Consider the following 57671-nt stretch of genomic DNA (forward strand, 5'->3'; position numbering starts at 1 on the left):
TGGATTTTATGATGATGCCACCGGGCCTGGTAGCGCCAACACGGATCGGTTCATCATTGGTACGAGCAACAATACAGGGCCAAACGAAGATCCCAAGGCGAAGTCGAACCCCATCGCGATCGAGATGACTGGATGGTATACGTTCCGGCACACGTTCTATGAGAGCGGTGGCAGTCTGAACGTGGACCTAGCGGTGCTGGATTCATCGGATGTTGTTTTGGGGAGTTGGATGTTGACTAGCGGTGCACCCAGCGACCCGATCGGAGATTTCGGCGGAAATCGCTACGGTTGGTTCCCGGGGACTACTCCTGGCGCTAGTAACTTGTTTATCGACAACTCCCAACTGACACTCGCTGCCGCGGTTCCAGAACCCGCCTCGCTCGCGTTCTGTGCTCTGGTAGCAATCGGAATGGTCGTGGGTGAAAAGCGTCGCCGCAGGCAAAAAGAAGCCTCCTGAAGATTGTTGACGACGTCTTGCTGTCGTCGCATGCGGTTGCATGACCCTGAATTCGACTTGGGTTAGGAGTGACTCAGGCTCGACGAGCGGCCCAAACGACAGCAGAGTGGGGCTCTCACGCGAGTCGGGTGGTCGACGGGTTGGCTCCGAAGGGTGCGCTGGTTGAGCTCAGACGGACGGAGCCGTCTGGCTACGATAGTCGACCGACGGCTCCGCCCGTTGGGAGTATGGTGTGTTGGATTAGCTCAGACGGACGGAGCCGTCTGGCTACGATGGTCGACCGACGGCTCCGCCCGTCGGGAGTTTGTGGCGTTGGTTGAGCTCAGACGGACGGAGCCGTCTGGCTACGATAGTCAACCGACGGCTCCGCCCGTCGGGAGTTCGGCAGGTCAATTTGCTGCGGCGGACCGGGCTGTTTACCCATCCATTTTGTGTTCTCTGCGGTTCTCAGTAGCAGGTATCCAGGATGAGAAATTTTCGTTGGCATTTCTTGCTGCGTCCAACGAGCCCTTGAGCTAGCCTGCGGCGGAGAACGCCCGGTAAGGACTGGCCGCACCACCTGCACCCCATCGGCCGAGACAACTCTGCTCAGGCCATTGTCCCGGCAGCACCCAAACCTGTTTCGTCCAGGTATCATGAAGGTGACCGGCTTCTTGCGATCTCTGCAAAGAATCATCGACGCAGGCGACGCAGTTTTCTCGTCGACCAGCGTCGTTTGTGGATTGTTCCGCCTTGAACGATTGCGATTTGGCTGGGATCTTGCAAATCATCTTCTCAGTAACTCATCTGACGTGAGCACTTCATGCAAATTTCTTCATCCGACCAACGAGCCAAGTGGATTCACCCACGCGATGAGATCATCGCGACGATGCAGCGGATCTATCGTTCGCGGATGACGACGACGTCGGGAGGCAACCTGTCCATCCGCGACACGAACGGGGATATTTGGATTACGCCAGCCCGGGTGGACAAGGGGCGGTTACAGCGGGACGACATCGTTTGCGTTCGGCCTGATGGTTCGGTCGATGGCAAGCATCCGCCGTCGTCGGAGTTCCCGTTTCACAAGGCGATCTATGCTGTGCGACCCGACATCGGTGCCATCGTGCACGCTCACCCGGTGGCGTTGGTGGCCTTCAGCATTTGTGGCCGCACACCGGAGACGCGTATTTTCCATCAGGCCAATGCGGTCTGCGGGACGACGGGGTTCGCGCCTTACGCATTGCCAGGTAGTGAACGGCTCGGCGAATCGATTGCCAAGCAGTTTGCGGGCGGCTGTGATAGTGTGATCCTGGAGAATCACGGGGTGGTCGTCGGCGGTGAGTCGCTGTCGCAATCCTTCGATCGGTTTGAGGCGTTCGAGTTCTGTGCCAAGACGTTGATCCATGCTGGTAAGATTGGCAAGATCCAGCACCTCGATGAAACGCAGTTGCAGTTGGCGCGTGATCGCAGCGTCGACCTGGATTCAATTGACGCTCACGAGCCGACGTCGAATGAGCTCGAGCTGCGCCGCTCGCTGAGCGAATTTGTCCGCCGGGGATGTCGCCAAGGACTTCTGATCAGCACCGAAGGCAGCTTTTCAGCACGGGTCGACGACGACGCATTTGTCATCACGCCCACCCAGCGTGACCGAGAAACGTTGCAGCCTGGTGATTTGGTCTATGTCGAAGGGGCCGCGCGGGAGGCAGGAAAGAAGGCGAGCCGAGCGGTGTTAGCCCATCAAGCTATCTATCGCAAGCATCCTGAGGTGCAAGCGATCGCCTTTGCACACCCCGTCGCAGCGACAGCTTTCAGTGTCACCGATGCCGAGTTCGATTCTAAAACGATCCCCGAGAGTTACGTTTTTCTGCGAGACGTTTGTCGGGTTCCCTACGGTGTGCAGTATCGGGGCGATGGATCGATCGCCGATCACATCTCCTCCTCGTCGCCCACCGCGGTACTCGAGAATGACGGTGTCCTGATCACCGGCGGGAGCATCCTGGCGACGTTTGACCGCTTGGAAGTTTTTGAGTCGACTGCCGAGGCGCTTGTTCAGTCACGAGCCATTGGCCCACTGTCGGTGATGCAGGACAACGTGATCAGTGAACTTCGCGACGCCTTCGGGCTCAACGATTAGGGCTCGCCCGCAGGGGGCAATTTCAGACCCGCTTCGCTACCAGCACTCGAAACAGCGACAGCGGGTTGTTTTTGTGGCAGCTCTCCACCTCGATGGGCAATTCGGTCAGCAGCGAATTGACTTCCAGGTCGGTACGCCAACCAAGCCGGCGAGTGATCCCGCCTGCGGAATCGACGACGCGGGCGATCAACGGATTGTCGCTGCGGAAGTGATTGATCACAAGAATCCGGCCGCCCGGTTTGCAGACACGGACCATTTCTCGCATCATCTTCTCCGGTTGGGACACCACGCTGATGGTGTGAAAGGACGTCACCAAATCGAAGCTGGCGTCGTCAAACTCGAGCTTCTCCGCGTTCATGGGGCGCACCTGAATGTGGTCCCATTTCTCTTTCGCGATGAGCGCTTCGGCTTCGGCGAGCATCGACTCGGATAAATCGACGCCGAGCACGTTCGCGTGGAGGGGGTACGCTTCGAGTGACATGCCGGTCCCCACGCCGACCTCGAGCACCTGGGTTCCCTGCGGGATGTCCAGGGCGGTCAGGTTGCCCTGGATCCGCCGCCGGGCCACCGCGGGCCAAACCGCTTGATAGGCAGGAACCAGGTTGTGATAAAATGAGCTTTCGTGTGGCTGCGGCGCAGTCTCGCCCGAGGTTGATTCCAGTTTCAGCATGCTGCACCTTTTCTCACTGCGTGGATCGGTGAGCGTTCGGCTCACGGATGTTTTGATGGGGATTCAATATTTAATCGAAATCGAGGCCTGTGTCCCAGGCCTGGGGGTCATTTCTCAGCGAATTTTACGCCACAATTACAATTCCGCTACGTTTTCCTCTCTAGGGAGCCCATCGTTGGCCGGCGCGCTCGCTAGGAATCCCGTCGAATCTTGAGTAGGGTGAATTATCTCACGTTAACAGTATACTCATGCGGTTCGATTTCTCCCACGGGTCATCCATGTTCGCGCTCCTCCCCTACCGGCAAACTCTACCGCCTTGTTCGCAGAATCGCTCCGCAATGGGGCCGCTGCGCCGCTGTGGCTGGCCATTGTACACAATCGTCTACACGAGTCTTCTCGTTGTCTCACTCACACACGGTGCTCAGGGCGGGGGCTCGCCCGTGGCGGCGGAGGATCCACCGACTTTCAATGAGCAGGTGCGTCCGATTCTCTCGAACCACTGTTTTGCCTGCCACGGTCCCGACGAGGACCACCGTGAGGCTGGGCTGCGCTTGGATCTTCCTGACGAGGCTGACTGGGAGGAAGTGGTTTCGCGCATCCGCTCGGACGACGCGGATGTTCGGATGCCACCGCCGCACGCTAATAAACCGCTCGATGCAGAACAAATCAACACGCTCGGGCGATGGGTCGAGGCGGGGGCGAACTATGAGGAGCACTGGGCGTTTGTGGCGCCCGTGGCAGCGGCCGTGCCACAGGGCGTCCACCCGATCGACCATTTCGTCGACCAGCGACTCACTCGCGAGGGCTTGGCTCGCGCCCCTGCCGCCGATCCACTCCTATTGATCCGCCGTCTGTACCTCGATTTGATCGGGCTGCCACCGTCGGTCGCTCAGGCGGATGCGTTTGCTGCCGATCCATCTCCCGAGGCGTACGGGCAGATCGTTGACGAGTTGTTACAGCGAGACGAGTACGGTGAACGCTGGGCCCGGCGGTGGCTTGACCTGGCGCGTTACGCCGACACCAACGGCTATGAGAAGGATCGCGATCGCAGCATGTGGCCCTACCGCGACTGGGTCATCGATGCCATCAACGATGGCATGCCATTCGACCGCTTCACTATCGAACAGCTCGCTGGGGATATGCTCCCCGGGGCCGGGCCGCAGCAACGCGTGGCGACCGGGTTCCATCGCAATACCATGCTCAACGAAGAAGGCGGTATCGACCCGATGGAGTTTCGTTATCACGCGATGACCGATCGCGTCGCGACAACGGGTACGACGTGGCTGGGGCTGACGACTGGCTGTGCCCAGTGCCACACGCACAAGTACGATCCGATCACGCATCGCGATTATTTTGGGATGATGGCCCTACTCAATAACGTCGACGAACCCGACTACTTCATCCGCAGCGAGCAGTCGCTCGAGCATCAAGCCTCTCAATGGGCCAAGGCGGACAAGATTCTTTTGGGACTGGAGTCCCATTGGCCGGAACCCGAGAGCAGCGAAACCGCTGGGGAAAGCTCGAGCGGTCAGGACGCTCCGTCTGAGAACACTTTCGTTGCCGCGTTCTCGGCCTGGTGGTCAGTTACTGCGAAGCAAGACGCGTCCTGGGCCACGATCGAGCCCACGGCGGTGTCTGCGAATGTTCCCTATCTGATGCATGAAGACGACGGGATCATCTTTGCTGGCGGCGATACCTCCAAGCATGACATCTACTCCCTCGCATACCCAGGATCGAAGGCGCCCATTACCGCTATTCGCTTGGAAGCACTTCCCGATCAGCGGTTGCCCAAATCGGGCCCCGGATCGACTTACTACGAAGGGCCCAAGGGCGACTTTTTTCTAAGTGAATTGGAGATCGAAACGGCGGCGGAAGATTCCGGTACCGAGCCACAACGAATCGGAATCGCTGGGGCCAGCCAGAGCTATGCGAAGAACCACTTCGGCAGCAATCCGGCTACCGCCGAGATGGCATGCGACGGTGACCTGCAAACGGGATGGTCGGCGTCGGGGCGCCCTGGGCTGCGGCACATCGCCGTCTTCGTTCTCGAAAAACCCATTCCAGCGGGCACGCCGCTGAACCTGCGAATGCACTTTGGACGCCATTTCGCCAGCTCGTTGGGGAAGTTCCGGGTTAGTGTCACCAACGCCACAGGCGAGAAACCCCGGGCGACCCTGTTGGCGACCGAGCTACTGCAGTCGCTCGATGTTGATGCCGCCAAAGCGAACAGGGAGGTCCGAAAAGCCTTCCTCCTGGGTACCGAAGAGCTGGAGAAAACCGCTCGGCAATGGGTGAGCCTCCGCAGTACACCGCCCGGCACACCCACGCTTGTGATGCGGGAACGACCGCCGGAGCACCCCCGGCCGACGTTCTTGCACCGGCGTGGTGAGTACACGCAGCCGACCGAGCAAGTTTCACCGCGTGTCCCCGATGTGCTGCGCTGGGCGGGCGACGCCTCGCCGACGAACCGGTTGGAATTCGCTCGTTGGATCGTCGCACGTGACAATCCGTTGACCGCCCGCGTCGTCGCCAACCGAGCCTGGGCCGCTTTCTTCGGGAACGGCATAGTGAACACGGTCACGGATTTCGGCATGCAGGGATCGCCCCCCTCTCACCCGCAGCTGCTTGACTATCTCGCGGTCGATTTGATGGACGGTGGTTGGGACGTCAAGCAGCTCCATCGATTGATCGTGACCAGCGCCACCTACCAGCAATCCTCGCGGATCGATCCATCGAATGATGACCCGCGAGCGGGGGTGCTCTTGAGTCGATTTCCACGCAAGCGATTGGACGCCGAGGTCATTCGCGACGTCTCACTTGCCGCTGCGGGGTTGCTCGAATCGAAAATGCATGGACCGCCCGTGCGGCCACCCCAACCCGCCGCCGCGCAAGCGGCGAACTACGCCAAGTCGAATTGGCACGCTAGTGAGGGTGCGGACCGGTACCGCCGGGGAATCTATACCTATCAGCAGCGGACGGCACCTTTTGCTATGTTCGCGACGTTCGATGCGGGATCAGGTGAGTCCTGTCTCGCCCGCCGCGACGTCTCCAACACGCCATTGCAGTCGCTGACATTGATGAATGATCCGATGTTCATCGAGATCGCAGAGCATTTCGGTAGCGAGATGGCGGATGCTGCGGGCGACGATCGCGATCGAATCAGGCTCGGATTTCGCCGCTTGCTCACTCGTTGTCCAAGCCCGAGCGAAATCGAGATGCTCACAGCGTTTCACCAACAGCACCATGACTGGGCGGCCACGGCCCGAGTGCTGTTATGCCTCGACGAGTCGATCACTAAGAACTGAGTTGTCCACGCGATGCACCTGAGAAGAAACATGCACGAACCCACCTCCCGTTCGCCCAATCTCTCCCGTCGTTATTTCTTGAATGAGTGCCGCGTGGGGCTTGGCAAGATGGCAGCAGCGGGACTGCTCAGTGGCGCAGTGCCTGGGACAAACGTCGCCGCTCAGGACCTCGCTTCCAATCCACTAGCACCGAAAACGCCGCATTTCCGTGGGTCGGCCAAGGCGGTCATTCATCTCTTCATGGCGGGGGCCCCGAGCCAGATCGAGTTGTTCGATCCTAAGCCAACGCTCACTGAGTTCGAGGGCAAGCCGTTGCCGCCGTCCGTGATCGGCGACCAACGTTACGCGTTCATCCAACCGGATGCTGCCGTGTTGGGGCCCCAGTTCGAGTTTGAACAATACGGAGATTGTGGTGCGGTGCTCGGTTCGCCCATGGCGCCACTCGGTGCAGTCGCTGACGACATCTGTTTCATCAAGTCCGTCTCAACGGACCAGTTCAATCATGCTCCAGCCCAACTGCTGTTTCATTCTGGGTTCTCACAGCCCGGACGCCCCTGCCTCGGCTCCTGGGCGCTTTACGGGCTCGGCGCCGAAACTCAGAACCTGCCTGCGTTCGTCGTCATGAGCACAGGTGCCGGGCTCAGCGGCGGCACGTCGTTGTGGTCGAGTGGGTTCATGCCGAGTCTCTACAGCGGCGTCCCCTTTCGCAGTGGTAGCGAGCCGATTCTTAATGTCAACACGCCGTCGCGATTCAGTGAGGACGTGCAGCGTGACAGTTTCGAATTGATCAACCGGCTCAATGCCGAGCGACTCGCTCAGGTCCACGATCCGGAAATCGCGACTCGGATCGCTGCTTTCGAAATGGCGGCCCGGATGCAGACCTCGGCACCGGAGTTGATGGATTTCAGCAACGAGACGCAGGAGACGCTGGACCTCTATGGCTGCGATCCCAAGCAGGATTCGTTTGCTCGGGCCTGCCTGCTCGCCCGCCGCATGGTGCAGCGAGGCGTTCGATTCATCAACATTTATCATTCGGGGTGGGACGCCCATAGTGACGTCAAAGGCAACTCGATTAAAAATTGCCAGACCACGGCGACCGCCACAGCGGCTCTGGTCGCCGACCTCAAACGAACGGGACTTCTCGATGAAACGCTCGTGATCTGGGGTGGCGAATTCGGGCGGACGCCGATGGTCGAGACGAATCCCGCGTTGGGACGCAAGGCGGGCCGCGATCATCACCCGCAAGCGTTCACCATGTGGATGGCGGGCGGAGGCATCCGGCCCGGGATCAGCCACGGTGCGACCGACGAGTTCGGATTTCACATCACCGAGAACCCCGTCCACGTGCATGACATCCAAGCCACCGTGTTGCACGCACTCGGTTTCGATCACGAGCGTCTCACCTATCACCATGCCGGTCGCGATTTCCGTTTGACCGATGTGCATGGCAAAGTCGTTGAGGAATTGCTAGCGTGACATCTCTTTCAAAAACGTTTCCATCGGCCGTGGCGGCTGGTAGAAACGTCGCTTAGCAAGCAGACAAAGAGACGCGTTTTGTGTCGCTCTTCGCCCCCACGGAGGCCTGGCGTGTCATTCAGCCAGCGACGATGGTGCCGGAGTCTTCGACCGACACGAACAGCAGTCGGCCGCCGACGATCGTGTGGGTGACACGACCGAATAATTCGCGGTCTTCCATCGGGCTGCTCTGGCAGCGTGACAAGAATTGGCTAGCGTTGACCGTCCAGGGAGTTTCGGGATCAATAACCGCGACGTCGGCGGAAGCCCCGATACCGAGCGTCCCGGCATCGAGTTTGGCAATTTTGGCAGGGTTGGTGGAGAGACACTCGATCGCCCGTGACCAGCTCAAGATATCGGTGCGAATCATATCGGTGATCGTGGCGGCAAGCGTCGTTTCGAGCGTGGCGGCGCCGAAGGGTGCCAGTTCGAGGTCGTTGCCCTTCTTTTCACGCGCTCGCGGCATGTGACCGGACTGGATTGCGTCGATGGTGCCGTCGGCGACGGCTTGCTGCAGCGACTCGACATGCGCGGGGCTGCGCATCGGCGGATGGACTTTGAATTGGGAGTCGAAAGTGCGCAGCAGCGCGTCGCTGCCGTGCAAATTTTGCGGGCAGACCGAGGCGGAGATCGGTATCCCGCGACTCTTGACGCGTCCGATCATGTCGATCGCTCCCATCGTGCTGACAGGCCCAACGTGCAGCCGCCCCTTGGTGGCCTCGGCCAATCGCACATCTCGGGCTACGGCGAGGTCCTCCGCTTCGGTTGGCAGTCCTTTCAACCCAAGAACCAGTGCGACGCGGCCGTCGTGCATCACGCCGCCTTCGGCAAGCCCGGGAACCTCAGGTCGATCGAAGATCGGCAGATCAAACATCCGGCAGTAATCGAGGGCCCGTTTGAGCAGGGCGTCGTTGGGCATCGCTTGCGGGGAATCGCTGAAGCCGATCGCGCCGGCTTCGGCGAGAATCGCCAGCTCGGCCATCTGTTCGGCTTTGCGTCCCTTGCTCAAGCACCCGATTGGGAAGACACGCACACCGCCGACGCGCTGCGAGATTTGGATCACCAATTCGACGGCGGCGGCGGAATCGATGACAGGGTTGGTGTTGCTGCAACAGAGCACCGAGGTGTAACCGCCAGCGAGAGCTGAGTCGCTGCCGGTTTGAATCGTTTCGTCTTCTTCGCGGCCGGGTTGCCGCAATTCGGCACCGAGATCTACCAATCCTGGCGCCACGATGCGGTCCTGCGCGTCGATCCAGTAGGCGTCATCTGGGCAATCGTCGTCGCTCGGGTCGAGGGCGGCGACCCGCCCCTCGTTGATCAGCAAGCGGCCAATGCGGTCGACCCCGTGCGCGGGGTCAATGATCCGGCCACCATCGATCACAATCGGTTGGTGCGGCGATGGCGTGGGAAAGGACATAGCGATCGATTTTCCTTCAACTGCGCGAGTTGGATTCCGAGGAGGCATTCTCACAGGCGCCCGACAACAGCCACAAGGCAGCCATGCGGACTGCGATGCCATTGGTGACTTGTTCGAGGATCACCGAATGAGGGCCATCGGCAACCTCGGGGGTGATCTCCACGCCCCGGTTAATCGGCCCGGGAGCCATGATCAAAATATCAGACTTCGCTCGCTGCATTCGAGCGCCGTTCATTGCGTACAACGCTGCGTATTCACGGACACTGGGGAATGGCCGTGTGTGTTGGCGTTCGAACTGAATTCGCAGGAGATTTAGCACGTCGCAGCGATCCACAATGTCGTCGAGTCGGTGCGCCACTTCGAATCCAATCTCTTCCCAACGCGGGCTGACGAGCGTCGGTGGACCACAAATAATCACGTTGGCGCCCAACGATTTCAGCCCCCAGATATTGCTGCGGGCCGTCCGGCTGTGAGCGATATCGCCCACCATCGCCACGGTCTTGCCCGCTAGCAGTTGGCTCGGGTTGATCGACGCCTGCGTCCAATCGCCGGGCCCGCGATGCTGCAGGATCGTGAGAATATCAAGCAAGCCTTGGGTGGGGTGCTCGTGTGGGCCATCGCCCGCATTGAGCACACTGCAACCGATCTCACGAGCGAGCAGATGTGGTGTGCCAGGCGTTTGGTGGCGGGTCACGACCCAATCCACCCCCATCGCCTCGATCGTTTTCGCTGTGTCGACAAACGTTTCGCCTTTGGCCACGCTGCTGCCGGCGCTACTGAATTCAACCGTGTCCGCACCGAGCCGTTTGGCCGCCAAGGAGAAACTGTTTCGAGTCCGCGTGCTGTTCTCAAAAAAGAGATTGGCGCAGGTCTTCCCCGACAGCAGGGACAATTTTCGGCGGCATCCATCGGTGAGCCGCTTCAGCCGCTCCGCTGTGCTGAGTATCGCAAACAACTCATCTGCCTGCAGTCGCTCCAAGTCCAATAGATGACGATGACGCCAATTCGAGGGGAAGGGGAGCGGCGAAGTTTCAGTCATCGTGTCCATGCCCAGGATTGTAAACGTCGATTACTCTTTGCGGGAGGAGGGTTGCAGGAACGCGAGCAAGATCCAAGCCACGATCCAGCAGGTACCGCCGATGGGGGTGATCGCACCGAGCCACGGCGTGTTGGTTAGCACGAGTACGTACAGGCTGCCCGAAAACAGAACGATGCCCGCGAGAAAAAGCCAGAAGCTCCATCGCAACGCGGCACTCGCTCGGACGGGCAATGCAACTAGCGCGAGCAGCACAACCGCGTGGGCGAGATGGTAGCGAGCGCCGGTATCGAATTGGGCCAATCGCCGTGGCAAGGTCTCCGCATCGACGCCTATCTCGACGAGCCGGTCGGGTAGCAGGTGAGCGCCGAAAGCACCGATCAGGACGGCCAAAGCGCCCGCGATGGCAGCGATGACGAGGCGGTGACGGGAGATGTCGTTCACTTGACTGCCAACATCCGTTCCAGGGCGATCAAACTCCATTTCGATGTTTCGTCATCGACGCGAATTTGATTGACGTAGTTTCCGTCGCGTAAATTCTCGAGCGTCCAGCAAAGGTGGGGAAGATCAATGCGGTACATCGTGGCACACATGCAGACAACGGGGCTGAGGAAGTGGATCTCCTGTTCGGGATGCTCGGCCTTGAGCCGGTTGACGAGGTGCAGTTCTGTCCCGATCGCCCACTTGGTCCCCGGAGCGGCCTGTTTGACGGAGTCGATGATCTTTCCCGTGCTGCCACTGATGTCTGCGATGTCGTTGACGTCTCGCGGGCATTCCGGGTGCACCAAAATCTGGATTCCCGGGTGATCGGCGCGGAATTTCGCGACGTGTTCGGGACGGAACATCTGGTGGACACTGCAGTGCCCTTTCCACAAAATCACGCGGCTGTTTTCAACTTGCTCATCCGTGTTCCCACCGAGTTCGAGCGCGTAGGGATCCCAAACGGGCATCTGGTCCTCGGAGATGTCCATGGTCAGGGCCGTGTTGCGACCGAGATGCTGATCGGGGAAGAACAGCACACGCTGGCCGCGTTGGAACGCCCATTTCAGCACCGCCTGGGCGTTGCTGCTGGTACAAACGATCCCGCCATGGCGACCGCAGAACGCTTTCAAGCTCGCAGCACTATTGATGTAGGTCACCGGGATGACCTGTTCGGTATCGATCACTTCTCCCATGTCGGCCCAGGCCGCTTCGACCTGGCGGATGCCCGCCATATCCGCCATCGAACAGCCGGCGGCCATGTCGGGCAGGAGGACATCGACGCGCTGCCCGTCGCGGGTTGCCAAGCGTTCGGGAGTGTTGGCTAAAATATCCGCCGTTTCCGCCATGAAATGCACGCCGCAGAAAACAATCGTGCGGCATTCCCCACTCGAGGCCGCCATCTGCGAGAGCTGGTAGCTGTCGCCGCGAAGGTCCGTGTGAGCGATCACATCGTCTTGCTGGTAGTGATGTCCCAGGATCAGCAAACGTTTTCCGAACTCTTGACGTACAGCTTCAATCCGCTCGCGCAACTCCGGTTCGCCCAGCGTTTTGTAGTTCGCCAGTGGAATCATCGCGTCGGTTTCACACGCGGGCCCCTCTGCAGGACCGTCTGCAGGGTTGCTCGTCGTTGTGGGCAACGAATTGCGAGGTGGGGTGGTGGGAACGGATTCAGCCATGAATTTTGCTCTGGATTGCCGCAGCGGAAGTGGGGAGGCGGTGAATGCTCATCATTCTACCCGTCTCCGGCAGATGCACAAACGGCTTCTGGCAAACGGGGGCTCCACCGCGCCCCGCTCGACCGCCCAAAAGCATGTTGTGCAATGGGGCGGTATGGTTAGAATCGGTTTCACTAGTCACCTACCACCGGGGCTACCTCCGCACTTGCCCTCCCCGCCGATTTCCCTCCCTCGCCCTCTCCTTCCTGCCCCTGATTTCTCGCATGTCTTCATCACGCTCTCATTTCTGTGGCCGAACCCGTCGCGAATTCATCTGGGAATCCGGTGCCGGATTCGGCGCCGCTGCCCTGAGCAGTATGTTTGCCAACGACGGATTCTTCCCATCCGCCAGTGCGGCATCGCTCGAAAACGACCCGATGGCGGGACCGATGGCGGTCAAACCACCGCATTTTGCCCCCAAAGCCAAATCGGTAATCTTTCTGTTTATGTATGGCGGGCCAAGTCATATCGACACGTTCGATTACAAACCCGCGATGAAGGGGATGGATGGCAAGACCGTCGATGTCAAAACATTTGGTCGCGGTGGCCACAAAGCGGGCGGGCGAATTGTCGAGCCACGTTGGGATTTCAAGCAGTATGGCGAATGCGGCAAGCACGTCAGTTCTCTGTTTCCCAATGTCGCTAAGCACGTCGATGACATTGCGTTCTTGCATTCGATGACCGCGGACTCGCCCATTCATGGGTCCGCCATGCTGATGATGAACAGTGGCAAGCTGCTATCGGGAAACCCTGCGATGGGATCGTGGGTGACCTACGGATTGGGCAGCGAAAACCAGAACATGCCTGGATTTGTCGTCATGCTCGACCCCAGTGGCGGGCCGATCAGTGGTGCCAAGAACTGGAGCAGCGGGTACATGCCAGCGACCTATCAGGGCACCGTGTTCCGCACCAAAGGGGCTCCGATTCTTGATCTAGCGCCCCCAAAAGATCTACCGCTGGGGGTCCAACGCCAACTGATCGATTCGGTGCAGACCGCCAACCGTCGACACTTGGTCGGTCACGGCCACGAAGAAGCCTTGGCGTCGCGTATCAGCAGCTACGAACTCGCCTACAACATGCAGACGGCAGCCCCTGAGGCCGTGGATCTGTCCGACGAGACCGCCGAGACGCTGGACCTGTATGGGGTAGAGAACCCGCAAACGGCCGATTTCGGCCGCCGCTGTTTGCTCGCCCGCAGGCTCGTTCAACGCGGTGTCCGTTTCATCCAACTCTACAGTGGTGGAGCCCATAACGATGCCAACTGGGATGCGCACGGTAACCTGGAAACCAACCACAATTTGCACGCAGGAGAGACTGACCAACCCGTCGCGGCCCTGCTAAGCGATCTCAAGCGAACTGGGCTCCTCGACGAAACTCTCGTCGTTTGGGGAGGTGAGTTCGGCCGCCAACCAACCGCTGAGTATGCCGAAGGTAGTGGCCGGGACCACAACTCGTACGGATTCACCATGTGGATGGCGGGCGGCGGGGTCAAGGGCGGCATCAGCCACGGAACCACCGATGAACTCGGGGCCGTCGCGGTGGAGGATCCTCTGCACGTGAGGAACCTGCACGCGACCATCCTGCATCAAATGGGTCTCGACCCCAATCACCTGTCGTACTTCTACAGCGGCCTGGACCAAAAGCTCGTTGGCGTTGAGCACGTCGAACCGATCCACGCGATCATCTGAGCACGCGCGCACACGACCGGAATCGTCTCATTCGTCTTTGTGTTGAAACCGGCCCGGTGGGCTGGTTGCTTCGATCGCTACGATCGTTTCGATAATGCGGTAATGATGTTTCGCCCCGGCGGGGACTAACCACGAATCGCCCGGATTGAGCGTCGCACACTGGCCGTTGATCTCAATCTCCATCTGGCCACTGATCAGATAACCGACCGTTTCGTAGTCTCGGCAGGATGATTGGCAGGCATTGCCAGGCTCTTCGTCCCAACGCCTCAGGTCCACGTTCTTACCCGTCACGAGGTAGCCCTGCCCCATGTCACCGATGCTAGCATCGCCTGCGTTGATTACCTGCGGAATATCCATGTCATGAATCTCTAAATGGGAACGCGAAAGTGGCTATTCGAGCGCGGTGGCAGTGCTTCCAAATGGAGCATTTGCTGCCACTCTGCGGTGTGACAGGCACAGAAATCATGCCACCGAAATCGATAAACGCGCCTTTCACACAGCTGTAGATATTATAGCAAACCCCATTCCGGCTGGCTCGACCGACAGCGACAGGAGACTGGCTATCGTTTTGGCGCCGATTACCCAGAGACGCGGTAGCCGATCTTGGCCAGGCAATCACGGGCAGCCGCGGTGTGGTCGCCCTGGAGTTCGATCAGGTCGTCCTTGGGTTTGACAGTGCCCCCGGTCCCGCAGGCAGCCTGCAACTGCGAGAGCAATGCCGGCAGGTCGTTGCCGGCCGTGGTCAGACCCGTGATGACGGTTGCTGTCCGGCCCCCTTTGCGTTTCTCCGTGCGCAAGGTTGCGGTTTGTTTTTCCGGTGCAATGCGTTCCGAAGCAATCCGGCGACGCGTTTCGGCCGCCTCTTTTTCCGCAGGGGTACATGCACACTGCTCCTCGGGTTGCTCACAGAGGTCGCAGGTCGGCGGGATGTCGAAGGGGGTGCCAGCAAAAAGTCGGGACATGAAATTACTCCTTCTTGATGATCCCTTTTTTCTTCGCCGCTTTCTTTGCGGTTTTCTTCTTGGCTGCCTTCTTCTTAGCTGTCTTCTTTTTGGCAGCCTTTTTCTTCACTGCCTTCTTTTTCTTCTTCTTTTTCGACGGGCCCTTCGCGGCGCGTTCGGCGAGCAGATCGAGTGCCGTCTCGAAAGTGACTTCCTTGGCATCGGTCCCTCGGGGGATCGATGCGTTGGTTTCACCATCGGTGGCGTAGGGGCCAAATCGACCCTCGAGAATCTTGACTTCTTGCTCGGTGACGGGGCTGTTCTTTTCGAACTTGACGATCGGCTCCTTGGGCGCGGCGCGGCCCCGCTTCTTGGGCTCCTTGAGCAGTTTGATCGCTTCGTCGAAGGTGACTTCGAGTGGCGAGACGCCTGCTGGCAAAGACCGTGTCTCCTTTTCGCATTTGACGTAGGGTCCGTAACGCCCGTCGTGCGCCATCACGGGCTCGTTGTTCTCAGGATTGTTGCCGAGGTTCCGAGGCAGGGTCAGCAGTTGGCAGGCAATTTCAAAGTTCACATCCTCGGGGTTGATACTCCGAGGGATCGACTGGTTGCGTTTCTCTTCGTCGTCCTTCTCCCCGAGCTGGATGTACTGACCAAATCGGCCGGCTTTGATATAGACGTTCTTGCCGGTTTCCGGATGAACGCCGAGCGGCTCGTCTTCACGCGCCGCCGCGTCGAACAATTCCATTGCCTTTTCGAGGGACATCTCATCGGGTGGCGTGCCTTCGAGAATCGGAGCCTTCCGCTCGCCTTGCTCGAGGAACGGGCCGTACTTGCCGACGCGGACGAAGACCTCCTCCCGGTTTTCCCCCTGTTCAGGCGTACCGAGAGAAAACATTGCCGAGACCCGAGGGTCGATCTCTTCGATTTTTTCGGCAAGTCGTTTCTTCAATCCCACAGCGGCTTTGTGGTCAGCAGGAAACTCGATGTCCTCATCATCGCCGAAGTAGAAGCCTTTCAGGTACGCCAACGACTCAGCTTCCTGGCGGCTGATCGTGTCGAGGAAGTCTTCCATTTGGGCGGTGAAGTCGTAGTCGACTAAGGGCTCGAAATGAGTCTCCATCAAGCGAATCACACTGAACGCAGTCCAGCTCGGCACCAACGCGCTGCCTTTTTTATAGACGTAATCGCGTTTTTGGATGGTGTCGATGATCGATGCGTAGGTACTTGGCCGGCCGATCCCCTTCTCTTCGAGCGTGCGGGTCAGTGAGGCTTCGCTGAACCGAGCCGGCGGCTGAGTGGTGTGACTCTTGGGGTCCATCTCGGCGACGCCGAGCGGATCGTTTTCGGAAACCGAGGGAAGCAGCCGCTCTTTGTCGGCCAGCTCGGCTTCGGGATCGTCACTGCCCTCGACATAGGCTCGCAAGAACCCCTCGAACAGGATGCTGGTCCCCGACGCGGTAAAGGTGCATTCGCCACCACTCACCGTGACGCTGATACGTTGCTTTTTGGCATCAGCCATCTGGCAGGCAACGGTTCGTTTCCAGATCAGCTCGAACAACCGAAACTGGTCACTATCGAGTTCGCCCTGGACGGCCGAGGGCACACGAAACGGCGTACCTGCCGGCCGGATCGCCTCGTGGGCCTCCTGTGCATTTTTGACTTTGCCTTGATACGTCCGCACGCTCTCGTGCAGGAACTTGTCACCGTACTCGCTGCGTACCAGGTCGCGAGCGGCATTGACCGCTTCGGTCGACAGGGTTGTCGAGTCGGTCCGCATGTACGTGATGTAGCCATTCTCATAGAGTCGCTGGGCCGCCTGCATGCAGCGACGTGCGGTCATGCCGAGTTTGCGGTTGGCTTCCTGTTGCAGCGTGCTCGTCGTGAAGGGGGCTTTGGGGCGTTCGACAAAGGGCTTGACCTCCACCTTGGTGACCTGAAACTCACCGCTTCGCAGCCGCTCGGCCAGCTCCTTGGATTCGGCCTCATCCATCTGCAGAAGCTGCGTGTTGATCAATTTTCCCGTGTCGGGATCAAAGTCCTTGCCCGATGGGATTTTTCGCCCCGATACGGTACTGAGCGTGGCCGGCAATGAATCGCCGTTGGCGGTCGTGAAAATCGCTTCGAGGTCCCAGTACGTCGCGTTATGAAAAGCGATCCGCTCGCGTTCACGCTGCACGATCAGCCGCACCGCGACGCTCTGCACGCGGCCTGCCGAGAGCCCGCGGCCAACTTTCCGCCACAGCAGTTGCGAGACGTCATAGCCGTAGAGCCGGTCAAGAATTCGGCGAGTTTCTTGAGCGCGAACCAAGCCATCGTCAATCTCACGGGGCGTGTCGAGCGCGTGCTGGATCGCATCCTTGGTGATTTCGTGGAAGACGAGCCGGTGGACTGGCACGGTCGGCTTGAGTAGCTCGAAGAGGTGCCAACTGATCGCTTCTCCCTCACGATCCTCGTCCGTCGCGAGATAGAGGCTGTCGGCATCTTTGAGTGCGTCTTTGAGCTTGTCGACCTGCTTCTTTTTGTCAGCGGGGACGATGTAAACAGGCTCAAAATCCTTCTCGACGTTCACGCCGAGATAGGCCCACGGCTCTTTTTTGTATTTTTTGGGGATGTCCTTCGTGCCCCCCGGCAAATCGCGGACGTGTCCCACGCTGGCTTCGACCTGGTATCCACTGCCGAGAAACTTCGAGATGGTGCGGGCTTTGGCGGGTGATTCGACGATCACCAAACTTTTGCTGGTCGGTTTAGCCATGAACGGGCGGGGCGTAAGAGTGAGGAAAACAGCGTTGAATCTCGGACGCGAATGTTGGCGTTGTGACGGAATCGGCGCCAGCCGTCAACATGAGCTAACGTAGCTGACGTCGCCAGAGAGTCGGTTTTTACTAAAATCGCTATGTTATCAGGGTATCGCACCTTACTCTGGAGTGAAGGCCGAGCGTCCGCGAACAACCGTAGCTGACGCTGCGCTGAACTACGGCTATTTTCTATCGTCCCTGTCGCGATACTTGTGGGCAACCAACAGGCAAGGCCCGCACATTCCAGTCACGAGGCGGGAGGCTGGCCATCAGGGATTTGCTGCCACTGGCCATCGATGAGCCGTTGCTGGGGAACAAATCGTGCTTTGTAGTTCAGGTGCGCATTGCTGCTGACGTACAAACCGAGGTACACCCACTTTCTCTCGTGTTCGAGCGCCCACTCGATCTGTTTCAACACGCCGAGGGTGCCGGGGCTGTACCGCGCCGCGGCTGGATCGAAGTGAGTGTACACCGCGCTCACGCTCGTCCGCCCCACATCCATGATCGAGATGCCGATTAACTGATCCCGCCTGCGCATCTCCAGTTCCAACGTGGGCCAGCAGGAGTCGGTCAAGAATGCGCGATAGTCTGCGGCATCGATCGGCGGGTTTTTGCCTAGATCGCGGCCGAGGCGATGGGCGTTGTAGAGTCGGACACGCTGCTCATCGACCCGCGGTGTTTGCCAGGTCAACGTGAGCTCCTTTTCGGCCCGGCGGAGCACCCGTTTCAACGAACCGCTCATGCGAAACGTGCCGGCATTGACCCGGGTCGGCTCGCATGCATGACAGGGGGCGCAGCGGGTGAAATACAGCATCGCTCCGCTGCGGCGAAAACCACCCTCGAGCAACCGGTCGACATCGTCACCGTCGAGGGGCGTGGTGGGATAGAGCAGCGGCATTCGCGCCGTCATTGAGTCGATATAGGGACACGGCGTGGGCGCGTCTTGAACTTCGATCAACCGGTCGCGTACCGGGAGAGCTTGGAACGGGAACTCGTCGGCAGGACGTGACATCGCGTTATTGCACCAATCCCTCAGTGACTTGCAGGAAGACGTCCTCGAGACTCTTTCGGTGCGAGGCCACTTCTGCGACGGCGAAGCCACGTTCGACCAGCCACACGACCAATTCGGATTGGTCGCGCACGTCGCCGGCGAACCCAAACCGCAGCAATTCACCATCAACGATCGGCTCGCCGAGCAAATGCGAGGGCGCGGCGCCGGTATCGGATTCCTGCTGCGCCGCGACGAGTTGGGCGGCCGCGTCGGCTGCTCGGTCGAGAATTCGTACGGTCAGTTCTCGCGTCTGGTTTCGCTGCTGTTGAATTTCATCGACGCTGCCGGTGGCCAGTAGCTGGCCCTGCTCGATAATCCCGACGGCGTCGCACATCTCAGCGAGTTCAGTCAAGATATGGCTGCTGATCAGAATTGTTTTCCCCCGATCGGCCAATTCACGGATCATCTTGCGGAGCTGAATGCGAGCGCGGGGATCGAGGCCTGCGGCGGGCTCATCGAGGATCATCACCGCCGGGTCATGCACCAGTGCTCGGCCCAGGCACAAACGCTGCTTCATGCCTTTGGACAACCCACGGATCGGCTTGTCTTTCATCCCGATGGTGCCGGTAAACTCCAATACCCATCTCAGCCGCCTCGTTCGCTCGCGACCAATCAAGCCATAGGCTCGCGCGAAGAAATCGAGATACTCCTCGCAGTTGACGTCGCGATAGGTACCGAACGAATCAGGCATGAATCCCAGCCGGCGGCGCACCAATTCAGGGTCATTGATCACCGAGAAGCCATCGACAAACGCATCGCCGTAACTGGGGAGGTCGAGCGTGGCTAAGATTCGCATCGACGTCGTCTTGCCCGCGCCGTTGGGGCCGATGTATCCGAACACGTGGCCGCGGGCCACGCTGAAGGAAATGTCGTGAACCGCTTTCGTCTTGCCGAAATAACGATAGACGCGGCGCAGTTCGATGCAATCGCTACCGCTGGTATGCACGTTCATGGCAACGTTCCAAACACATAATGGATGCTGGCGGTGGGCTGAGCGTCCGGGATCGCGACCGCGTCGGCCGTGAGATCGGTGAGTCCGAGAAAGCTATTCGCGGGGAGATCTGATTGTAGCTGCATCCGCTGTTGCAGCTCGAATTCAAAGGCTCCTTCGGTTGGCTTGACCGTGCTTTGGAGCGTCGATAGTTGCCGAGCGAGCAAATCGGTCGTGTTATTTCGGCGATTCACGTTCCGCTGGCCAGTGCCCTGGTTCTGGCCAATGATACTACTGACCAGCCACTGGCGTTTGTACATCTCGCCCATGCGAGTCGAAGCGTCCTCGCGGCTGATCCGCGTCGCCGTGGCGGACTGCCCGGCAGCAAGCTCGTCTACGAAGAAATAGCGTTTTTGGGCGTCGCAGATGATCAGTTCCTGCAAGGGCGACGACAGCTCGCTCGAGACCCGGATCGACTTCGGTCCTATGATCGGCGCCCCATCCTCGAGCTGGGCATCCGAGTTAGACGAGGCGTCGTTGCCCGCAATCGCGTCGATACGGATCCGCCCCCATTGGTGACTCGGTCGATGAACGACGAATTGTTTCTGCTGGCGGCTGGGGAGAAACTCGCGGCTCAGGCGGAGGGCTTCGGCGGTCGCCGTGACCAGACCCCGCGATTCAAAGCGATCATCAAGGCGCGCTTCCCAGCCTCGATTTTGGTTATCGGGATATAGGGTCACCTCCGCATCGGGTGCGAAGGTCAATCCTTCGGCAGGGCGAATGCCCGCGAAATAGGTGCTCCGGGTTCGCGTGAACGCATCGCCCGTCGCGCCGTCGACCCAGGTGATCTGACGGCTCCGCACCCTCGTTCCAAAACCGTCCGAGATGACGCCATAGCCGAGCATGGCTCCCGTCGTGGCCAGTGCGAGTACAGGAGCGATGGCAAACATCAGATAGCTGCGTCCGGCTTTGGCGGTTTTTCGATATGCCACCGGGCCCACCAGGATCACGAACAGGCCGAGTAACCCCATGAACGTGTAAACCGGTGGCTGGGCCACGCCAGGGATCACCCACTGAAAAAAACGTTGGCTGCCGAGGATCGGTTCAACACCGCTGCGGGTCAGCCGATGTCGGTGCCAGCTCATCAGATCGATCACCGCGGCCCACTGCAGGATCTGCACAGGCTCCTCATCGGGTTGATCACCGAGATAAATCACGCTCCCTGCCATGGCTTCTTTTTGCCGCACGCCTGAGGCCGAAGTCGCTAGAGTTATCGGATAGTCTTGGATCGATTGCCGGATCATTTTTGCCGCTTTCGGAAACCAATCCTGCCAGGCTTGGATGTTTTCGGCGCTAAAGTCAAAGAAGCGGTTTTGGCTAGCGAAAGTCTGTTCGTTCATCGTGGCGTAGGCATCGAGCTTGCCCGTGTCCACCTGCTGAATCATCTCGCGGAGGGAATCCACTGCGGGGCGCGTCCCAGTGTTCGCTATTGCCTTCCCCGTCGCTGTACTTCCTGTTGCTGCAGTGTCGAAACTGGGCGACGCGTCTCGGACGATGAGCACGCCGCCAGCATGAACCCAGTCTCGAATTGCAATCGCTGAGGGCGAATCGGACGAAGCCAACCTTTCCCAGTCTGTGCGATGAACCATGACGGCATCAAAACCACGCAGCGCCCGCCAATCCAACGGCATCTGGTCTATCGACCGATTGACCACGGATGGTCCCGAGTTTTCGTTGATCCCTGTTTGGACCATCTCTTCCCACTGTTGCGGCGTCGCGGCGACTTGAAAAGGTTGAGGGTTATTAAAAAGAGACAACAGCTGCATCGATTTCAAACGAATCGATTCATCTGCGTCCGATTCGACCCACAATACTTTCCACGCATTCTGTTGGGACTCATTGTAGTAGATCGCGTACTCAGGGTCAGCGATTGGTTGTCCGATGGTGGCTTCACCACCAGGAACCTGGCGGCCGTCTTGGCGCAACTCCACACGGTAGAGATTGCCGAATGAGCTCTTCGGGACGTGCCGCGCAAATTGGATTCGGTCGGTGCCCTCAGGGATGGTCAACGGCAAGGAAACGCGGGCACTCGATTGAGGTGGTGAATGGCCTGCCGCGATCGGCCTCAACCGCAGTTCCAGAACCTGCTCCGCAGTGGTGGGGCCGCCGGTGGTCGCGAACTCCACCTCCACCCGCATGGTGTCGGCGGTGGCATGAGAGGAAGTCCGTACGCGTAAGGTCCAACCGAGCGAGTTGCGCGAGCCCATCGGAAGCCGAACGGTCTGCCCGATCGTGTCGTCGAGGAAACGAGGAACCTCGCTCGCTGGGTCGTCCTGACTCCAGGCGGCAACGGGCGTGCTTGCGTGCGCGATCACCGCCAACATCAACAGGCCGGTCGTTCCGAGCGGGGATGTGATTGCTCGACGGTGTGCGCCAGATGGAGGCATCACAGTTCCTGCTCGCGTGGTTTGAGGAGTTGAGGTGGCAGTTGATCTTTGGCGAAGGGGTTCCCTTCCCGCGTATTGTCGAACCTGCCAATCGCGAGCCGCGCCGTTAGCCATGCCAGTAAAAAGGCGCCCGCAGCAAGCAAAAAGAAGAGGCCCAGCAGAGCGATTGCTACCGTGACGGCTTTGGCAAACGTCGCCCCATCGCCCGCGGCCCGGGCAATCGCTGCGATCACGGCTGCTACAACCGTCCCGATCATCAGAGTGCGAAATGATATTCGCGGCAGCACCCGGCTGCGCACGACCGGCTCCATCGACGAGGGGGCCGATGAGGGCGAAGGAGTGGTCATGGGCATCAACGAGCTCGATGGATGGAATAGACGTTCTCACGACCGAGACGTAGCGGCCGGGCGAGCTTCACTCGCGCGCACGATGTGGTTCAAAAACAGACTGCGTGCTTGGCTGCAACCCTTTGCGACCTTGGAACGCCTTGACCGCCTTCCGGTACAGGCTTTCCTGCGACCGCACTCGCTTCTGCTTCTTCTCTGGCGAAATCCGTTCGTAGGAACCGTCGCTTTGCATCGACCACGCGTTCTGGTTGTCTCGGAAGTGCAACTGTAGCATCTCTCGCAGCCGCCTGCGAATCGCAGGATCGTTGACGGGGACAAGGAGTTCGACCCGGCGATCGAGGTTGCGGGGCATCCAGTCGGCGCTGCTGATGAAAATCTGTGGGTCTCCACCGTGCCGAAAGTAGAGCACACGGGCATGCTCCAAGTACCGGTCGACGATCGAAACAACCTCGATCGATTCACTCAGGCCTGGGATACCCGGCCGCAAGCAACACACGCCACGAACATTGAGCTGGATCTTCACACCCGCCTGGCTGGCTTCATAAAGTGTATCGATAACCTCTTTGTCGACCAATGCGTTGAGCTTGACCATGATATGCGTCTTCTGGCCCTGTCGAGACCGTTCAGTCTCACCACGAATGAGCTCTAAAACGGTGCTGCGGAGAGTCAACGGCGCGATCGCCAGTTGTTGGAGTGGCTGGGGATGGCTCGAACCGGTCACCGCATTGAAGAACATCGTCGCGTCCGTGCCGAGCACCTCGTCCTTGGTGAGAATAGAAACGTCGCCGTAGAGATTGGCGGTCACCTCGTTGTAGTTGCCGGTGCCGAAATGCACGTAGCGAACCAAGCCGTGAGGTTCTCGGCGGACAATGATGCAGACTTTGGCATGCGTTTTTAACCCGCGGATTCCATAGATAACCTGCACCCCAGACTGCTCCATCTCGCGCGCCCATTCGATATTGCGAGCCTCATCGAAGCGGGCCTTCAATTCCACGATCGCTGTCACATACTTGCCACGCTCGGCGGCCCTTTTCAATGCGGCAACAATCGGGCTGTCGCGGCTGGTCCGATACAAAATCTGCTTCACCGCTAAAACGTCGGGATCAATTGCAGCCTCTTCGATCAATCGCACCACCGGGTCGAAGGTTTGATAGGGATGCAGCAGCATGATGTCGCCGGCGGCGATCGAAGCGAACATCGGCTCGGCAGGGTCCACTGCGGGACTCCGCTGGGGAGGCCAGGTTTCATTGCGCAGTGAATCGAACCCCTTGGCTCCATGCAGGCCAAAGAGGTAGGTCAAATCCAAGGGGCCTTCCATGCGAAAAACATAGTCCGGATCGACGTAGAAACTCTCCATCAGGTAGTTGCGAATGGCATCGCTCGCTGACCCATCCATCTCCAGCCGCACGACGTCGGAGAGACGCCGGCTTTCGAGAACCTCCTCCATGCCGCCGAGCAAATCGCCTGCCCCATCCTCGCGAAGTTCCACGTCGGCATTGCGCGTGATCCGAAAGGGCTTGCACTGCACGACTTCTCGGCCGGGAAAGAAGTCCTGGACAAAATGCGATACGAGATCTTCGAGCAGAACATAGTTGAAACTCGGTTCGTGCGGCGAAGGCGAGCTGTCACCGGCGTCGTCAGCGGACGAATCGCTCACCGGTTTTTCCGCCGGCAGCGGCACGATCCTCGGCAGGGTGCGGCCGAGCGGAATGACCGCAAACTGTGGTTCGTCTTCGTCCTGAGCCGAGCCGGGAAGAGCTTCGCCGGCAGGCAAAATCTGAGGCATGTTCTGGGGCGTCAGTTCAGCGACTCCACGCAGCTCCACACAGAGGTGAATCCCGAGACCCGGCAGCATCGGGAAGCGGCGATCATGGAGGGCCTGCGGCGACAAAACCGCGACAACATCGCCCCGGAAATGTTGCTCCGCAGCCGCCTTCATTCGTTCGCTGCACTGGTTCAAATCCACGCGCGTGATGCGGTGCTCGGCCAACTGGGGCAGCAGATCATCGGCGAGGATTTTATATTGCCGCCCCACATGTCGATGGCATCGATTGGCCACCGCCTGCAGTTGTTCTCGTGCGGTCAAGCCTGCGGGATCGCGGCGTCCGCCACCACCGGCTGCCTGCAGTTTCAAGCTGCCTACCCGCACCATCACGAACTCGTCGAGATTCGATGCCGTGATGGCGAGAAACTTCGCCCGCTCAAGTAGATCCACGCGCGGGTCGTCGGCCTGATCGAGGACTCGTGAATTGAACTCGAGCCACGCCAGTTCACGATTCAGGTAACGCGGCTCGTCGGCAACAGGAGGCGATGGCACGAATGGATCTCAATCTAAGGAACGGGACGTGACGCGGAGGTTGACAGGGCGGGTGCGAAAATAACGGCGGGCGATCGGACGTTTCGTCTCCGGTTTTCTCGCCAGGGCGAGTTGCTCTCACAAAGACAGGGGCGTCTGGTGAGAACGAGGTCGGCTCACGAAGTCGAGACGACGTCGTCTGCCGCCGCGTCCGCTTCGGCAGGCTCTTCGATCGATTCCATCTCCGTTTTGACGGGATGCCCTAAAAGTATACTGATTGCTTTGGGGTAAAACTCTTTGCCATACGTCAATTCACCACCTTGGTGCCCGACGGCGGCAACTAGGCCTGCGATCAGAAGCAAACCGACCTTCCAAGTTTTCGCCAAACCGGGAGACGGGCGTTTGACCCAAACGAAGGCCACGATCGAGAAGATGCATGACAAAATGGTTACCACGACAGCCGACCACCGATGCCAAAATATCTCGGAGTCCAAATCGAAGCGAGCCCAGGAGCCGTACCCCTTTTCGACACTGAATGACCATCCCATCAGGGTCGCGACCACTGCCGATACGGCACCGATCCATAAACAGGCCAACGGCATCTGCGTCCCCAAGGTGGGCCATTTCCATCCGAGGACGACAAACATCGCACCGATGATCAGTAACGCGATCGGGAAGTGAATCGTGGCGGGATGCAGGAATCCTTGGAACGACCACACCCGCGAAAGCAAGCCTCGGTTCTCGTGGGTGAGTTCTTCAGCGGCCGGTAGCGGCGCTCCCGAACCATCGAGCATCGCGTCTTCAGGCCACGCCGCGCCCTCGTCAATCCACAACCGCACCAATGCGAGTTCAGCCGGGCTGAGGGGGCCGCCGTGACTTCGGGGCGGCATCAACATATCGTCGTCTTCGGATGCCATGTAATCGATAAATAGGGTGCTCGACATCGCATCCTCTGCGATGAGGTAGTCCAACATCAATTCCCGATCGTCGACGCGGAAATCGTTCTTGGCCTCGTCCGCCCCGTGGCATTCCAGGCAATGCGATCGCAGGATCGGCACGACGTCTCGTTCGAAATCCACGACGCGTCCCTCGTCATCAATAGGCATCCGCTTGACTGGCTCGGTGGAGACGTCCGCCATCATTTCTGAAGTGGATTTGCCGATCGCGTCCTCTTCGGCTCTGCTGGTCTTCGGCAGACCGACCAGGAACACGATCGCCGTTATCGCAATCGAGGCGGGAAAGTAGAATGACCGAAAACTGCGAACTTGTCTGTGCATGGTGAATCCGTGCCGATGAGGCGACCAAGGTGGGAAGGCGGTGGGGAACGAGGCGGGGCGTCCCGGCGGGACGGGACGGTGGGGAGTGAAAGGACGGTGTGGTGGGGAGTGAAAGAACGGGGCGGGGGGCGGGCAGCGAGCCCTATTGTAGTGCGATGTTCGGTGCGCTACCAACCACCGGTAGGCAGCCGACTGCGATTGTTCAGGTGGGGGGGTGGGATATTGACCTGGAACGGTCGCCTGCCCTCCAATTGAACATCAACTCTGTGCTCGTGCGTCTGAGAAGGCTGCGGAAATTGTTCGCGAGTGTTGGTGGCCGGATTTGCGGGCCCGTCGACGCGGATCACAGTGAGAAGGCGACGGTTATTCTTTCGCTTCCCTATCGAGCCGATGTGAACATGCCCGAATCCGCTCACCATTCTACGCGCAGTCGCCGCAGAGTGCGGCCGCCCCATCTTGCTGAACCGATCGCGATCGCGGTCGTGATCGCCGTGCTCGTGGTCAGTGGAGTGATCGCCCTGCGTAACTTCCAGGACCTCCAAGACAATCGCTTGATGGTACGGCACGCCAACCTCGTTCTAGCGGCGCTACGAGAGGTCGAGAATTCGGTCATGGACGCAGAGAGCGCCCAACGGGGATACCTGATTACCGGCAACGATTCCTATCTTGCGCCGATAGACGAGGCGGTGATCCATGCCAACGAGTCCCTCGACCGATTCGAGCAGTTGACGCGCGATAACCCTGTCCAACAAGACGCAGTCAATGACCTGCGGGAATTGGTTAGCGACCGCCTCTCGGAACTGACGATTGTGCTGGCGGTCTACGACGAGCAGGGACTCGAGGGGGCGAGTTTGGCGGTGACGACAGACATTGGCAAACGCACCATGAAACGCATCGCTGATAGAGCGGACCAAATGCGGCGGAGTCAAGCCGAGTCGCTGGGCGAACGAGAATTGCTCGCCAATCACTCCTACCAAAGCGGCCGCACCACGTCGGTACTGTCCACCTTGATCGGATTGATTCTGGTCGGCGGTGTGCTGTACCTGCTCCAACACAACCGCCGCAAAGCCGAGCAAGCGACCACGGTGCTGGCGAAAACTCGTGAACGCCTCCAATTGGCCTTGGACGCTGCGGAGATGGGATCTTGGAACATCAACCTGGCGAAAGAACACTTGATGGGGGACGCCCAATTTCGAAACATCTATGGCTTTCATGCCGGTGAAGTGACTTTCCAACGCGCAATCGATGCACTCCATCCCGAGGATCGTCACGGTGTCGAAACGGCGATCGCTGCAGCGACACGCCCTGTCGATCCCCTTCCCTACGCGATTGAATATCGCGTCGTGCACGACGATGGGACCGTTCATTGGGTGCTCGCCAAGGGGGCACCGCATTTTGTCGGCAGTGGCAGCAAGCGGATGCTCGCTAGTTTCGATGGGATTATCTCGGACGTCACCGATCGAAAACAGCAGGAACAACGCTTGCTCGAGAGCGAACAGGCGGCGCTGGCTGCGAATCAATCCAAGAGCGAATTCCTCGCTAACATGAGTCACGAAATTCGTACCCCAATGGCCGCCATCTTGGGTTACGCCGATGTCCTTCTCGGACATCTCCGTGACCCGGATAATCGCAATTGCGTGCTCGTTATGAAACGCAACGGGCAGCATCTGCTCGAACTGATCAATGATATCTTGGATCTATCGCGAATCGAAGCCGGGAAATTAGATGTCGACTTGGAGGTGGTGTCCCTCCCTCAACTCGTTGCCGATGTGCAGTCATTGATGCACGTTCGTGCTGATCAAAAGAACCTGCCTTTTCATGCCGAGTTTTGTGGCCAGGTCCCTCAAGAGATTCGTACCGATGCGACACGCCTGCGGCAGGTACTGATCAATTTGATCGGCAACGCAATCAAATTTACCGACCAAGGCGATGTGACGCTGAGCGTTTCCTATGACACTGCCGAACGGCAGGTATCCTTCGCCGTTGAGGACACCGGCATCGGCATCAGTCTCGAGCAGCAACAGCGGCTGTTCCAGCCCTTCACGCAAGGGGATTCATCGGTGACGCGGTCCTACGGCGGCAGCGGACTCGGCCTCGCCATCAGCCAGCGTCTTGTTCACATGCTCGATGGAGAGGTGTCCATGACAAGTCAACCGGGCAGCGGTTCAACGTTCACCGTCAACCTACCTGTCTCGGAGAGAGAGGACGTGAAACTGGTCGCCCCTGACTTGGTGTCGCTGACGGGTGAACAAGACGACGCCCCGGATCAGGACCGAACTTTGAGTTGTAATGTGTTGGTCGTCGACGATCGACGCGACGTCCGGCACATCAGCCAGCACTTCCTTGAGAAGGCAGGGGCCACCGTGGATACCGCCGAGGATGGTCGGCAGGGTGTCGAGGCGACGATTGCAGCACGCGAGGCGGGCACACCTTTCGATCTGATCGTCATGGATATGCAGATGCCGAATGTCGATGGGATGCAGGCCACCGCCCAATTGCGTTCGGCGGGAATCCAAGGCCCCATCATCGCGCTCACCGCCGACGCCATGAAGGGAGACCGCGAGAGATGCCTTGCCGGTGGTTGCGATGACTACCTATCCAAACCCATCGACCATGCACACCTTGTCGCGATGGTCGCCCACTACACCCAAGACGTGACCACAACGGACCTGCAGCAATCTCGCCGCGACCGCTTAACGCGAATGCGGGCCAACCTACAAGGCGAGTCCTCCCGCTGACAGGAACCGAAAACTTGGCAGGTGGACCACGCCCACCTAAACCGCCTCCGAGGACGACTCTGATGAATTTTAGCGGTGAATTGTCAGGTGTGGTCGATCGGGGGGTGTCCTGGAGAAACACGCTGCCGGTGCATTCCTTTTTGCTGGCGCGAGAATCACGTAGGAACCTCTGCAAATCGCCGTGGGGTGAAAATTCGACTTGACGCGGTCGTTGCCAGCGACTAATTCTGAATTTCAGGTTTTCTGATTCGCTTCGGTTTCTCTAGTGTTTTCCGACTCGGCCTGCGAATCGCCCTTCATCCCCTGAAGGAATAGATGCAATGCCTGAAAACGCGCAGCCCAAGCGAACTACTCTCGATCGCTTTCTCAGCGGATTGTCGGAGTATATCTTCCAAACCAAGCTCGGCGTCGCCGATGTGCAGTTGGTGGAGTACATCAGCGAACTGATGTTGCGGTTCACACGTGTCGATGCAATCCAACGTGTCCGACGTGACGATGGCCGGCCAGCGACGGAGGTCTTTCAGCTGATGTGCGAGGCCGAGCGACGCATCGGCATGGCCCGCCGCGAAGTCCATCGCCATATCGGCGACGTGACCCTGTTTCGCTCGGGAATGTACCCCGAGAGCGTTCGCGGCAATGCCAAAGGATCCCCCGATCAATTGCTCGACTACTTCCATCAAGGCAAACGCTCGTACAAAATTGCGTCGACGATTGAGGCGGACGAAGATCGACCGCCCTGCGATCTGCTCGATCGACTGAGCGATCAATTCGAACTGTGCGCCTATGGCCTCCGGGAGATTCGCCGGGCTTGGGAAGAATCGGGGCCGGCGGATGAATTGATCATCAGTTGAACCCGGAGTGTCTCAGCGGGAATCGAAAGGACCACCGTTGGGAATCGCAGCCCCATCGACGACTCTTGCTACTTTGACACGAGACATTTCAACGCATGCTGATTGATTCGCACCATCACCTATGGACTTACGATCCCGCGCAGTACGGCTGGATCAACGACGAAATGGCGGTTTTGAAACACGATTTCCTCGGCCCTCAACTCCGCCAGGTTGCTCGCGAGAACGAGGTGCAGGGTTTCGTTAGCGTTCAGGCGCGTCAGAGCTTGGGCGAAACGCGAGACCTGCTCGAGATCGCGAGTGGAGAGCCATTGGTCGCCGGGGTCGTGGGCTGGGCGCCGTTTGTTCAGCCAAACGTCGTTGACATTATCGACGAGTTCGCAGGTCACGCGAAACTCAAGGGGTTCCGGCACGTTGTGCAGGACGAACCCGACGACCGGTTTCTAGATCGCGAGGACTTCAATGCGGGCATTCGAACGCTGCGCGGCCGGGACATGGTCTACGACCTGCTCGTCTTCCCCAAGCAGTTGCCTGCCGCGATCGACTTTGCCGATCGTCATTCCGACCTGCCGATGGTTCTCGATCACATTGCCAAGCCAGCGATCGCGGAGGGTGCTTTGGATGAGGCTTGGAAACGAGACTTCTGTGAGTTGGCGCAGCGTGAGAACGTCACTTGCAAATTTTCCGGAGCCGCTACCGAAGTCCGCGACGCTTCTTGGTCGATCGAAACCCTCCGCCCGTACTGGGACGTCGCCCTTGAGGCATTCGGCACCGATCGGCTGATGTTCGGTAGCGATTGGCCGGTCTGCCTGCTCGCCACCGAATACAGTCGCTGGCTCGACGCGGTGAAAACGCTCGCCGCATCCCTGAGCGATTCGGAGCAATCAAAATTCTTCGCTGGTAACGCCAGCCGCGTCTATCGGCTCAGCTAAAGCTTGCTGCCTAACGTCACGCCGCGGGTCCCTCGCGGACAGGCAGCGGGGGCTTATGGCGACAGTTCGCTGGGAATCTCGCTCACTCAGGTGCGCGATAGGCACAAAAAAAGGCTCATCCGACGGAAGCGTGCGCCCGAGGTTTTCAAGGCATGGCTCCAGTATCGAAGGATTTATTTGAGGGATGTGATTATCAATGTTAGACTGGCACTGCCGGGAGAAACGGAGCCGATTTCGAATGGCGTGGACTTAAGCGATTGCCGCGTGTGAAACATCCTTCCGTCGAGCTTGTCTCGGCGGAGGAACCAACTGGCAGCTACCGAAAAAATGCGAAGTAGAAACGGTGCTCCGTCTCGGGCTTGTCCCGGCGGTCACACGACTTGATTCGCTGATTCCGCCGGGACAAGCCCGGAGCGGAGATCGATCTGGCGAGGGCGTTTTGCAGGTAGCTTGCAGTTGCCACTCCGCCCGGACAAGCCGGACGGAAGCGAAAACAGATGCCCGTGAAACTCGAGTAAATCTGCTTAAGTCCACGCCATTCGAGCCGAGCTCTGCAGAGGTGCTGGCTTGGCAAGGGATATCTCGGTCGACGGTACGCCAATGGTGTTGTCGGTCTCTGGCGAGCGTTTGTTCGTCAGGGACGCATTTTTGAACGATCATTGGATACGAGAGCCATGCCTCAAAAAACCTTCCGCTGTGCTCTGCGCACGCTTCCGTCGGATGAACCAAAAAAAACCACTTGCTCAGACCAAGGTAACCATCTGAGCAAGTGGCAATAGCTCGCGCTGTGCTCATTCGTTGAGCGAAGCTCAAAAAGTGAGTGTGATCGCGAGTGGGGTGGCTGACCCAGGCGTCAGCCCGCCGACTTTCGTCAAGGGTTTCCACCCCGTTGGCTAGTACAGCAATAATCCACTTGATCACCTCCTTTAAAACATGGTTCGACGTGACGCTCATCCAGGTGCCAACCAGAACGGACGAGTCTCACGTACGGAAGTTATGTCGCGACGCGTATCACGACCCAGTGACGGTATTATCGTCACGGATAGAGACGATTGCAAGCTCGATCGGGTTCGGGGGGGCAATCTGAATTTTGGAGAAAAACAGAATCCAGAAGTGCGAAGCATCGCGGATCAATCAGTGGCGGATTTCGCGAAATCTTTGCTGGAGTGGACGAGTCCCCAAACGCCAATCAATCACGCCAAGCAAATGGGTTCGTTGCATCCTGTTGATTACCCGCAGGTTTGCTGCCCCGTGTGCTTGTCACACGCCGAAGCGACGTTTTGAAATTAGAAAACTGCGGCGTCGACATGGCCTTTCTGAGCCGGCCGCTGTCCACTGATACCTGTAGGGCGGCGTGTCTGTTGATTCGGACCGGCGGAGCGGTCCGACTACACTCGCTAGTCGTCACCGCTGCTGAGCACGGACATGAACGCTTTCTGGCTGATCTCGACGTTGCCGATCGCCTTCATTCGTTTCTTGCCTTCCTTCTGCTTCTGCAAGAGTTTGCGTTTCCGCGAAACGTCACCGCCATAGCACTTGGCTGTCACGTTCTTTCGCATTGCGGGCACCGTTTCCCGCGCGATCACACGGCTGCCAATGGCTGCTTGGACGGCGACCTCGAACATGTGCCGCTCGATTTCGGTTTTTAGCTTCTTCGCGACCGCGCGGCCGCGTCGGTCGGCATCGGCGCGGTGGCAGACCACCGAGAGGGCGTCGACACGGTTGCCGTTGACCAAGATGTCCAGACGGCTCAAATCGGCGGCTTCGTAGCCCACGATCTCGTAGTCGAGTGTTCCGTACCCACGCGTGCAGCTCTTGATCCTGTCGTGCAGGTCGTAGATGACTTCCGCTAAGGGGATGTTGTAAGTCAACATGGCCCGTCCCGCTCCGAGGTATTCTTGATTGCGCTGAATCCCCCGTCGCTCTTGGCAGAGTTGAATGACCGCGCCGATGTAATCTTCCGGCACGATCACGTTGCATTTCACGATCGGCTGACGAAACTCATCGATTTCGCCCGGATCAGGAACGTCTTGAGGCTTGTGGATCATCAACGTCTCGCCCTTTTTCGTGATGATCTCATAGGTCACATTCGGGGCGGTCTGGACCAAGTCGATGTCCGATTCGTTCTCGAGCCGCTGTTGGATAATCTCCATGTGGAGCAATCCCAGGAAACCGCAGCGGAAACCGAACCCGAGTGCGTCGCTGGTTTCCGGTTCAAACTCGAAGCTCGGATCATTCACTGCCAATCGCTCGAGCGCGTCTCGCAGATCGGAGAACTCCTGTCCGTCACTGGGGAACAGGCCGCAATACACCATCGGCCTCGGCTGGTCGTACCCCGGCAGGGCCTCCGCCGAATGTTTTCCTGGCACGGTCACGGTATCGCCGATATGAACGTCGCCGAGGCTCTTGATATTGCAGATCAAGTAGCCGACCTGGCCCGCGGCGAGCTCGTCACAGGCGACGCGGCTGGGAGCAAATTGCCCAAGCTCGACGACTTCATGCTCGGATTCGGCGCGTAGGAATCGAATTTTCTGGCCTGTCCGGACGGTTCCCTGCATGACGCGGATGTAGGTGATCGCGCCTCGAAAGTCGTCGTAGTTGGAATCGAAAACCATGGCCTGCAGGGCGCCACCGGGATCACCGGTCGGTGGAGGAATGCGGTCGATGATCGCGTCGAGCAAACCGGCAACGCCCTGGCCTGTCTTGGCGCTCACACGCACGCATTCATCCGGATCCGTGCCGAGTGAATTCATCATCTCCTCGGCGACTTCATCGCTGCGAGCGTGAACCAAGTCGATCTTGTTGATCACGGGCACGATCGTGAGGTCATGCTCCATGGCGGCAAAGGCATTCGCCATCGTCTGTGCCTCGACCCCCTGGAACGCATCGACCAACAGCAAGGCTCCCTCGCAACAGGCGAGCGAACGGGAAACCTCGTACTGAAAATCCACGTGGCCTGGCGTGTCGATCAGGTTGAGCTGATAGTCGATGCCGTCACGCTGAAAGGGCATCGCGACGGCCCGCGCCTTGATCGTGATCCCGCGTTGGCGTTCGAGAGCGAGGTCATCGAGCAACTGTGATTTCATCTCGCGCGAGGTCACCGCACCGGTCTCTTCGAGCAAGCGATCGGCCAACGTGCTCTTGCCGTGATCGATGTGCGCGATGATGCAGAAGTTACGGATGTATTTCGTTTCGACCGAAGGAAGCGAAGCCATGGATACTGGGGGAGAGAGAGGTGGGGAGAGCGAGAGAAGAAGCGGGGGGAGGAGAACGACCAGCGTTAGGAGGCGTCCGTCTGGGTGGCTTCCTTTTGGGCATAGCCAGCGGCGCCGAGGTACCCGGCGGCGCTGCCGAGAGTAGCGAAGTTGATCTGGGTTCCTGCTGCGACATTGTCAAAGGTTCGCTGGCGAAACTCAGTACGGATGCCATCGAGGAAACGTTTTCCAACGGAGCATTTCGCACCACCGAAATCCATGGCTCCGCCGAGCACCACGTTGCCTGGATCGACGGTGTGGACCAAGGTCGTGACCGCGATGCCGAGCCAGCGAGCGGTCTCGTCGATGATCGCTAGCGCCAACGCGTCATCCTCGACCGCCGCGTCGTGGACCCGTTTGCTGGTCAGTCCTTCGTCGTCGGCTTCCGGACCGACGTAGCGATGCAGGAGACTGTCGGGGGTTTCGGCAAGTTTCTTCCGAGCGATCGCCGAGACGCCGGTTGCCGACGCATAGGCTTCGAGTTGGCCGCGCCCGCCACCCCATTCACAGAGCATCGCGTCGTCAGCGGTGTCGACGAGAATGTGTCCACACTCGCTGCCAAAACTGTTGACGCCATTAACGAGTTCGTTCTCGATGATGATCCCGCCGCCGACACCGGTTCCTAAGGTGAGCAGGATCATCGAGTTCTGTTTGGCGCCGCTGCCCAGCCAGAACTCGCCGTAGGCAGCCGCGTTGGCATCATTGAGAAAGGAAACGCCGCGCCCGGTCGCCTCGCTCAGCTTTTGCACGATCGGAAAATCCCACCAAGATGGGAGTTGCGGCGGGGCGACGAGCAGTCCGCGTGGCAGGTCCATCGGCCCGGGGGCCCCCATCCCGATCCGTTTGACCTGGCCTGCCGTTGCCGTCTTCGTTTCGGTCTCGTTGATGACTTCGGTCAGACGTTTCACGGCTGCCTCGGGGCCAGCGGATTCCTTGGTGGGAACCTGTTCAAAGGCGACCGTATTGCCGTCATGGTCGACGAGCCCGCATTTGATGCTGGTACCGCCGATATCGATCCCCCAGTAGTACGGGGGGGTGTGGTTTGAGGTGGATGAGGATGAAGTGGCAGGCACGGCAAATGTTTCGTAGGTGGAAAATGGTAGCCAGACGGCTCCGCCCGTCTGAGCTGATACACACTGGTTCCTCCCGACGGGCGGAGCCATCGGTCGACAATTGCTTCCGACGGGCGGAGCCGTCGGTCGACAATGAGGCCGGATAGTATAGAGCTGCGACGCAATTCGGCGAGGTCGCAATCACATTCTCCGCCATTTCCGCTACGATATCCCCGTCACCGCTCTTTGCCTGCTGCCAGCCGGCTCGTTTCCTCCACCACTTTTTTTCGGCCACCTGTTTTCCATGCAGCGATTGTTGAATTTCATTGGACCGATGCTCGCGTTGATCATTGTCGTTGCGCTTTTCGCGGCGGCGGAATGGATTTCGGGCACCGACGGGAACTTTGCCTCGGTATCGTCGGCGCGGCTGGTCGGCGTGCAGAGCGTGAAGCTCGGGATCGCGGCGTTGGGAATGACGTTGATCATCATCAGCGGCGGGATCGACTTGTCTGCGGGGACGGCGGCCGCGATGTGCGGATGCGTCGCGGCCGTGGTGCTCGACGGGGGCCATTCGATCTACCTGGCCATCGCAGCGGCTGTTTTAGCGGGGGCGGCTTGCGGGCTGTTCAATGGTGTTCTGATCGCGGGATTGCGATTGGTTCCGTTTATCATCACGCTCGGATCGATGACGATCTTCGTGGGGATTGGCAAAATGTTGTGCGATCGCGGCGGCACGATCACGCCACCTCGCCAGAGCATTCCGGATTGGCTCCGCGAGATGGTGACGCAGTATCCCGAACCGCGATGGATTCCCTACCTCTATCCGCTGCCGAACTTCGGTTGGGGTGTGTGGTTGACGCTCGCTCTCGCGGTGGTTGTCGCCGTGGGGCTTCACAAAACCGTTTTCGGTCGTCATCTCTTTGCCATCGGCTCGAGCGAGGCGACGGCGCGGCTGTGTGGAGTGCGTGTCCAGTCCACTAAGATTCTTGTCTATGTGATTGCAGGGGCACTGTTCGGACTCGCGGGCTGTGTCGATATCGCGCGGTTGGAGAAAGGTGACGCCACCGCAGGTGCGGGTTTGGAACTGAAGATCATCGCTGCGGTGGTGATTGGCGGCGGCTCCCTGCTGGGGGGCCGCGGGAGTATTCTGGGGACTCTCTGTGGCGTGCTGATCATGGGCGTCATCGGGCTGGGGTGCACGTCCCTTCAGCTGGAAACGCAAGTTGAAAATATTCTGGTCGGTGTGATTATTATTGGCGCCGTCTACGTTGATCGGCTGCGCAGTACACGAACTTCCCAGGGTGCGTCGTGACACAACGAAATCAACGATACCTCGGCGCTGCATTTTGGCTCGCCGCGGTCGGGGCTGCCGCGACCTGGATGCTGGCGGGTCACGCTCAGCCCGGAGGGGCTGATGCGGCTGCGGAGATCAATGCGAGCCCCGCCTCGCTGATCATGGATTCGCTCTGGTCGCCCACCGAGTCCATCGAAGTCTCCGACCCGACCGGCGCCCTTCGCGTCGGCGACGTCGCTTTTTCTCGCCAATCCGATCGCTGGCAAGAGGTCGGTTACATCACGTCGGTTCGCCAGGTCGATCAAAGCGCCAATCGCTTGACCCTCAGCCTGTTCGATCGCAGCGTCTGGACCCCCGCGGCGACGTTGCGGGTGCACCGCAATAGCGGTCGGATCGGCGACGTGATGGAAACGCTTCTGCCGCCGCAGAAACGCGAGCGTTTGCAGCAGAAGTTAGCGGCCGCGTTCGAAGCTCATGCCGACGCCGTCGCGAGCGAAATCCTGCCTTTGATTGTTAGTTCCATCGGTGCCTCGGTGCCCTTGATCGAAATCGGGGTGGAAGAATCGATCGCGAGGCATCGGGCGGAAATCGATACGCTCGTGAAACGCTATCGCGAAGAGATCGTCCGAGAGAAACTGGTGCCATTGGTGCGTGAGGAAGTCATGCCCATCGTCCGCCGACACGCTGCCGAACCGGCCGAAGCCATTGGGCGGGAGATTTGGGACAAGGCGTCACTGTGGCGGTTCGGTTGGCGGGCGGTGTACGATCAAACACCGCTGCCCGAACGGGCGCTCGTGGCGACGGAATGGAGCCGATTCGTCGACGAGGAAGTCACGCCGATTCTCGAGGCCCATTTGGAGGAGATCGCCACCGCGGTCGAGGAAATCGCGAAGGAAATCGCTGCCAATGAAAACGTCCGAGACGAACTCGCCGAAACCGCCACAACGATCGCATCAGACCCGGAGGCCCGCCATCTCCTGCGGATCATTCTTCGAGAGTCGATCGTCGACAACGAACAGCTCCGTCAGGCGTGGACAGACGTGTGGTCATCACCGGCCGCGAAAGAGCGACTTCGCCGCGCCGGGGAACGACTCGAACCGATCCTGCGCGAAACCGGCGATGAACTGATGGGGACGCGGGAACACGGCATCGAGCCAGGCTTCGCTCGCGTGCTGCGGAATCAAGTTCTCAGCAAGGACCGCACCTGGATCACGATCACGTCGGGAGAGGGGACCGCGCCAGCCGGGGAGCCTGTCGCGATGCAGAGGGCGACCGAGTTCATGCCCTATCCGGTCGTCTATTTGGCGCAATGAGCGTGGCGGCTTAGGCAGCGGCCAATTTCCAACCCGAACCGATTCCACTACGCTGTCGCACCCCGACGCGATTGGATTTCTGCTAGTTCCCTCGTTGGCACATCGGGTTATGATGAACCAGCATTGATCGGCTCATCCTGCCAACCACTTTCTTTTGAAGTACTTTTCCTAAATGCCACGCAGCCGAATCGGACCGCTTGCGATTGAATCGCCCTTGGGATCCAACCCGACGAGCCGCGATGCCCGGGTCTGGAGGGCGGTGCATGTGTCCCAGCGAAAAGCGGTAGCGGTTCGAGTTTTTCATCTGGCCTTCGGGGGCACCCAGGAATCACGCACTGAGTTCTCCGAGGAATGGGATCGGCTCAAGAAACTAACCCATCCCGCGATCTGTCAATGCTACGGTGGCGGTTTCGATGCGAGCGACGCGTACCTCGTCCACGAGTTGATCGAAGGCCCCACGTTGGCCGATGAGATCGAACGCCGCGGCCGGTTGCCGTGGGAGAGCGTCTTGGAACTGGCCGAACCGATTGCCGATGCGATCAGCTACTTGCATCAACAGGGCATCGTTCATGGTCGGATCGCCCCGGACAAAATCATGATCGCGGGGCTGAGCCCCGTGCTAGTCGATGTTCGCCTGGAGGATGGCAGTGCCCCTTTTCGCGACGGTCCTTACCACTTTCAGCGGCCGCCCTCGCCCCAGCAGATCCAGAGACGACCGCCCGAAGCGGCCGGGATGCATGACGCCCTGACACCTCGCAGCGACCTCTATCAGTTTGGCGCGGTGATGTATGAAGCGCTCACTGGATTGCCCCCCATCAGTGGATCCACGCTCCAGGAAACGACTGCGAATCTGCAGTACCAACAACCCACCAAAGTGGCGTCGTCGGTGATGGACACGCCGGTGTGGATGGATACGCTCGTCATGCAACTGCTCGCCAAGGAACCCACCGAGCGGCCGGTCTCGGCCGATGCGGTCAAATTGCAGTTGGCCGAGGTCCGCCGCCGGTCGATGAGCCGCAGCGGCGTCGCCGAACACGCTTCGTCAGGCTTCAGCCCCCTGGCGGTGACCAACCAAGCGGATCGAGATGAGGCACGCAGTCTATTGGGACGAGGCGCCGTTGCCCCCAAGCGAGATCGTTCCATGGACGCGACACCCTGGCACGACAAAGCCTTGGTCCTGCTCCCAGTCCTCGGCGTCCTCCTGGCCCTGTTGGTTTGGATCGCCTGGCCACCCAACCCGGACACGATGCGGCAACGCGCCGAGGAATTGCTCGACGAGGGCACGCGTTCGTCCATGTCGCAAGCCCGTATCAGCTATCTCGAACCGCTCGTTCACCAATACCCCGACGGTGAACATTTTACCTGGGCATCCGAACAGATTGATCGTGTCCAAATGCTCGAAGCGGAGCATGCACTGACTGTCAAACTGAACCGCAACCTGCCTCTGAAAAATGAAGCCGAGCGACTCTGCGCCGAAGCGATGCGGTACGAAACCTTCGGTGACAATGCAACGGCGATCGATAAATACCGCAGTTTGGTCACCTTGCTCGGCGAAGAATCTGCTGGGAAAGAGCCGGGCAAGTACGCCGAGTATCGCCCCCTGGTGAACCTCGCCCGCACCAAGATCGCTCGCATCTCTGCAGCCGATACCGATCAGAGCGAAGCAGCACGGATCATTTCGGCGAAACTCGATGCGGCCGATCAGCTGTACCTCGAAGGCCGGACGATCGCGGCCAAAGAGATCTGGTACTCGATCGTCGAACTCTATGCGACCAATTCCGCAGTCGCACCATTGGTTCAGACTGCCCAGGAACGCATCGCTGAAACCTCCGCGAGCAGTGCGGGGGCAACGGAGACGTCTCCGTAAGCCGACGGTACTCGACGAGATGCATTGGCTTTCGCGGCCTGATTGGGAGAGGAAAGAGGCGTAATTTGCCTTTAATGGGAAAAATAACGGTCCAAACTGCTCTGGGCTGGGTTAAAGTCTATAGGTAATTCCGTTTTCTTTCTCTGAGGTGATTTTCATGAATAAGCATCGTTCACAAGGTTTTACGCTCGTTGAGCTATTGGTGGTCATCGCGATCATCGGCGTCCTCGTTGGGCTGCTGCTGCCAGCGGTCCAAGCGGCACGGGAGGCAGCCCGACGGATGAGCTGCAGCAACAATTTCAAGCAGATCGGATTGGGGATCCACAATTACCATTCGACCTACAACCAGTTGCCGATTCACGGCACGGGGACCTATGTCGTCGGCGGTCGAGATTTGTGGGATCAGCCATCACCGACCACGGCAGCGGCCACCGGCACGTCGAACCGCCGGCTCTCCATGTTGGTGGGTTTGCTCCCGTTTATCGAGCAACAGGCAGTTTGGCAACAGTTGAGCAATCCGCTCGCGATCAATTCGGACGGTTCGGTCCGTAACCCGCCTTGGCAGGCGATGGGCCCGCGGCCGGACGAGCGCCAGTACCCGCCCTACGTGACAGAGCTCGCAACGCTGCGATGCCCCAGCGACCCCGGCACCGGACTGCCCGCGTTGGGGCGGACGAACTATGCGGCCTGCACCGGAGATTCGAGCTATCGCTCGCGTGACCCCTATCTCAACGTCAACGAGCAGGGTGACGACTCATCGGTCACGTTGCCCTATACTCCCAACGACGGCACCGCAAGACACTCCAATGCGGCTCACCGCGGTATGTTTGTGTTGACGCGGAATGCGAAGTTCCGTGACACCTTGGATGGGTTGGCCAACACGGTGATGTGTGGAGAGATTGCCACTGACTTGGGGGATCTCGATGCGAGAACGTCGCTACCGAGGACCGGCGCCGTAGGTGTTACGGGCGAACGTCAAAACTGTCACCTTAATCCTTCGTTCCTAAGGGAAACGCTCGATCCCCAACGTCCACAATTCTGGATCAACACGGTGGGAACCAATGCCAACTGGGGACGAGGTTTTCACTGGTACGACGCGATGCCAGTCTATTGCCAAGTACACACCATTCTGCCACCGAACGCTTTGCTATGCACCGATGCAGGCCCAGGGGCAGGCCATGGTGACTTGGTGTCAACGGTATCGAGCCGCCACCAAGGCGGTGCCCACGTGCTGATGGGAGATGGAGCGGTCAAGTTCATCACCGACTCCATCGAAGCCGGGAATTCGACCAACCCTGTGGTCTACCTAAACGGAAGCGCCGCCACGAACAACCAAGCTGGTGCCGCCAGCCCGTTTGGGCTTTGGGGTGCTCTCGGTACACGTGGTGGACGTGAAGTCGTTTCAGGCGACTTCTAAGCTGCTGAGAATCGTGTGGTGACCGTTAAGTTTTCACTGCGGCGAGGCAATACGCCCTCGCCGCGTAAGACTGGTAGCCTGCTGCGCTTGGAGCCACGCGTCTGCTCCGCCGTGTGCGTGTCACACGTGAATCGCCGTTTCGAAATGAGGCAAACTCAGCTAGGCAACGCGTGGTCCATGAGTGGCGGATTTAGCGAAAGCTATTCTGTGGTGGACGAGGCGACGAACTGTTGAGCCACGCAAGTCTTCCTACGCCGGAGGCGTTGAAGAGAATAGCCGCAGGTCAGCGCAGCGCCACCTGCGGTGTCTCTTATCACTCCCCCGTTCCGAGAGAGACGTTCCTCGGGCGGCTTGCGGGGTGTTCTCCCGATGCTTCACGCACCTGGTCGCGTTGCGATTGATAAATCGAGATCGGTCAGCGAGGAAACCGCAATGCCTTCCTCGCTGACTCGATCGGGCCGAAAAATATCAGTCGATTTCTTTGTAGTCTCCCAACGCAGCAGCATCCTTTTCAGCTTGGGCATCGTACGCGTCGATCGCTTCTTGATCTGCTGAATCCATGATATTCGAGGAATTCGAACGACCACATCCAGAAACCGATACGATCCCAGAAATTAACAATAACACGAGTAAGCGATTCATTTAGCTTGGTCCAACTGTGACGGGCGAATGGAGAAAATATTGTCAAACGACGTGGGTTGTATTCTAGTCGTTGGGCAATCGTATGGGTGTGAGCCAGCACAATTTTATCGGATTGAAGTTGAGAATCGAAACGCTGCGATCTGCTTCACCGCAGCTCGTGATCTAACAGCTGAATTCTCGGGTGCATCAAGGGGTTTCCGCTGACACTTGGATAGGCGACTGCAGGTATCCCATCAAATCCACGACCTGTTGATCGGTGAATGGTTGCAGTAATCCGCTCGGCATCGGTGACTGATCCGTGGGGATTTCCTCTTCCACCTCGTCGACTGGAATTGTTTCGCTGTTGGATGCGGACACGATCGTCAGTGTTTGGCGGGTGCGTTGGGTGATCAATCCGACTAACAAACGTCCGTCGGCGGTCAAGACCTTCGTCGCTCGGAAATCGGCACCCACGACAGCATCGGGGTCAACGATGTTGCTGAGCAAGTAATCGAGATTGTTGCGCTGAGAACCGGTGAGATCCGGTCCTATCTGTTCGCCGTTACCGAACATTTTGTGGCAGGTGGCGCAGGTGCGATCGAACAGTGTGCGGCCCGCACTTCGATCGGCGTCGCGCAATCGCTCGGGTGTCAGGTAGGTCTTCCAGCGGGCGATCTCACCTAATCGCTCGTCGGGGGTTTCGCGAACGCGGCCCCAGACCGTTTCGATGCGGCGGATGAGAGCGTCGTTGCCGAGTGCGGCAATGCTACGCACATGCGACGCGGTCAATGCTTCCTTGGGCAATCGACCTCGCTCGATCTGTTCGATCAAAGCCAGGGCGAATACCTCGCGGGCACATAGTAACGAAACGACATTGGGTCGTAGCGGGGCACGGAAACGACCGTAGTTGCTCAGCAGTACCTCGGCAACGGCGGGGTGTTCGACGCGGGCGAGCGATTCGGCTGCCGCTAAATTGACGTGTGGGTCAGCGATCAGGGGGCGAGCGGATGCAGCCAATCCCTCGGCCGCGGGTGCATCGTGCGGTGCTTTCTCCAACCATGCCGCCACACATCCGCGTAGAGCGGCGAGTCGCTTGGTCGGCTCCGCGTCACGATCATCGAGGACCGCGCGCAATTGCTCGGCACTCAGTCCATCGCCGTAGAGAGTGTCGATGCGATCGACGAGCGGCTGATGGCCGGGGGAGGCAGCCAGGATGGCGGAACGCAGTTGCGGCCAGACATTGCTTTTAGGAGCTTGGCGGATTCCCACGAGCCCCTGTTCCACACCGGTCAACACTGTGTTGCACCAAGCTGATGGAGCTGGGGAAGCTTGCTCGCGATAGCGTTTAAGAGCCAGCTGCTGCAGCTCGGCAAAAGCTTGGGGCGACGATTCTGCTTGCTCGGCAATCGACCGTGCCAAATAGGTCGTGAGTTCTGGGATTTCGCATGCTTGCAGGACGCCGATCATGTCGTCGGGAACCGTTGAGGACCGGCTCATCAAGCCATACCAAATCAACTTGGGCAGGTTATGGTCGCCGACGTCTTGGTCACCGCTGAATCGCAGCAGCTCCCCTGCCGCCTCGGCACGCAGTGATGCAGGGAGTCGCTGCAGAGTCGACGCCAGATTGCGTCGGATCAGCGGCGAGGACTCCGCTCCGAGTTTCTCCATCGCGTTGATCAGCGATCGTGCGGGTTGTTCCATTCGTGGCCATGCCGCCCGGCTGTCGGCGGTCGGCCCGTAGACATCGTCGAGTGGCCAGTCCTGCACAGAGGAGCGAATCGCTGCAGCCCGAACGTACTCCGAAGGGTCGGCGAACCAGGATTCGTAGTCGTCGATGCCGGCCAGCACATCGAGGGCCCACAGAATTCGGCAGCGACAGGCTGGATCTTCCTGCCGTTTCGTCTGGGATTGCAGGCGATTGATCGCCTGCGTCAGATCGACGCCGCTGTCCCGAAGTTCCCGCAAACGCATCAGAGCCTGATGGGAATACCAGCGATCATTTTCCAGAATCATCTCGACGAGCGACTCGGCATCGCCTGCGATCAGTTGTCCGATCCTTCGGAGCTGAATTTCTTGAAGTCGTTGTTGCTGCTTATCGCTATGGTCCGCCGTGATGTGATAGATGCGGCCGCTGCTGCGATGCACACCGGTGTGTTCATGGCATTCGCCGAGGTCACTCCAGTCCAAGAGGAAGACGTTTCCATCGGGGCCAGCGGACAGTTCGATGCCCCGAAACCACTCGTCACTCGTTAAGAAAAAGTCTTTCCCATGGGTACCGACATACCCGCTGCGGCGGCGCACAAGGTTTTCACGGTTGGCGCGTCGGCCATGGAAGTTCAACGTCATCAGGGATCCCCGATATGACTGGGGCCACGTCGATTCCTGGTAGATCATCATGCCCGTGTGAGCGTGCCCGCCACCGAAATCATTCGCGGCGCCGTCGCGAGACTTCGTCCAATGTTGGCCGGTGTCGAAGTGGTAGTGATCGGCGTGTTGATCGATAGTTTCGTAGACAGCTGGATTCGGGTCGAGAGTGAAGGGGCGACGGAAGTGCGCCCCTTCGAACCCGTGCCAGAGGTGCCCATTGACGGTGTTGATGAAGAACAGATCGCCGTAGCGGGTGAAGTCATGGCCCCAGGGATTCGTCGTGCCATGGCAGATCACTTCAAAGCGGTCGCTGTCGATATCGCAGCGCCACACCCCGCCTTCCAGAGCCACGCGATCTTCGTCGGCCGTTCCCGGTTGCCCGATACGGCCGGGGCAGGATCCACCGCAGCGACCATAGAGCCACCCGTCGGGACCAAACCGCAACCCATTGGCAAAGTTGTGGTAGTTCTGCTGAGCGATCTCGAACCCATCGAGGATGACTTGCGGCGGTCCGTCGGGGGTCAGGTCGTGATCCGCGTCGGGTACGAACAGCAATTGCGGCGGGCACATCAACCAAACGCCATTGACGCCGCCGGGACCTGGCCCCACTTCCACGCTCGTTAAACGCGTCAACGTGTCCATGAACACATCGCGGTGCTCGGGTATCCCGTCTCCGTCGGCATCGGTGAACACGACGACCCTATCCCGCAGGTCATCGCGGAAGCGAACACCGCTCTTGGCATAGGTGTAGTTTTCAGCGATCCACAACCGGCCGTGATAGTCCCAGGCCAGGTCGATGGGGTTTTGCACATCGGGTTCAGCAGCAATGGCTGCGACGGAGAATCCAGCGGGTAGTTTTATCGCAGCGGCGCTCGCCGCCGGGGGCAGCTGGGGATGGGAGGCCGCCAGCGGCTCAGTGTTATCGAGGGCTGGAAAGCTATTCGTGGGGCTGGGATCGGCTGGTTCGGCGGTAGATGCGATGGGGCACAAAAATAAGGCAACCAGCATGAGCGAGGCAGCACCGAGCGGCCCGCCAGGAACGGGGGGGCACCTCCGCCGATTCGCCCCGAGAGACCGCTGCCGCCATGCTGCGGATCGCCGCATTCTCTGCCGCTGCTCGCCGGGCAGGTTCCGCAAATCGTCAAGGCGTCGTGCATTCGAAGCGAGAAGCGCGTAGAACATAGCGGAAATGAAATTCATCGGACGATCATTCTGGAAGTATTGAAGATGCGGCGAATCGGCAACCTACCGGGCGAATCCCAAGCAAATCGTTTCTGCGATTATCTGCAAACGCAGTCGATCGATGCCAAGGCGAGCTCGACGGACGAGTCGGCGCCAGCGGCTTCGACGTCCCATGATATCTGGGTTCGGCATGAACAGGATGTCCCACGTGCTCGCGAGTTTTTTGCTGAGTATGAAGCCAATCCATCTGCCAAAGAGTATGACGTGTCCGCTGAGGCGGCGCGGCAGCGAAAGCAGCGTTCCCAGCAGATTGCCCAGAAAATTGCGGCCCAGAAAAAAGCTCAGATGCAGATTCGTCGCAGCCAGGCGACCGGATTTGGGGGCGGGCAATCGCCAGGCTCGATCCCCGTCACGATCGGTTTCGTGGTGCTGGCCACGATCATCGGCTTCGTTACCAACTTCAGCGATTTGAGAGTCAACCAGACCACTGCCATCTGGCTCTTCAATACGCTTTCCTGCGTCGACTTCCCGCTCTACCAGATGACTGGCGATTTGATGGCTTCGGTAAAACGCGGCGAAATTTGGCGATTGTTCACGCCGATGTTGTTGCACGGCAGCATGATGCACCTCGCCTTCAATATGCTCAATCTTGTCTTTCTCGGCGGGGTCGTCGAACGCATCCACGGCCACTGGTTCTTTCTCGCTCTGTTCTTGGCCTGCGGTGGCGTCGGGACGCTGGTGCAGATTCTGCTGCCGCCTGCATGGGGGGGCGCGATGGTCATCGGAGCCTCCGGTGGCGTCTTAGGGATTTTCGGGTTCATATGGATTCGGCCCAAGGTTCAACAGGGTTATCCCGTCGAAATCCCTCCGATCGGTGTGATCTACATGCTCGGTTTTATCGCCCTCTGCTTCACCCCTCTGATGCCTGGGATCGCCAACGGGGCCCACATTGGCGGTTTGGTAACGGGGATGCTGATCGCGGTGGCTGTCCCGAAACCGAAATGATCGCCAATTCATTTTGCACCCGATCGCGACGCCGCAGTGGTTGCCAGTCTCAGTGAGTATCCCCGACGGGCTCTGGCGATCGGATCTGGTCAGATCTCGTTCTGCTGTGTTATAGTCTCGCGACGTTTTTCCCCAGACCTGACCGAGACCAAGTCCTTTGGCCAAAAAGATTTCCGCCTCGATGCCTGAATCCGCCTCTGCCACGCCCCCAGTCGACCAGGCGGGCGAGAAGCTGGACTTTGAAGCCTCTTTGGCGGAGATCGAGACGGTTGTGCGGAAGCTCGAAAGCGGCGAACTGAGCCTCGACGATTCGCTCCGCCAATACGAATCGGCGGTCAAGAAAATGCGTCAGTGCTACGAACTGCTCGAGATCGCCGAACGCCGAGTCAGTGTATTGGCGGGATTCGATGCCGACGGCAACCCGGTCACCCAACCGCTCGACGATGCCGGTGGCGGTCATGGCAACGATACCGAGACGCTGCTGGAAAAGCAGAAAACTCGCGGGCAGCGCCGCGGTGCGGTGTCGAGCGAATCGACCAGCGAGAATTCCTCTGCGGGCGATGACCAATGAGCGGCATTGCCGAGATACTCCAGCCCTATCGGGACGCCATCGAACCGGCGCTCGACGAAGCTACCCAGTTTGGTCAGGGCTGTCCCGATCGATTGAAGCAAGCGATCCGTTACGCCCTGCTCGCGCCCGGCAAACGTTTGCGACCGGCCTTGGTGATGATGTCGGCCGAAGCCTGCGGCGGGGCAATCTCCGACGCCCTCGTGCCCGCGGTCGCGGTCGAGATGATTCACGCCTATTCATTGATCCACGATGACTTGCCCGCGATGGATGATGATGATTTGCGTCGAGGCCGGCCGACAACGCATATCGAGTTCGGTCAAGCGACCGCGATCCTGGCCGGTGACGCTCTGCAGGCGGCGGCAATGGCACATCTGTATACACATACGCCCGATCGAGCTCGGGCCGCTCGGATGATGGGCGAGTTGGCAATGGCGGCTGGGCCGGCCGGCTTGGTTGGCGGCCAGGAGGATGATCTCGCCGCTGAGAGTCTGCAAATTGCTGATTTTGCCTCGCCGCTGGCCGCTCGACTGCATTTGGAGTCCATCCACCGACGCAAAACCGGCGATTTGTTCATTGCCTGTGCCAAGCTGGGCGGCATTGCAGCGGGTGGTAGCGACGCACAGATCGAAGCGCTGGTTGGCTTTGCGACCGCCTTCGGGCTGGCATTTCAAATCACCGATGATGTTCTCGATTACACCGCGAGCGACGAACAACTCGGAAAACGGACCGGAAAAGACAGCGGCCGTGGCAAATTCACGTTCCCCGATCTGATGGCAGCGGAAAATTCGAGCGAGTCTCAATTAAAATCAAATCAAGCGATCACCCAGGCAACGGATGCCACCGCAACGCAGCAACACGCCGGCATCGAATTGGCTCGGCGTCACGCGGAGGCCATGATCAGCGCGGCCCAGCAGTCTCTCGAGTTATTCGGGGACCGGTCAGTGCGGTTAAGCCAGACGGCGGACTACCTTTTGGAGCGAACTTCATGAATGCAAACGAACCTCAAACGACGCCGGACACAGACGCTCGCCATCCCTTGTTAGGGGGTTTGCAGGACGCTCGCGCTCTGTCGAGCATGTCGTCCGAGCAACTAGCCGAGATCGGCGTCGAGATTCGCGACGTCCTATGCAATCTGTTGGCCACGCGAACCGCTCACTTTGCCTCCAATCTCGGCGTCGTCGAGCTGTGTTTGGCACTGCATAGCGAGTTCAATTTCCTCGACGACCGATTGATTTGGGATACGGGGCACCAAATCTATCCACATAAGTTGGTCACGGGTCGGTACGGGCAGTTTGAAACGATCCGTACGCACGGCGGATTGATGGGGTATCCCAACCCGGCCGAAAGCGATTACGACCTGTTCATGACCGGGCACGCCGGCAGCAGCATCAGTACCGCGGTGGGACTCCGCAGCGGCGATATCCTGACCGGCCACGACAGTCGCCGGACGGTCGCTGTGATCGGTGACGGCGCCTTTCCCAGCGGCATCGTTTTTGAAGCACTCAACAACGCCGGGGCTTCGCAAGAAGACCTGACCATCGTGCTCAATGACAACAAGATGTCGATTTGTCACCGGACCGGCGCCGTGGCAAGCTATCTCGATCGGTTGCGGAACAACCCTTTCTACACCGGGCTGAAGCACGAAGTCGGACGCTTGCTCGATCATGTGCCGATGTTCGGCGATCCTGCCGAACGGCTGCTCGCGCAGATGAAGGAAGGTGTCAAAGCGGGCTTGCTCGGCGGGATGCTGTTCGAGGAACTCAATATCCGCTACATCGGGCCCATCGACGGGCACGATATCGGGCTGCTGCGAAAATACTTGAAACTCTGTAAAGAGACACCGGGACCTGTCCTGTTGCATGTGGTGACAGAAAAGGGGCATGGCTACAAACCGGCGGCGGAAGACCCCGTCTTCTTTCACACGCCGCCTGCCTTTGAAGACCGTGGCGGCACACCGGTCACGCGTGGCAGCGAGGGGCGTCCGCCGTACACGGTGCATGCTCGTGACGCGATCGGCGAAGTCATGAAGCGTGACGATCGAGTCACGGTGATCACCGCCGCCATGTGCCAAGGCAACAAGCTAGAGCCGGTTCGCGAGCACTTCCCGAAACGCTTTTTCGACGTGGGGATCTGCGAAGCCCATGCGGTCGCCTTTGCCGCCGGTCAATGCAAATCAGGCATGCGGCCGATCGTTGATATCTACAGCACGTTTCTCCAACGCAGCTACGACCATATTTTCCAAGAGGTCGTGTTGCAGGATCTGCCGGTCGTCTTCATGCTCGACCGGGCCGGTCTGACGGGGCCGGATGGACCGACGCACCATGGCGTCTATGACATCGCGTATATGCGGGTATTCCCAAATCTTGCCCTGATGGCACCCGGTTACGCGGCCGAGCTGCCGCTGATGCTCGACGCAGCCTTGGCTCATGATCACCCCACCGGAATCCGCTACCCCAAAGCCTCGGCTCTCGAGCTGACGCACACACCGGCGCCCATTGAGATCGGCAAAGCGGAATGGATTCGAGAGGGGGAAGACGGCACGATCGTGGCCTATGGTGCGATGCTCGAACAGGCCATGGAAGCGGCAGCGGCGCTCGAAGGCGAACTCAGCGTGGGGGTGGTCAACGCGCGTTTCGTCAAGCCGATCGACCACGAGATGGTAGCTCGCTCGATGGCCGATGGCCGATTTGCGGTCACGCTCGAGGAAGGCACGATCATGGGTGGGTTCGCATCGGCGTTCCTGGAGTCGGCCGCCGATCAAGGGCTCGATACTCGCAACATTCATCGCTTGGCTCTGCCCGATGCCTTTGTCGAGCACGGCGACCGCAGCGACCTGTTGGCCGATTGCTCCTTGTCGGCTGAGGGAATCGCAGAGACTTGCCGATCGGCCGCTTCGAGCGTCAGTAGTGTATAAAGGTGGCACTCGCGTCGAATGTCTGACGTTAAAAGAAACCGGGGTGTTCCGCCTCATGCGGCGTCGACGTGACGGGCGCGTGGGACGCCCTCGAGACGCCAGCGGTGTCGCTCGTTTTTTCGAGTACTGCGTTGGCCGCCTTGTGACTGGAACCGTCTCGTGAGCGAAATCAATTGGTGTGGGTGCGATCGACCGCCACGAATCGTGGTGATCGGTATTCCCGAACGTCAACGTGTCCAAGCCGCTTGGCGACGGCTGCGGCCGGTCATCGCGACGAGCGCGGAGATTGTGGCGGAGGACTTTTCGTTCGCCTACGAGTTTTCCGATCAAGACGAAGTGGACCTCGTCATCGTGCTCGGCGGCGATGGGTCGATCCTGCAGTCGGCGCGGCAGATGGGAGCGCACCAAGTCCCCGTGCTCGGCATCAATTGCGGGCACCTCGGCTTCCTCGCAGCCCTCTCGCCCGAAGATTTTCTCGATGTTTGGCCGCGGGTCTGTGAAGGCGACTTCCGGATCGTCGATCACTTGATGTTGCAGGTGCAAATCGTTCGCGCTGACGCGGTCGTGGCGGAACAGTTGGCTCTCAATGAAGCCGCGGTGTTGTCAGGGCCGCCCTTTCATATCCTCGACATTGACTACTACGCCGATGGCGAGCTGGCCACGCAGTACCGCTGTGATGGGTTGATCGTTGCCACACCCGTCGGCTCGACCGCGCACAGTCTCTCGGCGGGCGGCCCGATCGTACGCCGGCAATTGCAGGCCATGATCTTGTCACCGATCAGCCCGCACACGCTCACCTACCGGCCGGTCGTCGAGTCCGCCGACACCGTGGTCGAACTCGCCGTTACCGAACCGCAGCCGACCACTTGCATCCTCGTCGATGGCCGTGTGCTCGGCACCCTGCTTTCCGGTGATCGGGTTCGTATCCAACGCTCGCCCACGTCGTTTCGAATGCTGCGGGTTCCTGGCCAGAACGATTATCGCACGCTGCGAGAGAAACTCGGTTGGAGTGGTTCGCTGAACCTACGGCGTTGATCCCGATCCTCTGGCAATGCCGTAGCGCCGTGGTGGTGGTTAAGCCAGCGGGTTTGAGCACCACGTCACCACCGGGTACCGCCAGCGTCGAATGGCGTCTGCGCGAGCAACTCGATCGAGCAGACGGTTTTTTATCGGCTGTCCATCGGCTCGACCGCGACGTCAGCGGAGTGCTGATGATTGCGCTGAGCAAGAAATCGGCGCGATTGCTCTGCGAGCAATTTGCCGCCCGCCGCGTTTCGAAAACCTATCATGCATGGGTACAGGGCCGCCTGGCACCGTCGGCATCCGGCGCCGCACCGGAGCGTTGGTCCGATCATGTGCGTAAGATCGAGGATGTGGCTCGGGGCGAGGTCTGCGGCCCAGACGCGCCCGGTGCCAAGGTCGCCGAAACGGACGTCCGATCAATCCGCTACGACGAAGCGTTCGATCGCACCTTGATCGAACTCAAACCGATCACTGGACGCATGCATCAACTGCGGCTGCAAACCGCCTCCCGCGGCCACGCGATCCTCCATGACCCCATCTACGGCCCCGCGCCATCGGCTGACCCCATCGCCCTGACCGCCGTCAGTCTCGCGTTCCACGACCCCCACACCGGTGTGCGGACAAAGGTAAGCTTCGATCGACAGATCAATGACCCGACCGATACCTGAAAAGCCCCAACGGGGGCGGTCCTATGACAGCCCCAGGCAACGCCTGGGGACCAACCGGACAATGCCAAACGAAAGCCCCCACGGGGGCGGCCCTATGACAGCCCCAGGCAACGCCTGGGGACGAACCGGACAATGCCAAACGAAAGCCCCAACGGGGGCGGTCCTATGATAGCCCCAGGCAACGCCTGGGGACCAGCCGGACAATACCAAACGAAAGCCCCAACGGGGGCGGCCCTATGACCGATGTAGGATGAGGACCGCCCCGTTGGGGCTGCGGAATCGACGACCAGGGCGTTGCCCTGGGCTTTTGTAGGATCGCCCCGTTGGGGCTGCCCGATGGACTTATTGCATCACGGGGTCGCCGAGTGGTGGGGATTGGGGATCAATCTTTTTTCCTTGCCAATAGAAACCGTCGGCTCGTTTTTCGAGGATGCGGTGGGCGCTGCCGGTGGCGAGGGGGCGGTCTTCAGCGGGCAGCCAGCCTCGTAGTCGCTCGATGACGGCGGTCAGTTCGGCTGGCCTCGTTTGATCCGAGAGCAGATTGTTGAGCTCGTCTGGGTCGCTATTGCGGTCATAAAGTTCTTCGCTGCCGTCGGCGTAGACAATGTACCGCCAGCGCTGGTCACAGATGCTGTGGTTGCCCGCGTTGTGCGTGCAGATCGCGGGGCGACTGCGTTTCGCAGTGACGTCTTGAATCTGCGGGGCGAGCGAGAGCCCTTCGACCCCTTCGGGTTGGGGCAGACCAGCCAACGAGGCGAGCGTCGGATAGATGTCGAGTAGTTCGGCAGGCTGGTCGCACTTGCGGTCCCCTTCAATCATCGGCCCGGCGAAGATCAGAGGGACATGAGTGGATCGGGCCCACAGCGAATTCTTGCCCGAAATCGCTTTCTCGCCCAGGTGATAGCCATGGTCGCTCCACAGGACGACGATGGTGTTGTCAGCGTAGGGAGATGCTTCGAGGGCCGCTAACACCCGGCCGACTTGACTGTCGACAAAGCTGATCGAGGCGAGATAAGCCCGAACCAACGGTTGCAGCTGGTCGTTTTCAAGTAACCACTTGGTGCGCGGTTCGGGTAGATCCCAATGAATGTACCACGAGGACAGTGGGGTATCCTCGCGATCATCGGCGACGATTTTCGGTAGCTGCAAGCTGTCTTCGGGATAGAGGTCGAACCATTTCTGCGTCGCGTAGCAGGGGACATGCGGCAGGAAGAAACCAACCGACAGAAAGAATGGTTTTTCATCGGGCATCTGTTCGAGTTGGTCGACTGCCCAGGAGGCAACCTTCCAATCGCCCTTGTCTTCGTCGCGGTGATCAAACGTGCCCCAATCCATTAACGCGTGATTGCCACCGGGGGTCGGTGGGATGATTTTGTGTTCGGGTCTCACGCCCACCGATGCGCTCGGCCCCAGCACGTCACACTCAGCGGCGGAGTCTTTGCCGCGACCGTAGGGGCCGTGAAAGATCTTGCCACCGATCAGCGTCCGGTATCCGTGTTGGTGGAAGTACTGTGGCATCGTCACCCGATCTTGGAACTCGGGCAGGGTGCGGAACCAGGGTGCGAGTCCATAGACGCCGGTCGAGCCCGGTCGCAATCCCGTCATCAGCGACGTGCGGCTGGGGTTGCACAACGGGGCTTGGCAATGCGCATTGGTGAAGGTCACCGCCCGCTGCGCCAGCCCCGCCATCGCTGGCGTTTGTACTTGAGGGTGCCCGCCGAGAGGTTCAACCCAGTCATTGAGATCGTCGATCGCGATCATCACAATGTTCGGTCGCGACGATGCCTTGGGCTGCGCTGGATGCTGCTGTGCCGATGCCGCAACCATTGCCAGGACGGGGAGGATACTGAGAAAAATTCGAAGCGTCATCAAACCTGCCAGGGTTTCAAGAGAAAGATATGAATGAAAGACGGATCCGATCGTTCGCATACCGCTGACTTTCAAAGGGGTGAAAGTACGGGAGCGTTTCCTGGTGGATCCGGCGGGGTGGGGATTCCCATCATAGCTCATCGCCGAGGGCGACGGAGCCATTCGTTGGGGAAGTCGGTGCACTCCCCCATTTCCGTCATCCGCCTGCGAGATGACGTCCGATGGCTCGCAGACTGGGACGTCTCGCAGACTGGGACGTCTCGTTGGCGGGGGCGACAGTAGACGCTCAGGCTTCACCCAAACGCTGGACATGGAACTCGTCGGGGCCCAATGTTTGCCCCGCCAGTTCGATCAGGTGTTCGTGGTGAGTGAACAGGATCACCTGCGTTCGCAGGGATAAATCGGAAAGTGTTCGCATCGCGGCAGCGGAGCGATGATCGTCGAGTTGGACTAAGCAGTCGTCGATGACCAGGGGCAGCGGTGTGCCGCGTGTTAGCTGGTGATCAATCGAAGCAAGTCGGAGGGATAGGTACAGAGCATCCGCCGTCCCCGTGCTCATCGCGTGAGCAGGAACGTCGGATTCTTCGTCTGCTGAGCGAACGCCGAACAGAATCGCCTTCCCCTTGCCGTCGAAATCGACTTTCAAGGACGTGTACTCGCCGCGAGTGAGCTGTTCGAAGGTGGTCGAGGCGAGCTGCAAGACCGGCCCTTGGTTCTCCTGGCGGTAGTCATCGATTGCCCGGCGGAGGATCATCGAAGCGATCTTGACCCGCGAATACTCATCGACGTGATTATCGATTTTCCCGGTGAGAAACTGCAGCTCCTGAGACTGCTCTGCCGCTTGATCGCTGCCGTCGATTCGCGCCATCCGTTCTTGCAGTCCACCGAGGGTCTGCTGCGACTGGGCGAGCTGTTCGCGTGCGCCGGCGAGTTTGTTCTCGAGTTGATCGATCTCCATCGCGAGCAATTCGGTTTGCTGTTGGGCGACTTCTTGGACGAACTCTTCGAACCCAATCGATCCAGCGAGAAGACGCAGTTGCTGCTCGACGTTGTGTTTGGATTGCTCGACTTGCTGTCGCTGCTTGGACCGCTGCTCAACTTCGATCAATTGATCAGGCGATTGGCAGGCGGCTTCTTCGCAGAGCCGTCCCAGACTCACGTCGGCATCGGCAACCTGTTTTCGTGCCGCGGCGAGTTGATGTTGTGCGGTGTCAAGTTGCTGTTGAAGCTTCGCGCGTTGTGTGGTTGCCGAACGTTCTGTTTGCAGTCGTTCGAAGAAGTCCTTGACGAGGCGAAATGCGTCTTGAATCTCCCCATCACGCTCACCGAACTCGCTGCCCAAGCTCGTCGCCAATCGAGCGAGATCGCTACGGTACGTGTTGTCATCGTCGAGCATCGCCCGGATCCGATGCAGCACAATATCTCGTTCCCGTTTCTGCGCGTTGAGGCCATCGATCTGAGCGATCTTTTCGAGCACCACAGCAGGTGTGCGGTCGACGTCAGCCGCGAGCGCCGAGGTGGCGTCGGCCCAGTCGCTGTCCCAACGATCGAGCTGGTTCTGACGCGATTCCAGTCTCGCCTCAGCCTTGGGTAGCTCAGCTCGCAGGGAATCGTGCTGCTTGACTCGTTCATCGTACCGCTTGCGGGCATGCTGCAACTGCGTTCGGAGCTGGATCGCTTGGTCATGCAGAATCGAGAAATTCGAATCTGAAGTGCTCTCGTCCACTTCGCCCGATCGCGCTGACTCCTGGTCAGCTTCATGCACGAGCGTCGCCTGCTGAGCCTGGTCGACGACGGCCGACGAGATCGCCCTCCGCAGTCGTTGGCATGCCGAGGCGATGCGAGTTTGTATTTGATTCACCCGCTCGGTCTCCTCATCGTACTGGGAGACGCTCTCGACCAATTGAGCATGGGTAGACGTCCACCGCTCCATAGTGGGCGGATCTCCCGCGGCGATACCGATGGGCTGCCACAAGGCCTGCCAATCTCGATGGGCGCTGTTGAGATCGGTTTGGGAATCGTCACGAATTGACCGGACGGTTGCCTTTTGGTTGCCGAGATCGTTGATCTGGTTTTGGATCGAGGCCTGCAAATGAACTTGCTCGTGATGCTGACGCATCGTGTCGACCAATTCATCGGACTTGCGGATCAATGCCTGCAGGCGGGTGAAATCCTCGGTGGAGACGGACTGGGATGAGTAGCCGGCGACAATCGAACAGAACTTTTCATCACGGAGTCCCCGAGCCTCGCCGAGCTGTTCAGCCGTCGGCAGTTCACCGAGTGTCCCTGCCGATGCGAGTTTGTCTGCGAGCGAGCGTTCGCTCGTCTCGAGCTGATCGAACTTTTCGCTAGCATATTGCAGGGCGTTCTCGCGCTGATGAAGCGACTGAGTGGCCGCATCGACCGCCTGTTCGCTGGGCAGTGTTAACCTCGCCGCCGCAGTAATTGAGTCGGCGAACGATCCTTCTGTCTTGGGACACAGGGTGTCGAGTTTTCGCGCGAGCTGTTCGCAGCGGAGACGAGACTGCTTCGCGTCAGCAGTTTGCTGGGCGAGGTTGGCCAGCACGCTGTCGGGCGATCCCACCGATTCGATGATCTGACTGATCACGCTGGGGTCATCAGGGGTGATTCCGCTTTTGCGATTCTTCTCCACCTCAGCCATGTCACGCTGCAGTGAGCGAAGGTCTTCATCGGCATCGTCGCGTTGCCGCACGAGCATCGCATATTGCTGGGCCAATCCATTGACTCGGGTGCGAACCGAATCGACCATGTGCAAGCGTTTCAGCGATGCATCAATCTGTTGCGTCGCGGCGTCCGCCTCTTTCTCGTTGATCTCGATGGAGAGTTCGGCAAGCGTCTCCATCATCCGCCGGTCGAGGTTCTTTCGCTTCCGCTGCAATTCCACGCAGTCGGTCCGAGCTTTCTCCCGTTCACCCAAACGGTGAAAGAGGGATTCGATGTCGGCTTCGTGGATCAGGATCACGGAATCGTCGCCGAGACGTTCGAGTTCTTGCTGCAGGTCGGAGACACTAATCTCGTTGGAGTTGGATTGTCGCAGTGCGATCTGGCGATCAGAATCGAGTTTGCGGCGGCGTTCACTGAAAGCATCATCGAGAAGCGGTGCGTCGCTAAGTTGGTCCAACTCTTGGCACATCGATCGCCACCGCGGCACGAGCGGCAAGGCGTTCTCGAAGGCACGGAGTTTGGACAGGCGGACGGCCGATTCGCGATGAGCGTCTTCGAGCTCGGTGACGGTCGCTTGTTGTGTCTTGAGGTCGCGTTGCAGATCCGCCCATTCTCGCGGCAGAATTTTGGCTTTCTCCAGCTCGCGTTTTTTCTCAGTGATCTCGCGGGAGAGAATATTAATCGCCCCTTTACTGCCTCCAGCAACGAATAGCTCTGAAAGGCGATTGTCGATCTTGGTCTGGACCGCTTTGAGCTGGCTGACCCCTGCTCCGGCGGCAAACAGAATCTCGCCGAGATCCCCTTCGCCTTCCAAGATCGCCTTACCGCCCTGGACGAGTTCATCGTGCGAAAGCCCAAAGCGATGCTCGAATGCTTCGCGATCCACCCCACCGAGCAACGCATCGAGGTCTGCATCGGGGATCACCGTGCTGTCATCGGTTTGACGCAGGGTCCCCTTTCTGCCACGGCGACGAATGCACTCCAGTGATGTTCCTTCGGCACCTTCGAGCACCCCGCCAACGCGGATCTTGGTCTTGGGGTGCAGGTAGTCGTCCTCCGCTCGCGTGGTCATCCCGTAGAGCAATGAGGTGATCGCGCGCAAGCTCGTTGATTTGCCCGATTCATTGGGGCCGTAGATGATATGAAAACGACGCGGGCCCGCCGACAAGTCAATCCGTGTATCGGTGAACCGGCCGTACGCGATCAAGTCGAGTCGCTGAATGATCATTCTTCTAATCGCCCCAACAAGTCGGCTGCTGCGGATTCAATCAATTCATCGACCCAGTCCAAGTCGGACGTGTCGAGAGACTCTTGTTGGCCAGGCAATTTCTTAATCAGCGAGGCGAACTCACTGGCGATTCGTTGACCTCGGTCATCGGCGACTCGCAGGCTCTCGACAATTTTTGACACACTCGCCATCGGGCCCTCGGTATCGCCAACGTCCAGCTTGGCATGAGGCGGCGTGGTGCGCAGCCGAAACTTTTCCATCCAAGCTTGCCCCGCACCCTGCGAGATTGCGATCGCGCGTAGGGATGATTCAAGACCATGTCGTTGCTGGTGCAATTGATTATGCAGCGGCGTGGCACCTGTGATCGAGACTCGCGAAACCAGCAGGCGATCGTCGATTTCAGAGATCCGTTCTCCTAGCCATGTTTGATAGGCATCGATGATGGCATCGGTCGATTCCAGTTCCGCGGCCTCGACATCAAACGCTTCCCAGCGGACCACGTCGAGCGGATGGAAGTTCAGGTCGACCTTGCCGCGGTCGTCGATGTCCAAGATGTAGCAACCCTTCGCCCCGCATTCACGAATATGACGTCCCTGAATGTTGCCGCTGAAGACGATCGGTGCTTCCCCAGGCACGTGGTGCTCGCCCCGGGTATGGACGTGGCCGAGGGCCCAGTAGTCATACTCCTTCGCGGCCAGATCGGCTGGGGTGCACGGTGAATAGGTATCGTGTCCTTCGGCGCCGGTGAGGCTCGTGTGCAACAATCCCAGGTTGAACATGCCACGGTGTGGGCGTGGATAGGAACGCGACAGGTCTTCGAGTTCCGCTTTGTTGCGA

General features: G+C 59.3%; 39 protein-coding genes (2 of these 39 cut by a window edge). 18 read left to right on the forward strand and 21 right to left on the reverse strand.

Translation table 11 applies throughout. From position 1 onward, the window contains the following. Positions 1 to 457: the 3' portion of a hypothetical protein gene (locus tag CA85_RS18255; protein ID WP_186775033.1), read on the forward strand. 395 nt of this gene lie to the left of the window's left edge; only the last 457 of its 852 coding nucleotides appear in the window; the start codon falls outside the window, past its left edge; it ends in the stop codon at positions 455 to 457. Positions 458 to 1259: 802 nt separating this feature from the next. Next, the gene (locus CA85_RS18265; protein WP_146392805.1) at positions 1260 to 2570 is read left to right on the forward strand and encodes a class II aldolase/adducin family protein; all 1311 of its coding nucleotides are present in this window, start codon (positions 1260 to 1262) and stop codon (positions 2568 to 2570) included. A gap of 22 nt (positions 2571 to 2592) precedes the next feature. Here the strand turns inward: CA85_RS18265 and CA85_RS18270 are convergent, their stop codons facing one another. Continuing rightward, the gene (locus CA85_RS18270; protein ID WP_146392806.1) at positions 2593 to 3240 is read right to left on the reverse strand and encodes a class I SAM-dependent methyltransferase; all 648 of its coding nucleotides are present in this window, start codon (positions 3238 to 3240) and stop codon (positions 2593 to 2595) included. A gap of 278 nt (positions 3241 to 3518) precedes the next feature. Between CA85_RS18270 and CA85_RS18275 the strand changes: the two genes are divergently transcribed. Both CA85_RS18275 and CA85_RS18280 read left to right on the forward strand, forming a co-directional pair. Next, on the forward strand, positions 3519 to 6545 hold the full coding sequence (locus CA85_RS18275) for a PSD1 and planctomycete cytochrome C domain-containing protein (RefSeq protein ID WP_186775034.1): 3027 nt from the start codon (positions 3519 to 3521) through the stop codon (positions 6543 to 6545). A gap of 30 nt (positions 6546 to 6575) precedes the next feature. Then, positions 6576 to 8021, forward strand: coding sequence for a DUF1501 domain-containing protein (locus tag CA85_RS18280; RefSeq protein WP_146392808.1), 1446 nt, complete (start codon positions 6576 to 6578; stop codon positions 8019 to 8021). Between the two features lie 118 nt (positions 8022 to 8139). Here CA85_RS18280 and pyrC read toward each other — a convergent pair whose 3' ends face one another. The 4 genes from pyrC to nadA are packed head-to-tail and all read right to left on the reverse strand — an operon-like array spanning position 8140 to position 12171. Next, positions 8140 to 9477, reverse strand: a complete 1338-nt coding sequence (pyrC, locus tag CA85_RS18285) for a dihydroorotase (RefSeq protein ID WP_146392809.1) — start codon at positions 9475 to 9477, stop codon at positions 8140 to 8142. Positions 9478 to 9493: 16 nt separating this feature from the next. Beyond that, positions 9494 to 10525: an aspartate carbamoyltransferase catalytic subunit gene (locus CA85_RS18290; protein ID WP_146392810.1), complete on the reverse strand. Its 1032-nt coding sequence runs from the start codon at positions 10523 to 10525 to the stop codon at positions 9494 to 9496. A gap of 21 nt (positions 10526 to 10546) precedes the next feature. Further along, positions 10547 to 10957 (reverse strand): DUF423 domain-containing protein, encoded by a 411-nt coding sequence (locus CA85_RS18295; protein ID WP_246112950.1) that lies wholly within the window; start codon positions 10955 to 10957, stop codon positions 10547 to 10549. Beyond that, on the reverse strand, positions 10954 to 12171 hold the full coding sequence (gene nadA, locus CA85_RS18300) for a quinolinate synthase NadA (protein ID WP_146392812.1): 1218 nt from the start codon (positions 12169 to 12171) through the stop codon (positions 10954 to 10956). Before nadA ends, CA85_RS18295 begins: the two co-directional genes overlap by 4 nt. A 263-nt stretch (positions 12172 to 12434) precedes the next feature. Here nadA and CA85_RS18305 point away from each other — a divergent pair, with 263 nt between their 5' ends. Then, positions 12435 to 13898, forward strand: coding sequence for a DUF1501 domain-containing protein (locus CA85_RS18305; RefSeq protein WP_186775035.1), 1464 nt, complete (start codon positions 12435 to 12437; stop codon positions 13896 to 13898). Between the two features lie 27 nt (positions 13899 to 13925). Here CA85_RS18305 and CA85_RS18310 read toward each other — a convergent pair whose 3' ends face one another. The 9 genes from CA85_RS18310 to CA85_RS18350 form a co-directional block, all read right to left on the reverse strand. Further along, complete coding sequence (locus tag CA85_RS18310; RefSeq protein WP_146392813.1) at positions 13926 to 14255, reverse strand: cupin domain-containing protein; 330 nt, start codon at positions 14253 to 14255, stop codon at positions 13926 to 13928. Positions 14256 to 14476: 221 nt separating this feature from the next. Further along, positions 14477 to 14860 (reverse strand): translation initiation factor, encoded by a 384-nt coding sequence (locus CA85_RS18315; RefSeq protein ID WP_146392814.1) that lies wholly within the window; start codon positions 14858 to 14860, stop codon positions 14477 to 14479. Positions 14861 to 14864: 4 nt separating this feature from the next. Then, positions 14865 to 17594, reverse strand: a complete 2730-nt coding sequence (topA, locus tag CA85_RS18320; RefSeq protein WP_146392815.1) for a type I DNA topoisomerase — start codon at positions 17592 to 17594, stop codon at positions 14865 to 14867. Between the two features lie 290 nt (positions 17595 to 17884). Beyond that, positions 17885 to 18649 carry an arginyltransferase gene (locus CA85_RS18325; protein ID WP_146392816.1) on the reverse strand — a complete coding sequence of 255 codons (765 nt, stop codon included), beginning with the start codon at positions 18647 to 18649 and terminating at the stop codon, positions 17885 to 17887. Between the two features lie 4 nt (positions 18650 to 18653). Further along, entirely contained in the window at positions 18654 to 19640 is a 987-nt protein-coding gene (locus CA85_RS18330; RefSeq protein WP_146392817.1) for an ABC transporter ATP-binding protein, read from the reverse strand. Next, positions 19637 to 22066: a hypothetical protein gene (locus tag CA85_RS18335; RefSeq protein ID WP_146392818.1), complete on the reverse strand. Its 2430-nt coding sequence runs from the start codon at positions 22064 to 22066 to the stop codon at positions 19637 to 19639. Before CA85_RS18335 ends, CA85_RS18330 begins: the two co-directional genes overlap by 4 nt. Next, a complete protein-coding gene (locus CA85_RS18340; protein ID WP_246112951.1) occupies positions 22066 to 22413 on the reverse strand; it encodes a hypothetical protein in 348 nt (115 codons plus the stop codon). Before CA85_RS18340 ends, CA85_RS18335 begins: the two co-directional genes overlap by 1 nt. Before the next feature lie 67 nt (positions 22414 to 22480). Next, positions 22481 to 24730, reverse strand: a complete 2250-nt coding sequence (gene ppk1, locus CA85_RS18345; RefSeq protein ID WP_146392820.1) for a polyphosphate kinase 1 — start codon at positions 24728 to 24730, stop codon at positions 22481 to 22483. A gap of 155 nt (positions 24731 to 24885) precedes the next feature. Then, positions 24886 to 25986 (reverse strand): c-type cytochrome domain-containing protein, encoded by a 1101-nt coding sequence (locus CA85_RS18350; protein WP_391564898.1) that lies wholly within the window; start codon positions 25984 to 25986, stop codon positions 24886 to 24888. Positions 25987 to 26282: 296 nt separating this feature from the next. Here CA85_RS18350 and CA85_RS18355 point away from each other — a divergent pair, with 296 nt between their 5' ends. From CA85_RS18355 to CA85_RS18365, 3 genes are all read left to right on the forward strand, one after another. After that, positions 26283 to 28724 carry a hybrid sensor histidine kinase/response regulator gene (locus tag CA85_RS18355; protein WP_246112952.1) on the forward strand — a complete coding sequence of 814 codons (2442 nt, stop codon included), beginning with the start codon at positions 26283 to 26285 and terminating at the stop codon, positions 28722 to 28724. A gap of 320 nt (positions 28725 to 29044) precedes the next feature. Further along, complete coding sequence (locus CA85_RS18360) at positions 29045 to 29575, forward strand: hypothetical protein (protein WP_146392821.1); 531 nt, start codon at positions 29045 to 29047, stop codon at positions 29573 to 29575. Positions 29576 to 29670: 95 nt separating this feature from the next. Further along, positions 29671 to 30504, forward strand: coding sequence for an amidohydrolase family protein (locus tag CA85_RS18365; RefSeq protein ID WP_146392822.1), 834 nt, complete (start codon positions 29671 to 29673; stop codon positions 30502 to 30504). 1397 nt (positions 30505 to 31901) lie between these two features. On the opposite strand, the gene lepA is transcribed toward CA85_RS18365, so the two are convergent. Next, positions 31902 to 33719, reverse strand: a complete 1818-nt coding sequence (lepA, locus tag CA85_RS18370; RefSeq protein WP_146392823.1) for a translation elongation factor 4 — start codon at positions 33717 to 33719, stop codon at positions 31902 to 31904. A 65-nt stretch (positions 33720 to 33784) separates the two neighbouring features. After that, the gene (locus tag CA85_RS18375; RefSeq protein ID WP_246112953.1) at positions 33785 to 34831 is read right to left on the reverse strand and encodes an ROK family protein; all 1047 of its coding nucleotides are present in this window, start codon (positions 34829 to 34831) and stop codon (positions 33785 to 33787) included. Positions 34832 to 35114: 283 nt separating this feature from the next. Between CA85_RS18375 and CA85_RS18380 the strand changes: the two genes are divergently transcribed. The 4 genes from CA85_RS18380 to CA85_RS18395 all read left to right on the forward strand — a co-directional run bounded on the left by CA85_RS18380 (position 35115) and on the right by CA85_RS18395 (position 40701). Next, the gene (locus CA85_RS18380; protein WP_146392825.1) at positions 35115 to 36122 is read left to right on the forward strand and encodes an ABC transporter permease; all 1008 of its coding nucleotides are present in this window, start codon (positions 35115 to 35117) and stop codon (positions 36120 to 36122) included. Further along, positions 36119 to 37417 (forward strand): hypothetical protein, encoded by a 1299-nt coding sequence (locus tag CA85_RS18385; RefSeq protein ID WP_146392826.1) that lies wholly within the window; start codon positions 36119 to 36121, stop codon positions 37415 to 37417. Before CA85_RS18380 ends, CA85_RS18385 begins: the two co-directional genes overlap by 4 nt. Positions 37418 to 37589: 172 nt before the next feature. Further along, positions 37590 to 39284 (forward strand): serine/threonine-protein kinase, encoded by a 1695-nt coding sequence (locus CA85_RS18390; protein ID WP_146392827.1) that lies wholly within the window; start codon positions 37590 to 37592, stop codon positions 39282 to 39284. Between the two features lie 157 nt (positions 39285 to 39441). Then, the gene (locus tag CA85_RS18395) at positions 39442 to 40701 is read left to right on the forward strand and encodes a DUF1559 domain-containing protein (RefSeq protein WP_146392828.1); all 1260 of its coding nucleotides are present in this window, start codon (positions 39442 to 39444) and stop codon (positions 40699 to 40701) included. Between the two features lie 468 nt (positions 40702 to 41169). Here the strand turns inward: CA85_RS18395 and CA85_RS25045 are convergent, their stop codons facing one another. Both CA85_RS25045 and CA85_RS18400 read right to left on the reverse strand, forming a co-directional pair. Continuing rightward, a complete protein-coding gene (locus CA85_RS25045; protein WP_186775036.1) occupies positions 41170 to 41343 on the reverse strand; it encodes a hypothetical protein in 174 nt (57 codons plus the stop codon). Positions 41344 to 41529: 186 nt separating this feature from the next. Further along, the gene (locus CA85_RS18400) at positions 41530 to 44889 is read right to left on the reverse strand and encodes a PVC-type heme-binding CxxCH protein (RefSeq protein ID WP_246112954.1); all 3360 of its coding nucleotides are present in this window, start codon (positions 44887 to 44889) and stop codon (positions 41530 to 41532) included. A gap of 27 nt (positions 44890 to 44916) precedes the next feature. Here CA85_RS18400 and CA85_RS18405 point away from each other — a divergent pair, with 27 nt between their 5' ends. From CA85_RS18405 to CA85_RS18430, 6 genes are all read left to right on the forward strand, one after another. After that, entirely contained in the window at positions 44917 to 45876 is a 960-nt protein-coding gene (locus CA85_RS18405; RefSeq protein ID WP_146392829.1) for a rhomboid family intramembrane serine protease, read from the forward strand. 181 nt (positions 45877 to 46057) lie between these two features. Beyond that, complete coding sequence (gene xseB, locus CA85_RS18410) at positions 46058 to 46447, forward strand: exodeoxyribonuclease VII small subunit (RefSeq protein WP_146392830.1); 390 nt, start codon at positions 46058 to 46060, stop codon at positions 46445 to 46447. Beyond that, positions 46444 to 47436, forward strand: coding sequence for a polyprenyl synthetase family protein (locus tag CA85_RS18415; protein WP_146392831.1), 993 nt, complete (start codon positions 46444 to 46446; stop codon positions 47434 to 47436). The genes xseB and CA85_RS18415 overlap by 4 nt, the downstream gene beginning before the upstream one ends. Next, on the forward strand, positions 47433 to 49361 hold the full coding sequence (gene dxs, locus CA85_RS18420) for a 1-deoxy-D-xylulose-5-phosphate synthase (protein WP_146392832.1): 1929 nt from the start codon (positions 47433 to 47435) through the stop codon (positions 49359 to 49361). Before CA85_RS18415 ends, dxs begins: the two co-directional genes overlap by 4 nt. A 159-nt stretch (positions 49362 to 49520) precedes the next feature. Beyond that, positions 49521 to 50396, forward strand: coding sequence for an NAD(+)/NADH kinase (locus tag CA85_RS18425; RefSeq protein WP_146392833.1), 876 nt, complete (start codon positions 49521 to 49523; stop codon positions 50394 to 50396). Beyond that, on the forward strand, positions 50393 to 51052 hold the full coding sequence (locus CA85_RS18430) for an RluA family pseudouridine synthase (protein ID WP_146392834.1): 660 nt from the start codon (positions 50393 to 50395) through the stop codon (positions 51050 to 51052). Before CA85_RS18425 ends, CA85_RS18430 begins: the two co-directional genes overlap by 4 nt. Positions 51053 to 51394: 342 nt before the next feature. Here the strand turns inward: CA85_RS18430 and CA85_RS18435 are convergent, their stop codons facing one another. The 3 genes from CA85_RS18435 to CA85_RS18445 all read right to left on the reverse strand — a co-directional run. Next, positions 51395 to 52921 (reverse strand): sulfatase, encoded by a 1527-nt coding sequence (locus tag CA85_RS18435; RefSeq protein ID WP_246112955.1) that lies wholly within the window; start codon positions 52919 to 52921, stop codon positions 51395 to 51397. A gap of 286 nt (positions 52922 to 53207) precedes the next feature. After that, positions 53208 to 56834: a YhaN family protein gene (locus tag CA85_RS18440; protein ID WP_146392835.1), complete on the reverse strand. Its 3627-nt coding sequence runs from the start codon at positions 56832 to 56834 to the stop codon at positions 53208 to 53210. Next, positions 56831 to 57671, reverse strand: the 3' portion of a protein-coding gene (locus CA85_RS18445) for a metallophosphoesterase family protein (protein ID WP_146392836.1). 422 nt of this gene lie beyond the right edge of the window; only the last 841 of its 1263 coding nucleotides appear in the window; its start codon lies off the right edge, out of view — the gene reads right to left on this strand; the stop codon is at positions 56831 to 56833. The genes CA85_RS18440 and CA85_RS18445 overlap by 4 nt, the downstream gene beginning before the upstream one ends.

Origin of the sequence: Allorhodopirellula solitaria, assembly GCF_007859855.1 — a bacterium.
GTDB classification, from domain to species: domain Bacteria; phylum Planctomycetota; class Planctomycetia; order Pirellulales; family Pirellulaceae; genus Rhodopirellula; species Rhodopirellula solitaria.

Bases quoted from the DNA above. Each gene is read 5' to 3' on its own strand.
- CA85_RS18265 (WP_146392805.1), top strand. From the start codon at position 1,260: ATGCAAATTTCTTCATCCGACCAACGAGCCAAGTGGATTCACCCACGC.
- CA85_RS18270 (WP_146392806.1), bottom strand. From the start codon at position 3,240: ATGCTGAAACTGGAATCAACCTCGGGCGAGACTGCGCCGCAGCCACAC.
- CA85_RS18275 (WP_186775034.1), top strand. From the start codon at position 3,519: ATGTTCGCGCTCCTCCCCTACCGGCAAACTCTACCGCCTTGTTCGCAG.
- CA85_RS18280 (WP_146392808.1), top strand. From the start codon at position 6,576: ATGCACGAACCCACCTCCCGTTCGCCCAATCTCTCCCGTCGTTATTTC.
- pyrC (WP_146392809.1), bottom strand. From the start codon at position 9,477: ATGTCCTTTCCCACGCCATCGCCGCACCAACCGATTGTGATCGATGGT.
- CA85_RS18290 (WP_146392810.1), bottom strand. From the start codon at position 10,525: ATGGACACGATGACTGAAACTTCGCCGCTCCCCTTCCCCTCGAATTGG.
- nadA (WP_146392812.1), bottom strand. From the start codon at position 12,171: ATGGCTGAATCCGTTCCCACCACCCCACCTCGCAATTCGTTGCCCACA.
- CA85_RS18305 (WP_186775035.1), top strand. From the start codon at position 12,435: ATGTCTTCATCACGCTCTCATTTCTGTGGCCGAACCCGTCGCGAATTC.
- CA85_RS18310 (WP_146392813.1), bottom strand. From the start codon at position 14,255: ATGGATATTCCGCAGGTAATCAACGCAGGCGATGCTAGCATCGGTGAC.
- CA85_RS18315 (WP_146392814.1), bottom strand. From the start codon at position 14,860: ATGTCCCGACTTTTTGCTGGCACCCCCTTCGACATCCCGCCGACCTGC.
- topA (WP_146392815.1), bottom strand. From the start codon at position 17,594: ATGGCTAAACCGACCAGCAAAAGTTTGGTGATCGTCGAATCACCCGCC.
- CA85_RS18325 (WP_146392816.1), bottom strand. From the start codon at position 18,649: ATGTCACGTCCTGCCGACGAGTTCCCGTTCCAAGCTCTCCCGGTACGC.
- CA85_RS18330 (WP_146392817.1), bottom strand. From the start codon at position 19,640: ATGAACGTGCATACCAGCGGTAGCGATTGCATCGAACTGCGCCGCGTC.
- CA85_RS18335 (WP_146392818.1), bottom strand. From the start codon at position 22,066: ATGCCTCCATCTGGCGCACACCGTCGAGCAATCACATCCCCGCTCGGA.
- CA85_RS18340 (WP_246112951.1), bottom strand. From the start codon at position 22,413: ATGACCACTCCTTCGCCCTCATCGGCCCCCTCGTCGATGGAGCCGGTC.
- CA85_RS18350 (WP_391564898.1), bottom strand. From the start codon at position 25,986: ATGCACAGACAAGTTCGCAGTTTTCGGTCATTCTACTTTCCCGCCTCG.
- CA85_RS18360 (WP_146392821.1), top strand. From the start codon at position 29,045: ATGCCTGAAAACGCGCAGCCCAAGCGAACTACTCTCGATCGCTTTCTC.
- CA85_RS18365 (WP_146392822.1), top strand. From the start codon at position 29,671: ATGCTGATTGATTCGCACCATCACCTATGGACTTACGATCCCGCGCAG.
- lepA (WP_146392823.1), bottom strand. From the start codon at position 33,719: ATGGCTTCGCTTCCTTCGGTCGAAACGAAATACATCCGTAACTTCTGC.
- CA85_RS18380 (WP_146392825.1), top strand. From the start codon at position 35,115: ATGCAGCGATTGTTGAATTTCATTGGACCGATGCTCGCGTTGATCATT.
- CA85_RS18390 (WP_146392827.1), top strand. From the start codon at position 37,590: ATGCCACGCAGCCGAATCGGACCGCTTGCGATTGAATCGCCCTTGGGA.
- CA85_RS18395 (WP_146392828.1), top strand. From the start codon at position 39,442: ATGAATAAGCATCGTTCACAAGGTTTTACGCTCGTTGAGCTATTGGTG.
- CA85_RS25045 (WP_186775036.1), bottom strand. From the start codon at position 41,343: ATGAATCGCTTACTCGTGTTATTGTTAATTTCTGGGATCGTATCGGTT.
- CA85_RS18400 (WP_246112954.1), bottom strand. From the start codon at position 44,889: ATGAATTTCATTTCCGCTATGTTCTACGCGCTTCTCGCTTCGAATGCA.
- CA85_RS18405 (WP_146392829.1), top strand. From the start codon at position 44,917: ATGCGGCGAATCGGCAACCTACCGGGCGAATCCCAAGCAAATCGTTTC.
- xseB (WP_146392830.1), top strand. From the start codon at position 46,058: ATGCCTGAATCCGCCTCTGCCACGCCCCCAGTCGACCAGGCGGGCGAG.
- CA85_RS18415 (WP_146392831.1), top strand. From the start codon at position 46,444: ATGAGCGGCATTGCCGAGATACTCCAGCCCTATCGGGACGCCATCGAA.
- dxs (WP_146392832.1), top strand. From the start codon at position 47,433: ATGAATGCAAACGAACCTCAAACGACGCCGGACACAGACGCTCGCCAT.
- CA85_RS18435 (WP_246112955.1), bottom strand. From the start codon at position 52,921: ATGACGCTTCGAATTTTTCTCAGTATCCTCCCCGTCCTGGCAATGGTT.
- CA85_RS18440 (WP_146392835.1), bottom strand. From the start codon at position 56,834: ATGATCATTCAGCGACTCGACTTGATCGCGTACGGCCGGTTCACCGAT.